A 57,671-nucleotide genomic window follows, 5' to 3' on the forward strand; every position below is an offset into this window, starting at 1 on the left:
ACCGTCATGCCGACATGCGGCCATATCGAACCGTCGGTCATCGTACGCCACAGCTGATCCGCCATTTTCGAAGGATAGCTGAAGAGCAGCGGATCGATCCATTTATTTCTTCCCGCCGCTTCCCACAACCCGACAAAAAGCACGAGCAGCGCGATCTGCGTTACGGCAACCGCTGCCGACATCTTGTGCATCCTGCTCCGGTAGCTCGCATGCAGCGCGCCCATCCAGCTCAGACGATCCTCCTTCACCCCCGCGATCTGCACGCTGCCGGAATCGCCATCGCCGTTCGAACGCATCGAATCGCGTTTATCCATTGTAGCTTCCTCCTTCGTCGTCCACCGCGTCGAGCTCCGCCCACAGCCGCTCGAACGTCGCTTGGAAGCTCGGCAGTTTCCTAGCCGCCATCGGACTTAGCGCGCGCAGCTCTTCATCTATGACGACCTCGCACTTGATTCGGCCGGGATTGCGGCCAAGCACGATGACGCGGTCGCTCATCGCGGCTGCTTCCGCCAGATCATGGGTAACAAGCACCGCCGTTTTCCCCCGGCGAGTAAGCGTCTCATGGACGAGATCTTCTAGCTGCAGCTTAATATGCAGGTCAAGCGCCGAGAATGGCTCGTCGAGCAGCAGCACCTCCGGCTCGGTTGCGAGCGTTCTTGCCAGCGCCACGCGCTGGCGCATGCCTCCGGAAAGCTCATGCGGATAACGCTGCCCCGAGTCCGGCAGCCCAAGCTCGGCAAGGAGCTCGTCAACGATCTCCATCGTCCGCGGCGTCTTGCGGCCGCTAATCTCCAGCCCTACAGCCGCATTGTCGCGAATGGTTCTCCACGGGAACAGAAAGTCCTGCTGCAGCATATAGCCTACCTTCGAGGAAGGACCGGCAACAGCCTCGCCATCCAGCAGCACATTTCCTACCGTCGGCGGAAATAATCCGGCCATCAAGCTAAGCACGGTCGTTTTGCCGCAGCCGCTGGGGCCGACGAGGCTGACGAACTCGCCTCGCTCGACGCGCAGGTCCAGCTGTTCCAACGCTAAGGACGCTCCCTTCGCATTCACGTAAACATGGGATAACTGCTGCAGCTCCAATACGGGAGCTATCGCCATCTATCGTCCCTCCTTCCGGCAAGCGCCTTGAGTGCGCTTATTTAATCGATTTCTCGGCAAAGCTCGTGTCGACAAGCTCGCCGTGCTCGGTACGCTTCTCGAGCTCGCCCGCCGTGGTAATGACGTCCAGCAGGTTGTTCCATTCCGCTTCGTCGATAATCGGATCGGAAGCGAATGAGCCTTGCTGCTTATAGCGATCGATCGAGCTAATAAGAATGTCGCGATCGACGTTTTCAAAGTACGGCAATACGACATCCGCGATTGCTTCTGCGCTATTGTCCTTCACCCACAGCTGCGCTTTATGAATCGCATTCGTGAAAGCTTGAACCGTCTTCTCGTTCTTCTTGATATAGCTTTGTTTCGCCATAAATACGGTATAAGGCAGATTCCCGCTTTCCGTACCGAAGGACGCAACGACATGGCCTTTGCCTTCCTTCTCGAAGATCGAAGCCGTTGGCTCGAAGAGCTGGACATAGTCGCCGGTTCCCGATGCGAAAGCCGCAGGAATGTTGGCAAAGTCAACGTTCTGGATCAGCTCCAGATCGGCATGTGGATCAATGCCGTGTTTCTTCAAGGCGAACTCGCCGGCCATCTGCGGCATGCCGCCCTTCCTCTGGCCGAGGAACGTCTTGCCCTTCAGCGTATTCCAATCGAAAGCGCTGTCCGCCTCGCGGGCTACGAGGAACGTGCCGTCGGTTTGCGTCAATTGCGCGAAGTTGATAACCGGGTCATCCGTTCCTTGCTGATACACGTAGATCGACGTCTCCGAGCCGACGAGCGCGACGTCAATGACGTTCGACAACAGGGCCGTCATCGTTTTATCGCCGCCCGGCGTCGTCGTAAGCTCGACATCAAGCCCTTCTTCCTCAAAATAGCCTTTCTCTATAGCGACATATTGCGGCGCATAGAACAGCGACCGCGTTACCTCGCCGATTCGGACCTTCGTTTTCTCCGAATCTCCTTTGCCACAGCCTGCAAGAACAGCCGTTACCGTAAGCACGACGGCAAGCAGCAAAGCTGTTATGATGCGTCTATTCATACCGATCCCTCCGACTTCACTCTCGTTAGTAGATGTTCAACATCCTATGCAACAACGGTCTGGGCGGTGAATCGGTCTATGAATAACAAAAAGATGGCGATCCAAGGATTATCCTTGAACCGCCATCTTTGTTTCATGATCGCCTTACCTATGACGCAAGCGCTGCTATCCGGTTATTTACTCGTTAAAGCTTATACACTTCCGAATATTTGTTCGTCAAGTAACGTACGAGATGCTGCGGATCAAGCGGCTTGCCCGTCACGCTCTGAATGAGCTCCGACGGCGTACGCAGCTTGCCGTATTTATAGATTCGCTCGGTCAGCCAATCCTTGATCGGCAGCAAATCGCCTTGGCCGACAAGCGACCAAAAGCCGTCCAGCTCCTTCTCCATCGTGTCCGCGATTTGCGCGGCATACATATTGCCGAGCGAGTAGGAAGGGAAATAACCGAATGAGCCTCCGGACCAGTGTACGTCCTGCAATACGCCCTCGGCGTTATTCGGCGGCGCGATGCCGAGATACTGTTGGTATTTCTCGTTCCAGATCGCTGGCAGATCGGCCGCTTTCGCCCCTTCGTTGAAAATAAGCTTCTCGATCTCGTAACGTATAATAATGTGCAAGTTGTAGGTCAGCTCATCCGCCTCGATCCGAATGAGCGAAGGCTGAACGACATTGTTCGCGCGGTAGAACTGATCGACCGATACGGCGTCAAGCTGTCCCGGGAACTGCTTCTGCAGCTCGCCGAAGTTCCGTTCCCAAAACGGTCGGCTGCGGCCGATCATATTTTCCCAGAAGCGGGATTGCGATTCGTGAATGCCCATCGACGTTCCCGTGCAGAGCGTCGTGCCGATCAGCTCGGGCATAATATTTTGCTCATAAAGGGCATGGCCGCCTTCATGTATGGTACCGAACAACGCGCTAAGCACGTCATCCTCCAGATAACGCGTCGTGATGCGAACGTCGCCCGGGTTAAGCCCCGTTGCGAATGGATGGACGCTCTCGTCGAGACGTCCGGCATCGAAGCTGAAGCCCATCTGCTTCAGTATGTAGAGACTGAACGCCTTCTGGGCGGATTTATCGTATTGCTGGCGCAGGAACGACGTATCCGGCTGATGCGGCGATGCGGCAATCGCGGCTGCAAGCGGCACGAGTTGCTCTCTAAGGCCGCCGAATACGCGATCAAGCTCCTTAACCGTCATACCCGGCTCGTATTGATCCAAAAGCGTGTCATAGCGGGTCGCCTTCGCTCCCCATAGATCGATGAACTGATTCGTATACGAAATGACCTTCTCCAAGTAAGGCTGGAAGCCGGCAAAATCATTGTCGGCCTTTGCCTCCTCCCACTTGGATTCGGCTTGCGATGATATAATGACGTATTCCTGATACAGCTTCGGCGGAATCTTCACGCTGCGGTCGTATTCCTTGCGCGTCTCCGATACAAGCCTCTGTTCGATTTCATTCAGTTCGGCGTATGCGGCGTTCTGCTCCAGAACGGTTAGCCACTCGCCAAGTTCTGGCGAAGTAGCCAGCTTGAACATGTCTCCGGATAATGCGCCAATCACTTCCGAGCGCGTATCCATTCCTTTGCGTGGCGCGCCCGTTCGCAAATCCCAGTAGAGAACGCCCAGCGCCTCTTCGTAGCTCTTCAGCTTATGAATCGTTTCTTTAAAGCTGCTTAGCGCATCTTTGGTTGATACTGACATCGGATTACCGCCCTTCTGCTTTGGTTGATATTGGATTCCATTTAACGGAACTTAACTTGATCTTACTTATTCCTATCCTTATAATCAACTTAAACCTATACATGATGAAAGCGACAGATAGGAAGAGAGGTCATCATATGCATATTACTTTTTCGAAGTCTGCTGCCGATAAGCTCGGCCCCTACTTAACGGACGGAACGAAGCAGCTTAAGCTGCTCCACGATACGGAAGGCTGCGGCTGCGTCGTTAGCGGCGTGCCGGCCCTCCAGCTTATTGAATCGCCAAGCGTCGACGACCGCCGGGAGCAAGGCGATCCTCTCTCCTATTGGTTCGAGCCGCGCCACGAAGTGTTCTATGAGCCTAAGCTTCGCGTCGATTACGACCCGAGCCGTGACAGCTTCAGCTTGAAGAGCGACAACCAGATTTATACGACGAATTTGCAATTTTTGACGAAAATCGGCTAATATGCGTCGAAACGGAGGCAACACATGAACAAGCTTGAATCCATTTTAGATTTTAACGGCAGCTTCGTTGCGAACAAAGAGTACGAGCAGTACGCCACAAGCCGTTTTCCGGACAAAAGAATGGTTATCCTTACTTGCATGGATGCAAGGCTGACCGAGCTTCTGCCAAAATCGATGAACCTGAAAAACGGCGATTCGAAAATTATTAAAAACGCCGGCGCTATCGTCACCCAGCCGTTCGGCAACATTATGCGAAGCATCATCGTCGCCGTATACGAGCTGCAAGCCGATGAGGTGTTCGTGATCGGACATCATAATTGCGGTATGACGGGCATTAATCCCGAAGAAATCATTGATCATATGGTGGATCGAGGCATCCCGATGGAGACTATCACGACGCTGAAGCATTCCGGGCTTAATCTGATGCGCTGGTTGACAGGCTTCGACAACGTAAAGGACAGTGTCATTAACAGCGTTAACATTATTCGCAACCATCCGCTCATGCCTAGAGAGGTGCTCGTACACGGCCTCATTATCGACCCGGAGACGGGTGCGCTTGAGCTCGTAACGGAAGGCTCGCCGGCAAAATGAGAAAACCTCTATCGAGGCCTTTCGAAGATGAGCGACCGCGTTTAACGGTTGGTTTTATCGCCAATCAGAATAATCTCTTTTCGCTTTATCGCTGTAAAGAATTTAAACTTTCCGATGTGGTGACAGAAAGCGCAGCGGCAATCCTTATGGGATTAGCCGCTGCGCTCTTTTTGTTTCGCTTGAAGCGAATCTTGGCGTGCCTGAATGACCTCGCTTCGATCACGAAGCTTATGGCGATGAATAAGGGCGTCGTTCGTAAGCGGACTGAGCTCTCCCCAGGCAAGACCGCGCTTCGCGCATTGCTCTTCGCATCGCCTTGCAATCTCCTCCGATACGATCGGAAGGTTCATATCCTCGTAAGGTTGAGCATTCTCCCGCTCCGCTAACGCAACCAGTCGCTTGTCTATCAACCCGATCAGTCGCTCGCGGTCCAGACCAAGCGGAAGCAAACGAGATACGGATAACCGCTTGCGGGATTGCTCCAGCATCATGGCCGCTCCCTTTCGATTGCCTCTTCGTTCATGATAAAGACTTACCGCCAATTGGATTAAGCCTACCCAAATATCCGACATGCCGTCATTCGGATGTTCTTTCCAATACTCTTCGAGCAGCTCATGGCATTCGAACAAATCTCTCGTTGCATGAAACTCGACCAAAAAGGAAACATAGGAATCAGGAATGTTATTCATACGAACCTCCTGCATAAGCGATCAGTAATATTTACAAGCAACCACCGTATATATTAGCTGTAATTGCTTATGTTAGCAACGTATCTATAAAATTCGCAGCCAAGGAGAACTTGACATGAAAAAAGGAATACTGTTGATCATGGCTCTGACGCTCGTCATGTCGGTCGGCTTCCACTCAAGCGCTGACGCGAGGCCTAGACGGGCCATCAAATCGCCAAGGCAGGGCTTTACCGAGACGCCGAAGAAAAAGGATAATGCAAACCAGACGAATAACGGAGCGCGTCCCGGTACTGCGGCCGGAGCCGGGAGAACCGGATTTTGGGGCGGGGGCAATTTTTTCCGAGGATTGATGGTCGGGGGACTTGCCGGACTGTTGTTCGGCAGTCTGTTCAGCGGCTGGGGCGCGTTCGGCAACCTGCTCGGATTGCTCATTAACGTTATTGCGATTATTGCCGTCGTAATGCTTATACGCGCCATATTCAGCTACTTCCGCAACAATCGCAGGCGGCCCGACGATCGGAGCCGTTACTAAAGCGTGCGTCTGTATACGGACGAAATCTTAAATGCTGTCTGCCTCCATTATGCCGATCGCAGAGGGGTCAGCCCTACGGACGTGGAGGTTCAGCTTTCATGGGAAGAGCAATACGGCTTCACGGCCGAGGTATGGGTGAAGGGTCGCAGCCAATATATCCTTGAAGCGAACATCATTGAAGCCATCGAGCAATACGTGTATAAGCAATATAAACGCCGCGTGTTCCGCTCCGATATTCAGCTTGATGCGGACGAGGAGTTTTGGGCCGACATTGCGGATTAGCCAATAATAAAGCATTGATTAGAGACAGAGCGCAACCGCTCTGTTTTTTTTGTGCTTGTGTCCATGCTCATCTAGCAAATATTACCGACAAACTTTTTATAGATGGGGAGCAACTCCCCTCCTCTTCCAGCGTCTAATAGATGGACAACTGAGAGGAGAGTGGTAATTAAAGTGGTAAAAAAGAAGCTGATCGCTGCAATTACGATGCTTCTGCTAACCGGTTCGCTACTGGCTTCGAATTCGGGAGGCAGCATCGCCGAGGCTTCTGCAAGTCTCGTAACCAAGTACCGCGTCTATCAGAACGACCAAGCGCTTCGCGAGTTTCCGACGGAAAGCAAAGCCATTGCCTATGCGAAAAACGTAAACTACAGCCATGTAGAGACGATCGCCGGACGTACTTGGGTATGGGACAATCTCCCTCGTTACAAAGTGTACAAAAACGGCATATCGACGAGTGCATGGGAATACCGGACGTATGAGCAAGCGCTCGCATTCGCGAAGACGCAGCGCAACGTACATATTCGCGACATGGAGAACATTGGATGGAAATATGCCAATCACGCTAAGTTCAAAGTGTATCAGGGCGACAAAACGCAGCCGATATGGACGTTTACGACTATCGAGGCTGCGATCCGGGAAGCCAAGAAGTGGGGCAACGCGCATATTATCGATATAACTAAGAATGCATGGGTTTGGGACAACTTAACCGCTGCCCAGAAAAAAAAACAGCGTGCCGCAACAGCCGTCTATCAGATTACAGTTGACGGCGTTCCTGCGAACAATGGCAAGCTTTATGGCTTCCTCTATGATGCCATTATTAGCTCATCTGCCATAAGCGGCAGCGAAGTCGTTAATACGGCTACCGGGCAAACGCTTCATTCGAACATACTCGCTTACGAGGTTAAGCAGAACGGGAGCCTTATTGGCGCTTATGTCAACCTTGATGCCGCAGTAGCTCATGCGAAGATGGCGCCATATGCGGAGGTTGTGTACAAAGGCAACGTCTGGTGGTCAGGTGTGCCTTACCTCACTGTCTACCAGAATGACCGGGGGTTGCGGTCATTTAATACGCGCGCGAGCGCAATCGACTTCGCGAAGAAATACGCGAACGCCACCGTTCGAACATCGGACGGACGCAGCTTGTGGAGCAATGCCAAGTCGCTGGTGTACATGGCTTGGAATGGCAGTGCGACAAGCAGCACCGTGTTAAGCCACGTTGCGAATACGCAAGGACTGACAATCGATTCGCCGACATGGTTCGAGCTAACCGCTGCCGACGGCTCGATGCAGGATACGTCGGATGCGGAGTTGGTGAATGCGTTCAAGGAGCAAGGCATCCTCGTCGCGCCTCTCGTCCATAACCAATTCAATCGGAAGATGACGACGGCTTTTTTGAAGGATAAGGCTGCGCAAGAGACGTTTATTACGAAGCTGGTCGGACGGTTAACCGAAATCAAGGCGTACGGCGTTAATCTCGACTTCGAGGAGGTAGCCGGTGCGGATCGTGCCGCCTATACCGCCTTCGTAGCCGCGCTTGCGAAAGCGGCGCATGCCAAAGGTCTGAACGTATCGATTGACTTGCCGCGAGGCAGCTTAAGTTGGAATCATCTGACCGCTTACGATCATGCGGCATTATCTGCAATTGTCGATACGATTGTCATTATGGCCTACGACGAGCATTGGAGCGGCAGCGATACACCGGGTTCCGTAGCAGGGCTTCCTTGGGTAGAGGAAGGCATTAAACAGTTTCTCGGTTATGGCATCCCGCGCAGTAAGCTGATTCTCGGTATTCCGTTCTACGTCCGCGAGTGGAAGCTGGACGCCGCTGGCAAGCTGGTTGACAACCGCGCCGTACTGATGAAGGATGTACCTTCTCTCATTGCGGACAATAAAGCTTCCGGCGTACACGACCTGGCGTCCGGACAAACGAAATATAAGTATGTGAAGGACGGCTTCACCTACCTGTTCTGGGCCGAGACGGCAGAGACGACCAAGTCTCGCATCGCCCTGGCCACCAAATACGATCTAGCGGGCGTCGCGGCCTGGAGACTCGGCTACGAAAGCGCCGATCTCTGGACGATGATGCTTCGGATGAAATAAAAAGAAAGATCTGGACCGATTGCCGCAAGTAAACGGGTCCCCTTAGACTGGACACTTAGAAAAAAGTGTTTAGGCTATGGGGACCCGTTTTTAAGACGCGATTCAGTTGTTCCGTTCGGTATCAGATTCTTACCTCTTCAACTCGCGTTCATGATGTTATTTGCCGCTTTTTACCACATAAAAAAGAAAGCCCCGTTCCGCAGCGGCTACGGAACGGGGCGATTGACCTGTTAATTGGTAATGATATAACCTACGAATTCGGTATCGAGAAGCTCAAAGTCGGGTACGAAGCCATCCGCTTGACCTTTCCATAACTGGATGCTAATGCGGCCATTGTATGCTTCCGTTTCCTGCGTCATCAACCGGATTGTGTACGCTTCTCCGTTGACTTGCAGCTGGCCTTGCATATAAGCTTTTCCGTTTGCCGTAACGATCCAGTCCGATTGAACGCCTAACTTAATGGATTTTGCTTTCATGGTCCAATGCTTTTGAAGTCCGTCCTTGAATTCTACATCAACATACAGCTTCTCATCTTTCCAGATTTGAACAGGCCAAATCCCGGATGGAATTTCTGCATACCCCTTCACTGTAAGCTGCCGGGCAGCTGGACCCGTCACGACCATTTGAGCGGACGAGCTGGCTGATATAAAATACGGATTGTATGAAAGCACCGCGCTCACTTCATATAATCCGGCAGGCAGCGCCGTCATGGTGGAAGCGAGACCTGCGGCGTCGGTTAGAGTCGAAGCTTCGTTCGGCGGAAGGACAACCGGTGTTTTGGATCCGTCTGGCTCAATTGCATATACCGAGAATGTAACCGGGAGTCCGCCGAGAGTCCCTTGGCTGCCGTCGGAAGGTTCCGTTACTTGCGCCGCAAGAGTGATAGGTTTACCTGTCGATCCGAGACGGTTGCCCTGATAAGCAATCGCAGAAGCTTCAGGCGACACCGTTAGCGACGACGATGAAGCCGATCCGCGAAGATAAAGGCTTTCGCTTTGCGCGTACTCGGCATCCACCGTGTAAGTTCCTGCGCCCTTTAGAACAGGATACATAAGCTTAGCCGTTCCCTGTTCATCGGTTACAGCCGTCCCCGCCGATTGACCGTTCACCAGAAAGGACACGGTTTCCGCTGCGATCGGGTTGCCTTCCCGGTCGGCTAATGTCGCTTCCAGCTGTACCGGATCACTATATACACCGTTCGCTTGCGCGGCAGCAAGGCTCGTAGAGGCGTAAATCGTAAAGGTTATCTGCTGTAAAGTTTGATTGGATGCGTTATCCTCCGCCTCTACCGTCAACACATAAACGCCTGGATGCGAAATAGCGGCACCGCTCGCCCAATCGACGCCGTTTAACTTGATCGAGGTAAACTTCACTCCGCTTTCCGAATCATTTACCGCTACTGCCGGTATCGCTTGATCCGTATATTCGCCGCCGTTCTCGACTCCCGTTACGGTAACGACAGGACCGGCTCCATCACTGGCCCCGGCTTCGACCAGCTTCGCATTGCCCCAGAGTCCGCGATCGAGGTTGTTCCGGTTTGTGCCGTTCCATTCGTATTGCCGCTTCCGAGTGATTCCGTCTTCACTTTCATTAAAGCCGAAATCAAATAAAAATTCCCGACCGCTCTCCGGCTGCAACCGCACCGCTTCCCACGGGATCGCGGCTTCAAGAATATAACCCTGACCGTCTGCCGCCGCTTTCCTGAACATCTGGATCGGGCGCTGACGTCCGGTGTTAAACCATAACCAGAAGTTTGGCTCCTCTCCCGCTCCCGGGCCCGCGCTAACAATGATCTGCCGGTCGTCGTACAGGAGCGGACCAATCATTTCAAGCTCGCTTGGACCAAAGAACAATTCCACGCCGTCACCCTTCCAGACGTTGCTGTTCGGGTTGTTGTTCATCATCGGCGTCGGTTCTTTGATATGGGCTGTCACATATAAATGCTGTTCATCCCAAGCAAAGGCATAATCTGCGGTAATGTCATCTCCGCCGCTGCCCCCGACTCGATTCTCGACCGTTAACGTCGCTTTTCCTTCAGAACCCGTCGAAAAGCCGTTCATTTCCCCGTCAAGCGGAATCGGCACAGCCGTATAAGGGATGTTGATCATTTGATCCTTCCCCGTGCCGCCGCCCGTCGGCTCGTCGCCGAAATCGTGGTTGAACGGTACTTTCTCGCCGAGCATGACATCGTAAATATCATGATGCGTCTGCATCACTCCGTCCAGAAAGATTTTGTAGGGCCGGTCCGCCACGTTAATTAGTCCGGTGTTGTAGCGTTCTCCGGTCAAGCCTTCAAACCAGCGTCCTGTAGCAGCCTGGTCAACGTAGTCGAACCAATGCGTGCCGACGATATATCCGAGAGATGCCGCTTGTTCGACATAATTGCGATAACGCCAAGCACGTTCTTGCTCATTCGCGGCAGCTCCCGCCACAATCGGATTGAGTCCTTGCTCCGCCGTGCCGTAGCTCCATTCGCTTAACATAATCGGCTTGCCGCCTGATTTCGTATAAATCTCATTCAGCATCGCCACATCAAGGTTTGGCGCGTAATGGTTAATGCTGATGACATCCATATATTTACCGGCCTCTTCTGCCAGGATCCCCCGAATTTTCGTGTTCATCATCGGCAAGGTCAGCCACCGGTCGCCGAGCAGCAGGTGGTTCGTATCGTATTTGGCAAAGAGGCGCTTGACCGTGCTGTAATAGGTGTCTAAATATAAATGGAAGAAGTCCTCGATATCCTTGCCGGCCGCCGCCGTATCGATATACAAAGCCGCTTCGTTTAAATCCGCAAAGCTTGTATAACCGGTCTCCCAGCTCGCATTAAAGGCAGCAATATCGACGTACCTTTCCTGAAGCATCTGGACCAATCGTTTCTTAATTCCCGTGTTGCTTGCCTTCAGTTTTGGAACCGCGGTGAAAAACTTTTCATAATGGTATTCGTTATCGACAAAGTACCCGATCAGCAAAGGATCGTCCTTTAGGGCAGGCAGCGATGCAGCAAAGGCTGCATCAATCTTGGCTTCCGCATCGTCGGCAAAGATGTCGAATATTTTGATTTCGCTTGGCTTGCTCATGCCGTTGAGAGGAAGCACGAGAGTATACGGCAAACCGTTCTGCGCTGACAAAGCTCCCGAGCCCCAAGCGCCGGCGCTGTTAAAGCCCCATTTTCTGATCCGCTCGACCGCCTCCGCGAAAAATGCCTCGCTCGTCGGAAACGATCCGTTTTTTTTGTACTTATTTGCCATGTAGAAAGAAAAAACGTCCTGCGAGCCTTGAAAGGCATTCTGATATTCGCTGTTATAGGGCGGTACCCATTCAAACTTCGTCTCTTGGCCCTTGAGCAAGGTGAAGGTCTCATTATTCGTAATCCCGTTCATGCCTAAGCTGAAATAAGCCGCACCGCCCGGCGATACGAGAATCGGCTTGCCGTTCGCCTGTTGGATATTGAAGAACCCCGTGGCTTCCAGGTTGAGTGCTTCCTTACTGCCTTTTAAACCGCCCAGCTCATCGAAATCGGATGGAGCTTGGAGACTGCCGTAATAGTCCTGATCCTTCGCAACGTCTGCCCGTAATTCCGCATCGCTAAGCACTTTTGTTGGAAAATCGGCTGTTTTGACCTGACCGTACCGGTCAATCAGAATATCCGCTTCCGCGTAGTACTTATAGGTCTTGACCGGACTTGTTACGAGTCCTTCCATGGAAGCATACGTATCCAACGTAGTAAACTCGGTAAGCGACAAAGGCTCCGTATACGGTCTATACTCGACATCGCCATTCCGTTTATAGAATACGGCAGCTCCCGGCGTTGCAGAACTCAAAGCAACGGTAAGCGGTTGATCGCCGATCAGACCGTTCGGCGGATCCGCGATCACCGAGCTCACATTCTGGTTAATGACCAGCTTGGATAACTGCGGTGTCCAAGCTTTCGCGTCTCCGATGAACTCAATCTTCAAATATCGCGTATCGGACGGAACCTGCGCGTCCTCGTAAACGACAAGCTGCCAGTTGGACACCGGCGCGCCGGAGCTGAATATCGACGGATTCACTTCGGTAAAGGCCGAGCCGTCGGCAGAAGCATAGAAGCGATGCCCGACCAGCGGCATGCCTGAGCCTATAAAGGAATAGCTGTAAGCCGTAAAGGTGTTGATCGGCATTTCGGTCTTGTAAAGCATATACCCGGTCGCTGTCGTATTTCGGACCATACGGCTGGCATCGTTGCCGAAATAGGACTGATCCGCTGTCTCGATCCGTATATTCGAGCGTTGGAGCACGTAAGAGAAGTTATTCATTTCATCGACAAACCCGTTTTCTTCGGCATTAGCTGTTGACCCCGTGAATAAGAGAGAAGCAAAAAGCGACCACAAGCAGATTAGGGTGACAAATTTGCGCAGTTTCATGATGAATGACCCCCTACAAGTTAAGATATGCTTATCCAATTCATTTTCAATTAGAATGGGACACAGCAGTTGCTTGCTTACTGCGTCCCTGCTCCAAGCCCTATTTTTGAGACTGCTGCTGCTCCATGACCTCGTAAATATCTTTTGCCAGGAATGCATTATCGCTGTCTTGTTCATACCACTCTTTGAACCAGTCCTCGATCGCTTTCCCGTTTCCTTTATCCCACATCTCCTTCGCTTCTTTCGTTGCCTGCTCTGCCGTATACCCTTTGCCGCCCAAAATTCCTTTGATGAACATATCGTCAATCGGCTTCACCATCGGCGCGGAAATCGCTTCAATATCCTTGGGAAGCTGCGGCATATGCTCGGGATGAGTAATTTCGACATACGGTTTACTTGGATCGGTGTAGATTTCCATCGCTTTTTTGTACATGTCGAAGCCTTCCTTCTGCACCGGGTCGCTCAGGTTGAACCCCATCTCGAGCTTGCCGCATTTCGTATCGAGAATCGTGCTGCTCATCATCTGGAAGTCGCCGTTCCATGCCACCTCTTCCTTGCGCTTATCCATGCTTACCGGCTCTGGACAGCCGTTCGTTCCGGGCTGCCAATGCTCGCCCTCAATCCCGTTTCTCAGCGTATTCGCGGTTTCGGGCTTTACCAAGAAGTCGATATATTTCATGACCGCATCCGGATTTTTCGTGCTGGCATTGACTACGGCTGTCGCTTGAACCGGGTTGGAAAAAGCGGGATTAAACTGGCCTGCCGGGCTTTTCGGATAAGGAATCGGCGTCACGACGGCATCCGGTACATTCTTTTTCAGTGAAGTCAGTTCATTCTGGGCAAAGCTGACCCAGTTGATCTGCAGCGGGTAAATGCCGACCTTCCCGTTAACGAAATCCTGCTTCGCTTTCGCGCCGTTTTTATCGTTCAGGAAATCTTTGTCGATAATGCCTTCGTCGAACAGCCGCTTCTTAAAGTCAGTCACAGCCGTGAAGTTATCCCAATTGCGGTTAACCGTGCCGTCTTTCACGACCCAGCGGGTCGCTTGAAAGATTTGGTCGACCACTTGGCCCGACTGCAGGCTGATCGCGATGCCGTACGTATCATTCTCCCCGTTTCCGTCAGGATCGTTCTCCGCGAATGCTTTGGCAACCTCGAAGAGCTCCTCTGTCGTTTGGGGAACCTGCAGATTCAGCTTTTTCAGCCAATCCTCGCGGATCAGCAGGGCATGGATCGGATAGACTTCGGCCAGCCGCGCGAACTCGTAAATTTTGCCGTCCGACTTCGTCCCGACCTTCTTGAGCGCCGGATACTCCTGAAGCATTTGCTTGTATGTCGTGCTTTGCTCTTCGATCAGTTCATCGAGCGGCATGAGCAGCCCTTGGTCGATCAGCGGGTTCTTAATATGAGGTGCGTATTCGAATATCAAATCGGGAGCGCTCGAGGAGGCAAACAGCACATTCAGCTTCTGCTGGGATTCAAATCGCGGAACCGCGATAAACTTTGCATTCGCCGGCCCCTGCTCGTTCAACCATTTGGTCCAGCGGTTTTCTTCTATCGTCCCTTCGGCAGCCGGAACGGAGCCCCTGTCATAGACGGTTACGGAAATATCTTTTTTGGCTTCTGGCGTGTTCGCTGGCGTCTCCTTCTCCGTATCCGTATCCGTCTCCGTCTCTCCCTCGGGTTCCGTCGGTACCGGCGTTTGGGAGCAGGCGGCAAGCAGCAAGCTGAATGCCAAGAGCAGCATCGCTACTCTTGCAAACCATGGATTAACCGTATTTCTCATCGTCATTCCCCTTTTTATCAGGATTGAATACATACGCCAATCAGTAAATCAGCTTATGTTCTCATTCGCAGCCCCCCAGCTCAAAGTATATTTTGCAAGCTTTACCCCTTTACCGAGCCCAGCAATGCGCCTTTCACAAAATATTTTTGAACGAAAGGGTAAACGATTACCATCGGCGCCATTAAGGTGATAATGCCGGCGGCTTTGATCCCTTCCGGAGTAATCTGAGAGGTGTCGTCGGCTTGCATCATTTGGGAGGCGACGACCTCCTGGAGCACGGATTGGCTCTGAATCATGTTTTGCACGAGAACCGTCAGGTTGTATAGATGCGTATCGTTGATATAGATCAGAACGGCCAGGAACGAGTTCCAGAATCCGACCGCGTTAAACAGCGTTAACGTAGCCAGAACGGGAAGAGATAGCGGAAGAATGATGGAGCCGAGCAGCCTCCACTCGCCGCAGCCGTCAATTCGGGCCGCATCCTCGATTTCTTCGGGGATCCCGATGAAGAACGTCCGCAGAATTAGGAGATTATACGTATTTACTAAGGCCGGGAGCCAGAGCGCCCAATAGGTGTTGATGATCCCCAGCGACTTCATAATCAGATAATTAGGGATCGTCCCCCCGCCGAACATCATCGTGAACAGGAAGGCCAGCATGAAAATACGTCTCCCGATAAAATATTTCCTGGCCAGCGGGTAAGCGGTTAGGATCGTGACGACCATCGCCAGCGTTGTTCCTACGACCGTAATCGTAATGCTGTTTTTGAGCGAATCTATAATCCGCGTTCCTTGAAACAGGGATTGGAAGGACTCCATCGTGAAGCCTACAGGCCGTAATGACACTCTCCCGGACATGATCGCATGCGCATCGCTCATCGATAAGGCGAGAATATGCACCAAAGGCAGCAGGCAGCTTAGTCCGAGCAAGAGCAGGACGATATAATTGACGCCGTAAAACAGCTTTTCTCCGAAGGTCGCTTTCATCCGTACTCCTCCTTACCATAAGCCTTGATTGAATTTACGGGCGATATAGTTCGCCAGCAAGATGAGAACGAGGCCGACGAGATTTTCAAATATGCCCATCGCCGCCGTCAGGCTGTATTGTCCTCGAAGAATCCCGATTTGATAAATATAGAGGCTGATGACATTCGCGATGTCGGAAACGACGGCGTTTTGCAAATTGTATATCTGGTCGAAGCCGACATCCATCACTTTGCCGACGGACAAGATTAATAACAGGATGATGGTCGTGCTGATGCCGGGAATCGTGATATGCCGTATTTGCTGCCATTTATTAGCGCCGTCAATGCTGCCCGCTTCGTATAAGTGAGGGTCGATTGCCGACAAGGCAGCTAAGTAGATGATCGCCGCAAAGCCCATTTCCTTCCATACGCCCGATCCCAAATAAATGAACAGCCATGAGACTTTTTCATACATGAAAGGATAGGGCTCCGCGAGAATGCCTTCCAGCCAGCGGTTGATCGTTCCCGACTCTAGGGCGAACAGCGACAGGACGATTCCTCCGACGATAACCCAGGATAGGAAATGCGGTAAATAAACAAGTGTCTGCACGACGCGTTTAAACCACATTTTGCGAACCTCGTTTAGCATAATGGCCAAAATAATCGGCATCGGAAAACCGACAACAAGACCAAGGATACTGATCAAGAACGAATTGCGGATAATTTGGAGAGACTGCGCCTGATTGAACAGCTGAACGAAATTGTCCATCCCGACCCAGGGGCTTCCGAATATGCCGTCCCGCAGATTAAAGTCCTTGAAGGCAATAATAATGCCGCCCATCGGCGCATACTTGAAAATGATATAAAACAGCAGTCCCGGCAAAAACATAATCATGAGCGGAATGTTTTGCTTCATCAATCGGACCGTGCTTGCTTTCAGACGATGGTTCGTCCGGGCCTGGGGCCCCGTATCCTTCAGGCTTGATCGAACAGCCACCTTCATCACCTCATCTGCTTGTAACCCTTTATGAGTTAATATTAACGGCATTTTGTAAGCGCTGCCTTGAATTACAGGATTAAAACCTGTAATTTTTTGAACTGCCCGCTGCGGGACGCAGACGACTGCCGACGTCCTCTAGCAGGAACAAAATCACCGCATAATTTCCTAAACAACAACAATGCCGCTTCAAGGGCACCCTCGAAACGGCACAAGCGAAAACGGCTGTTGCACGCCCGGACCGTTAGCTGCATGTTCATGGAGTTCGGATCTGGGCCGTTCATTTGAATTTAAAGAAAAACTAGCTCTTAAACTTCTTGCGGAAGTCGCTTGGCGACATCTTGTGAAGCAGGCGGAACACGTTCGTAAAATAATTCGGGTCATCGTAGCCGACGGAGGCTGCGACGGAGGACACCTTCATATCCGTATTCATCAGCAGCAGCACGGCCTTTTGCATGCGAATATTGGTTAAATAAGCGCTGTAATTGTCGCCGGTCACCTTCTTGAACAATTTACTGTAATACGTCTGGCTGACTTTAAACATCTCGGCCATTTCCGTTAATGTGCAGGATTCCATGTAATGCTTGTCAAGGTAATCGAGAGAACGGTTAATGATGCTCTCGTTGTTGCGAAGCCTCCATCCTTCGAATCCCGCAACGAATTTCCCCGCTTCGACCCGGGCCCACTCTGCTGCGTCATGCTCCGATTGCAAGCTCTGCAGCAGCTCGATCTGCTCGGCAAAGCCCGGTGTCTCAGCGTTCTGCCCCAGCTGTTGCTTCGCTAAGCTATTCAATGCAAAGGCTAGAGCCAGTGCCTCCATCTTGGCATCCTCGGGCGGAAGCTCGCCTATTCTAGAAACAAGCTTGCTTATTTGGTCATCCAGCTTATCCGGCTGCCCGAGAAGTATGCTTCCTGTAAGCTGCATTTGAAGCTCCTTCACGCGATGCCTGCTGGCTGTCCCGCCGGACAAAAATGCAGGTTCCGAACCTTTGCGTTTCGTGGCCGAGGGTTCTTTCAAAATGAACGATTCATACAGTGAAGGCGGATCGTTCAAGCTTGTTACCGGAGGGGTCAAGCTTACCGTTAGAACGATGCCGAGATAGGCTTGCACCGCATCCTTCATGAAACGGCCGAGCGTATTCGCCTTCTTGCCATCCTCTACAATGAAACAAAACCGGTCGAATTCGAGGGCAATGAACTGTCCGGATAGTTGATGCCGCTGCATCAGCTCCGTCAATATATTGAACAAGGCGAATTGCAGCAGACCCAAATCGCTCGGCCCATAATGCTTATTCACGGGAAAATAATCCTTCACTGCGATTAACACCAGCCTTTTCCCGATCACCCAAGGCCTCATCCGATGCTCCTCCCCCCGAGTACCGGGAAGCCGGAGAAGCAGCGCCCGCAGCAGCGCCTCCTCTTTCATGCGAAGATCCGCTTCCCGCTCCTCCCTTTGACGCAAATCGGACTCCAGACGCTCATGGGCTTTATGCAGTACCTCCATCAGCGTTCGGTCATTGCAGGGCTTCAGCAGAAAATCGATGACACCGAAGCGGATGGCCATCTGCGCATATTTAAAGTCATCATATCCGGTCAAAATGATAACGCTTGTTCCCGCATGCCTGTTATAAATGTGCTCCGCCAGCTCAATGCCTTCCATTCCCGGCATTCGAATATCCGTCAGCACCAGGTTCGGCCGTAACGCTTCAATCAGCTCAAGCGCCTCATGTCCGTTCTCAGCCTCTCCAACCACCGTCCAGCCTAAGGAATGATCCTCAATCATCTTGCGGAGCCCTTTTCTGAATAACGCTTGATCCTCTACAAGCAGCAGTTTTCCGTTCATTGCGATTCATCACCTCTCAGGGGCAAATATAAATGCACCGTTGTTCCTTGATCGGGGCTGCTTGCAATCTCCAACCGATATGGAAGCCCGTATACCAAATTAATGCGGCGCAAGACGCTTTGTACGCCAAGAGAATCCCGTTCCCCTGTAAAGTCGGGAGCGCAAATTCCTTCTACCTGCTCCTTGCTCATGCCGCAGCCGTTATCCTCAATTTCGATTTTCAAAAACTCGTCGATCCGGTAAGCCCGAATCTCCAGCACCTTGGATGAAGTCAGCTCCTTGAAGGCATGGACGAACGCATTCTCCACTAGCGGTTGAAGCAGCAGACGTTGAATTTCACAGTCGTATACATCCTCATCCGCGCGAATGCGGGCATCGAAACTATTTTCCAGAAAGGCCGCTTGTATACGCAAATAGTTTTCAACCTGCTCCAGTTCCTCGCGAAGCGTTGTTCTTTTTTTAACCCGTTCCAAGGAATACTTGAGCAGCTTCGACAATGAAAACACCAGATTGGCGGAATCCGGATCGTTCTGTAAGTACAGCTTCCAATAGAGTCCGTTCAAGGTGTTATACAGAAAATGAGGGTTTAACTGCGCCTGCAGCGCCTTCAGCTCCGCTTCCCTTTCGCTGATCTGGCTCACGTATACCTTTTGAATCATGTCTTGGACGCTGGATGCCATGGCGTTAAAGCTTTCTCCCAAAAAACCAAGCTCATCGTTTGTGCGGGACCGGATCCGAATTTCGAATTTCCCTTCCCTCATCATGTGCATCGCCCGTACCAGTTCCTTAAGAGGCGACAGCAAACGGCCGCTCAATAAAACAATGAGCAGGCTGCTTAAGCCAATACTGAGGAGCCCTAGCCATAAGCTGGTATTTAAAATCAATTGGCTTTCCCGAAAAATATGCGACAGCGAAACCCGGCTGATCAACGTAAACAATATTTCTTTCGAATAGACGGATGCATAAAAATAGGTAGTATCTCCCTGATCTTTAATCTTGCTGCTATTCGCGCCGGTTAAAAACCGCTCGAGTCCCTTGGAATCCTCCTCGGGCCCATCGGTATATAGGAGCTTGGCCTGCTGATCGTATAGATAGACGCGTCCATCGTCACCGCTTCCGATTTCCCGGAACGAACGGGTCAAGAACTGTTCATCTATGACCATGACGAGCATTCCGTAGTTCCCGCCTTGGCCGGCCTTCATCCAGCGCGACGCGATAATGACGTCCCGGTATCCGCTTTTCTCTATTTGACTGGGGATAGATCTCCGCATCCATACCAAATCCCCTTTGGAAGAAGCCAAGGCGCCGTACACATCATTAAAGGCGGTTTGGCTGAGCGGCTCGACCGTTTCTTTCATAAGACTGTAATAATAGTTCGTACCGGTTAAATCGTATAAATAAAGCGAGAGCAGCTGCGGAGCATCAAACTTGACCTGCCGGAGCTGTTCCGCGATTTGCTCCTGCTCAAAGTGGCGATCCGCGAACGACAGCTCCTCACTGAGGGCGGACAGTCTCGTAATCCTTTTCTCAATCGTCGGATTAAACACAATGTAGTTCGAAATACGGTACATCTCCTGAATTCGAAGCTCCAGCTGCATCATGGCCTGCTCGCTGGCCTTAATGTACTGTCCCGTTACTTCCTTCTCAAACAACCGAAGGTGGGTTTGATAGGAGATGAGTCCGGTCAAGTTTACCGTAAAGAAAATGATGGCTGAAATCCCGATCAGCAGCTTGCTTTTGAAACTAACCTTCTTCCGCCAGCTGATCCACATGAAGGCAGTCCCCTTTTCTAACAAGTCCAATCATATTCTTATATTCATGAATCCATTTTCGTATCACAACGATCAGCAGAATAAACAAACGCTTATTCCCGTTGCCCGCCAATCCTTTTGGCAGCAATAGTCCTATTCCGGAAGAAAGACTAAATCATAAGGATGGAGATACCGCATGTATATCGATTCGATTTCTACGAATCGTTTTACGGATTTTCGCCAGTGACAAAAAAAGGGCAGAGACCGTAAAGTCCCTGCCCTTCTTTCAATGCCGTGCCCGTGCCGTTCGAATGCGCAATATCATATTTATAAATTCAAAAATGATAGGTCATTAGATTTTCATCGAGGTATTTTCCATCATATTTCATCGCGTTCTTTTCTACCCCATACGACCTAAATCCGCACGATTCATAAAGACTTTTTGCTGCTGCATTATTCGTAATTACACCGAGATTTACTTGGGACAGACCATCTAGCTTAGAGGCTCGAAGCAAGGTTTCTTCCAACAATTTACGCCCTATCCCCTGTCCTCTAAACTCCTGTGCAACATAGGTGCCCCATATGGTTCCTTTATGATTTAATTTCTTTTTATGTTCTCTAACAAAACCGATCCATACCGACAATAACATCTTCATGAAATGCACCTAAAATAAAATGATCTTCTGTAACTTGAATCCGAGTCCTTACTGAATCCAGAGTCAGATTGGCAGAATCCTCATAATTTGCTGAAAAAGCTTCCGGGTTGTTTTTTAGGGCGTTCAACCGTAAATCCCAATATGATACCGCATCATTAGGGGTAATTGCTCTTATCGCAACCATTTCTGTCCCTCCAACTTCCTGTTTCCATAATTGCCTCCGCCATATAGGCATTGCCTTAAGATGACGTATGGAATATCTAATTCTCTCTCCATGACGGATACGATACGGTTGATTTTTGAAACCGGGAAATTTCGAACACAGGGTCGTCGATTACGCCTTTAGGGTCGATAACGATAGACTCCCCGTCATGACCGAGCAGTAGGGGAAAGTTACTGCAAAAATCCATTATAGCTGCTAGTTGGGCCTTCAAGAGGCGTTCTATCCTGCAGAAATCCAACATAGCATTCTTATCAGCTAACTAACGACTGTACTCCTCATGCTTCTGGATAGGTTTCTTTAAGAAAGTCTACAGATTGTTTGATCAACGCTTTCAGCACTTCAACATCGATATCTGCAACTTTATTAACGTACACGCACGCTTTTCCCGCCGTATGTTTTCCCAATTGGCTTAGTAAATCCTCTCGTCTATCGTGTCCCGTTGCGAAATACAAGCTGATTTTCGCTTTTCGGGGAGAAAAACCCGTGAGCGGCGCATCACCTTCGTGGCCCGATTCATATTTATAATGATAGGTCCCGAATCCAATGATGCTTGGCCCCCACATCTTCGCTTCATAACCAGTCGTTTCCTCAAAAATATCGAGCAAGCGGTAAGCATCTTCACGTTTCTTCGCGTTTTCTACATTTTCAATAAACTCGATGACGCTGCTGTCGGTTTCTTTCGTTTTTTGTTCGTACATCTACCATTCACCCCTTAGAATTGTGCGGTTACAATCATTATCTAATTGTTCGAAACAGATGTCCATACGATAGCATCGTCTTATGCCTTCTTCCAAGTTTATGCGTAAGCACAAAAAAAGGCGGCGAATGATCGCCGCCTTCCTTACTATTTAGCTTAACCTTTCACTGCGCCGTCCATCAAGCCGCCGATCAGTTGTTTCTGGAATAAGAGGACAATGATCAACAGCGGGATGATGCTGATGACCGAGCCCGCCATAATAAGCTCGTATGGCGTTCTCGCGCCGGACTCCAGCGTCCGGATGGCAAGTGAAATCGTTTGTTCGCCAGGCGAACGCAGGACGATTAGCGGCCATAGGAAATTGTTCCATTGGTTGACGAACGTGATGATGCCAAGACTGGCGAGCGCCGGTCTAAGGTTAGGCAGCACGATCGAGGTGAAAATCCTAAACTCCGAGCAGCCGTCGATACGGGAAGCTTCTAGCATTTCCGTATGAATGCCTGCACTGTATTGACGCATGAAGAAGATACCGAACGCGCTGGCCACATTGGCTACGATAACGCCCCACGGATTGTCGATTAAACCGAAAGCGCGATAGATTTCGAACATCGGTATAATCGTCGTCTCCGACGGGACCATCATGGAAGCAAGCACGATGCCGAACAAAATGCTTTGAAACTTGAACGTATATTTCGCAAACGCATATCCGGCCAGCGTACAGAAAAACAAAGCTAGCGCGGTATGCAGGATAGCGATAAAGAAGCTGTTGTAGAGAACCGTATCGAACGCCCGCTCTGTGAACAGCTGCGTGAAGTTGTCCCATTGCGGATCGGTCGGAATCCACATCGGCGGATTCAGGAAGACGTCCCTCCGCTCCTTGAGCGAGGAACTGATCATCCATAGCAAAGGGAACAAAGAAGCGAACGTCAAGACGATCAGAAATAAGTAAGCAAGCCCTTTGTTGAACAAATCGCGAGGTTTCGGCGATTTCTTGGGCGATGTTGTCGCAGTTATCGTTGCGGAAGACAAGGGAATCCCCTCCAGAAGTCTTAATCGTTATCTCTCGTTACGCGCATTTGAATGAACGTGAAAATCATCATCAGGAAGAAGAACATAATCGCGATCGCGGACGCGTATCCGAAGTTCAAGTTCGTGAAGCTTTCTTGATAAATGAGCAGTACTGGCGTCGTCGTCGAATTAAGCGGTCCGCCCTTGGTCAATACGAGAGGTTCCGTGAATAAGCCGAACGAACCGAGCGTGGATAAAATAACGCAAAATACGAGAATCTTCTTAAGCAGCGGCAGCGTGATCCGAATCAATACTTGGAATGGAGTTGCGCCGTCGACGTAAGCCGATTCATAAATATCCTTCGGTATGTTTTGCAAACCCGCCAAGATGAGAATCATGTTATACCCCAGCCAGCGGTAGAACACCATTGCGGCAACCGATACCCGTGCCCAAAAAGGCGAATCCAACCACAGGATCGACGCGTCGATAAGCCCCAATTGTTTCAAAATAACGTTGATGAGGCCATTGTCGCCGTTAAGCATAATCGAAAACACGAAAGCGACGGCAACGACCGCCATAATGTTCGGGGTGAACAGCGACATCCGGAAGAATCCCTTCCCCTTCACCCCATTCGAATTAAGCAGCACAGCAACGAGCGTTGCCAGCAGCAGCAAAAGCGGAACGTACATAACCATAATGATTAGTCCATTGCCGATCGAGAGCCAGAACACCTCATCGTGCAGGACGCGCGAGAAGTTGTCCAAGCCGACGTAGGTTTTGGTCTTCCCTCCGTTCCACTCCACCAAGCTTAGGTAGAAGGAGTACAGAAACGGATAAAACAGGAACACTGAAAACAGGATAAAAAATGGCGATATAAACAAGTAAGGCGCGGATTTCTGCTGCCATCTCCACCATTTGGAAGCCATTATTGCCTCATCCTCCATAAATCAAGGGCCCGGCGAGGGCCCTTGCGTTTGATTTGCTATTTACGGCTTGTGCGGGAGCGGAGCTCGTCCGCCGTCTTCTTGAGCGTATCGGCAACCGATGCGTTGTTCAGAAATATTTCCGCAAAAGCATTTTTCGTCAATTGATTCGCAACGGGGAAGTCAACCGTATACGATTGCGGCGCGATTTGCTCGAGCGCTTGCGTATACACTTTTCTTACCGGCTGACCCCCAAAGTATTCGACCGGCTCTGAGAACACAGCGTCCTCGTAAGTCGTCGTCAGCGATGGCAAGGAACCCGCGTCCTTCATCATTTTCACTTGCGACTCTTCATTGCCGAGCATGAACTCGATGAACTTCCAAGCTTCCTCCGGATGCTTCGAGTTCGCGTTGATCGCAAGGTTCGAGCCGCCGTCGTTCGCGCTTGCGTAAGGGTCCTCAACCGACCATTTCGGCATCGGAGCAACGCCCCATTTGCCGGCGCTATCCGGATCGATCATATTTTCAAGCAAGCCTTCGTACCAAGCGGCGCCTACGATCGTCGCCACTTTGCCGTCCGCGAACGCGTTCAGCCAGCTTTCCGAGAAGGCTTCGGCGTCGTTCACGATACCGTCTTTCACCATGCTTGCGTAGAATTCAGCCGTTTCGACGACTTTAGGGTCATCCAAAGATACGTTGCCGTCTTTGTCAAAGTACCAAAGGCCGCGCTGCCACATCATCGTTTCGAAGAAACGGTTGTTCGAACGCGTCTTCGAGTCCTGGAACATCGAGTTGCCCGTTTTCTCTTTGATGATGTTGCCGACTTCCTTGTAATCCTCGAACGTCTTGATGCGATCGGCAACCGCTTCAGGGTCCGATGGCAATCCGGCTGCTTCGAAAATGTCTTTGCGGTAGTACATAACGACGGGACCGCTGTCCCAAGGCATTGCATACACTTTACCGTCTTTTGTCGCGTCTTCCCATTTGAACGGAACGATCTTGTCTTTGTACGGCGCCACTTTGTCGCTCAGGTCGTACAAGGAATCGATGTTGACCATTTGGGCCAGGTTGCTTGATTCAACCGCGATAATATCAGGCACTTTGTCTCCAGTGTTCGCCGCGATCAAGTATTTTTGATAAAGGTCCGTTTGACCCATCAATTGATATTCGATTTCGATGTTCGGATTTTCCGCTTTGAAAGCATCCATGTTGAGATCAAGCCCGATTTGCGCCGAATCCCAAATCCATACAACCAGCTTAACCTTCTCATCTTTGCTTTCCCCGCTTCCGCCGTTGTTGTTACTGCTGCCGGAGGAGCAAGCGCTCAGCAGCAAAATAACGGCCATCAGCAGAAATAAGGACGATTTCCATCTCTGTTTCATACTTCTGTATACCCTCCTTTTAATGTGTGCATGATCAGCATATCGGTTGAAAGCCGGGCGCAAAACGGAAATCGGTTAGGCCATCGTCGTTAATTTGTTCGGAGGATGCCGCAAGGTAGCTATTTGTTGGATTTTGTCGCCCTTTTGTTCTCGCGGAACTCGGATGGCGTCATGCCGGTGTAACCTTTGAACCATTTGCTGAAATGTTTATTGTCCTCCATGCCAACCTTCTCGCCGATCAGATTGATGCGCCAATCCGTCTGCACGAGCAGTTCGGACGCTTTGCTCAAACGTCTGCGGTGAAGAAATTCCAGGAAACTGACGCCCAGCTCCTTCTTGAACAATGTACTGAAGTGGCTGCGGCTAAGGCCGATGCTCTCCGCCAGCTGCGAAGAGACGATAGGCTCGTCCAGATGCTCGTCGATATAGATAACCGCCTTCATGATCGGTGCGGATACGGCGTCCGTTCGATACTCGTATTGTCGCTCCAGCTCGGCCGTCTTCATCATCCGGCTAATCTCTTCCATGAAATCGGAGCTTGACATCAGCCTATCCGTTTTCTTCCAAATAACGGCTTTGTTCGCATTCGAGCAATCGAGCAGCAGCGGCGTAAGCCGTTCCGCATCGCTCGAGGGTGCAATGATAACAAACGGCGCCCCTTCCGCATGGAGATGAAAAATGGGCGTAATGTCGCAGGCATGATCCGTACCGCCATACTCTTCAAGCTTCTGAAGCAGCAGTTGCTGCGATTCCTCGTGCAAGCCGAACAGTCCGAACAAAATAACGCCTTCAGCAGATAACCGATCGAGATGCTGCCCAATGGTTTGGTTCAGCTGCTCGCTGTTCCGGCCTTCGGTATACCAGGTTCGGTACATCGCGTTCGTATCGTCCACGCTTGGCGTGCTTGTCCGATTCCATTCTTCGGTGATCTTCATTAAATATCGATCCACGGTCTCCGAATCCATCGCCGTTTTCAACAAATAACCGGATGCGCCAAGTTCCATCCCTTGCTGAGCGTAGGCGAAATCCGAATGGCAGCTAAGAAACAATATTTTCGCTTCGGGATTGGCTGCTTTGATCTTCGCGGCTAGCTGTATGCCATCCATCCGGGGCATAACGATGTCGGTAATGACGAGATCGGGACGAAGCTGCTCGTATAGCTCCCATGCCATCTCCCCGTTCGGCGCATTGCCGACAACCTCCATGTTCCATCGTTCCCAATCCACCGTATGCATAAGACCGACGCGAACGAGCCGCTCGTCGTCGGCGATAATGACCTTTCTAATCTTCGTCACGGCGTTTCTCCCCTTCCTGGTATGGCCATCTGATCTCGATGATCGTTCCGCGTTCGGCGTTCGGCAAGATTCGAATGCCATATTGCTCGCCGAAATGCAGCTTAATCTTCTGGTCGACATTATACATGCCGAGTCCTCCTCGACCTTTGCGCGGAGGCGAAGGCTTGATCACATCGCTTGGCGACTCAATGCCCTTGCCGTCGTCATATACGCTCAGCACGATCTGGTGGCGGTCGCGGTACGCCTCAAGCGCTATCGATCCCGTACCGTCGTCGAAGGCATGGTAAAAAATATTTTCGTACAACGGCTGCAGCGTCATTCGCGGAATCCAAGCCCTCTCCAGACCCGGCTCGATGTCCTCGGAATACGTGAACGAATCGCCGTAGCGGTAATACTGGATTTTGATATAATGACCGATCGTCTCCAGCTCCTCCTCGAGAGGAACGAGTTCATGGCTAATATCCAGATTCTCGGATAACAAGGCGGCGAGATGATAAATCATGCGGTCAATATCGCTCCGTCCCGCCATTCTTGCCCGCCACTGAATCGCATTGAGTGTATTGATGATGAGATGCGGATTGATCTGATAATGAAGCGCCCTTAGCTCGGCTTCATTCTTAAGCTTCTCCGTCCGCGTAATATTCGCGATCAAGGTTCGAATTTGCTCGGTCATGAAGTTGAAGCGCGCCCCAAGCCTGGACAGCTCGTCCTTGCCCTTCACATCGACCGCGGCATCGAGCTTCCCTCGGCTGAACTCCAGCATCGACCTATGGAGCGAAACGATCCGCCCGGTGAAATTGCCCGACAATACCCTAGCCATAATGAGGGCAGCGATCAAGGAGAGAAGTCCGATTAAATAGCCGTAATTGCGAATAACGCCGGACGATTTGTTAATCTCGCTTTGCGGCAGTCTTGCCGTAATCGTCCAATTATTCAATTCGAGCGTTTCCGAGAACACATAATCGTTATCGGAGAATGGCGGCTTCTCTTGCGACTCGTAAACCAGCTGCCCTCTCCAATCGCGGATTTCCAAATACGACTTCGTATCCACCTCGAACGACCGGAATAAACTTGTCATCGCCTTCGCGTTCACGTCGACGAGTATCCGGCTGCCCACGGGAACGGCGGCTTGCAGTTGAAGCGGGACAACTAAGCTAATTAGCGGTTCGTATGGTTTCGGAGAGCTGTAATAGCTTCCTGAATGAAACCCGGTCCATTGCCAATCCTGCCGGCTTTGGGTATTAAGCCACCAATCGGCAGCGAGCAACGAGGCCGAATTCACGTTGCGGCTGCCTATGATTTCGCCTTCTGGCGTAATGACGAATAACCCTTCCACGATCGGCGAGACGTGAAAGGACAGGAAATCAATGAAGCTGTTCAGCTCCAAATATTCATGATAGGATTTCGGTTTCGTATTAATCTTCTTGCCCGGGGCGAGCAAGTAGCCTTGTATATCTCTCGACAACGCGTCCATTTCCTTCAAGTGCATATCGGTAACGGTTACGAGCTGCTTCATTGCGTATCGATTGTAATCCTGAAGCTGAACGTTTACGATATTGGCCGACTTCGAGTACGAAAGAATGCTATGGGCGAGGAGCGGAATAAGCGTACACATAAATATGAGCAGCGTCATCTTGCGCTGAATGCTGGAGCTCATCAACAAAGTGGTTCACCGATGCCTTTCATGCTGGCTTGTTTCGATTATCATTCTAATTATATCGGACAAATCGACAACGGTAGGGTTCATTTGTATGATCCGTGTTGTAAATATGTTTGATTTATTGTATCAATCGAGCGGATACAAAAAAAGAGCGGCCTGATTGGCCGCTCTCTTCGTTTCCGATTAATTCACTTCGACAATCTGCCATTTCTGATTGGCTCCGCCCCAGTAGTCGTATTGTATGACGGCCGAATTATTGGCAGTCCCGCTGGCATCTAACGATTTGCCGCTATTGCGGTTAATGATCCGGTACGAGTTGTTTCCGACATACGTGAACGTCCACTGCTGGTTGTTCCCGCCCGAGTAGGTATACTGAATGACGCTGCCGTTATTGGCCGTCGAAGAATTGGCTACATCGGCCACCTTGCCGCTGTTTACATTAACAATCTTGAAGTAATTGCCTACGGCTTGTATGTTCCACTTCTGGTTGTTGCCGCCCCAATCGTTATAGATTTGGATAGCTGCATTATTAGCGGTCGATTGGCCGGCTACATCAAGCACCCTGCCGCTGCTAACGTTGACGATCTTGTATCTTTTGGCGGGATCGAAGATGCCTCCGCCGCTGTTCCCCGCAATGACACCCGTTGCCGTGTCGATATCGATGCTCGGATACCAGTCCATCTGCAGCGTCGTGTTCGTCGGGAAAGAAAGCGGAAGCCATACGTACTGGGAATTGTTGACCGGCTCCCCCCAAGCGCCGGCCCAGCGGTCGCTCATAAAGAGATAGGAAGTCGCTTGGCTGCCGACCACCGGAATGACATAGGTCGACTGCGAGCTGTACGTGACGGAATCGCCGAAGTTGACCGGATTGGACCATGTCCCTTCAATACTGGAAGCTGTAGCGTATTTGGCTTGGTTCGGATTCCAGCCCGTAGCTCCGGAAGTAATCATGAAATAAGTCGAGCCTCGTTTGAAAATGGCAGGCGCTTCCCGGTATGACCCGACCCAGAGCGTATGGACGAGGGATTCTACGCCAAGGAAATCCGGAGTCAGCCTGAAAATATTCATATCCGCGTTAACGCGGGTAGATGATAGCAGATAGGCTGTGCCGTTGTCGTTGTAAACGGTCATGTCTCTCGAATCTTTGTCCAAAGGACGGAAGCTGCCGTGATACGAATAAGGTCCTTCGATCGATGAGGATGAAGCAACGGCAACCCTCGCCTCCCCGTAATCTACCCCATTCTCCTTGTGCATCCACATAACGAACTTGCCGGTCGAGCTGTTGTAGAGCAGCTTAGGCCGCTCGATATTAGCCGTAGCAAGCTCTCCGCCCATGCTTTTGCTCAGCAAGTGGGCTCTGAATTCCCAATTTTTCAAATCGGTAGAGCGGTATAGGGATACTAAATTTGTTCCATCGCGATTTTCACCCAGCCAATAATAATAATTTCCATGCTTAAGCATGCCGCCGCCATGCGCGTGTACGACATTACCGCTTGTGTCTGTAAACTGGACGCCGCTCGTCACGTTCACGTTTGCCGCTTCTGCGGTCGAAGGAAACTGCGACAACCCTAGAGAACCTGCAAGCAGCACCAGAAGCAACAGGCATAGTAACATTTTTTTGCGCGATTTCAACCGTTCAAGTAACATTAATCAAATCTCCCTTCACGATTTAGTTAAGCGCTTACAAAAATGATTATACGTCTGCCATTCATTTCCTGAAATAATACAATTGGAACTTTAGTGAAAAATTCGATCATTTCGAACAAAAGAAAAGAAATAACAAAAGCCGCGCAGTGCGCGGCTCCATTTTTCCTAAACGCGTTTGTGAAAAAGCATCTCTTCGGGCTTATTTGTTGTTTTTCTTCGATTCTGCCACTTCGGAATCCTTGTTATTGCCGGGATTGCCTTTCTGCTGCGTCGACTTGTTCGCCATATCGTTAATTCTCCTTTCCTTACGTATTCAAGTTGTCATTATTCCCGCAGCGGGAACCGAATATGTAAAGGTTTGACACCATGTCTCTTGAGGCATATTAAGAAAAAGAGATACTTGGAGGTCTTCCCTTGCTTATACGCAACATTGATACTTATCCGCTGTATTATTCCATCGCACAGCCCTATGGAGATGCCAACGGCATCAAGTCGTACCGAACGGCTTTTTATATTCGAATCACAACCGACTCGGGGATAGATGGCTGGGGCGAATGCATCGATTGGCTGCCGACGCTGCAGAAAGGTTTTGACGAAAGAATCATTCCTTTCTTAATCGGCAAAAAGGCGACAGAGCGAACGCGGCTGGTTCAGACCGTTGCCAAGTGGCATTCGCGCGCCGCATCGGCGGTAAGCATGGCATTAACGGAAATTTTCGCGAAGAGCTGCGGCATATCGATCTGCGACCTGTGGGGAGGAAAGCTGCGGGACACCGTTCTCGTCTATGCGTCCTTTCAATCCTATTCCGAACATTCGGATTGGCGCAAGCAATCCTTGCATGCGATTGAAGAAGCCGTTCAAACGGGATTCGAACATATCAAACTGAAAATCGGAGGTAAGACGGTAAAGGAAGATCAGAAGCATATACGAGAAGCGCAATCGCTGCTGCAAGGCGAAGTGAAAATCGCATTGGACGCCAACGGGAGCTATGATCTTTCGACCGCTTGCCGCTGGAATCCCGAGTTCGAGCAGTTTTCCAACATCATGTGGCTTGAAGAGCCTCTGCCTATTCAAGAGACTTTCAATTACGGTTTACTGCGTCAGAGATTGGCGTTGCCGATAGCCGGGGGCGAGGATATGAAGCTTGCCTCGGATTTCCTCCCGCTCCTTACGCATCAGTCGTTAGATATTGTCACGCCCGATATGTTGCACCTGACGGGAATGGATGAATATTGGGCTGTTTTGAGTATGGCCAATTGCTATGGCGTACGAACATCTCCTCATGCATATGACGGTGCGCTGACAAGGTTGTACGCCATGTTTGCCCAAGCATGCCTCGTCCCATGGAGCAAGATGAAGCCGGAACAGGTTGATCCTGTCGAATGGGATGTCATGGACAATCCATTTACGGAATTAATTCCTCTTCGACCTTCGCAAGGGGAAGTTGCCATTCCCGATGGGACGGGCATAGGAGTAGATTTGGATATGGAGAAATTGCATTATTATAAATGGGATGGCAGCAGCTACGAGTGAATCCGCGAGTAGAGACACGCAGGTAAGGAAGATGCGGTCAAGATATACTTCCTTCCTCCCATTCAATCAAGCGATATAAATACCGGATGCCTTTCATTCGGTTGCGGTTAATCTTGTTCAGGAACCGCAAGGAATCCTTCGCGATGCGTCTAGCCTGCTCGATGTTATTGTGATCGAGCTCGTGAATGACCTGCTTGATCGTATCCAGCGACCAAACGGCCGTCCGCAACGTGCCGATGATGAGAATTTGCCTGATTTGCGTCGGGCTGAATATCCGGTATCCATTCTCGTCATTGCGCGCCACGGTGATGAGGCCCATTTTCTCCCAATGCCGAATCGCCGAGGCCGGCACCGACGTTGCTTTCGATACTTCGCCGATCGACATCCACTTTCTTCTTCCCCATCGATCGAGGTTATCGAGCTCTTTGGCATCGAGCGCCTCGATCGTTTTCTCGGCCATTAATTTATCGCTCTGAAGCGACGCCTGAGCCAAGTTCACAATCCACAGCGCTTCATCGACATGATTGCTTAGCAACAGCTTCAATACTTCTACGGTTGTCGTCATGCCGAAGCCCTCGTTCATCGTACGAATGCATTCGAAGTAGGCAAAGTGCAGCTCCGTATAATTCCGATAACCATTGGCTCCCCGCTCCACGGGCGGCAGCACGCCCCATGATTCATAGTGTCTAAGCGCGCTCGTGCTGATGTTCAGTTTTTTGGCAATATCGATCGGTCTCATTTTTCGAAGCCCCCTAAAGCGTAACCTTCAATTGCGACAATAAACTTTTCGCATCAATTATCACTGCCACTGACTTTTCGTGAGTATAACCTTATCATTTGCTTGAATGTTATAAGATTAAGGTATCAAACAATCGAAGGAGGAGCAAGGTTCATTATATAACCAATCTAGTTTGATGGAGGTACTAATTTGAACGATAGGATTGAAATTAGGGGCGCCCGGGAAAATAATCTCAAAAACGTTACGCTAAACATTCCAAAGTATAAGCTGGTCGTGCTTACCGGTCCTTCGGGCTCAGGGAAATCGACGCTTGCCATGGATACGCTGCAGCGGGAGTGCCAGCGCCAATACATGGAATCGATGGGGATGACCTCTGAATCGCTGGCCAAACCGAAGGTCGACGCGATCATCGGCCTCTCCCCTTCGATTAGCGTCGGACAGCATGTGACGAACCGCAACCCGAGATCGACAGTCGGCACCGTGACGGATATTTATACGTATTTGCGCGTTATCTATGAAAAGCTGGGCGAGCGCGCCTGTGCGCATTGCGGGACGAGATTCGTGCCAAGTCCTTCAACCGAATCGGAAGTTTCGTCGCATGACGGCGACGAAGAAGCAACAAGCCATGCAGCGGTCCGCTGTCCGCATTGCCATGGCGAGATGGAACGATGGACGCGCAGACATTTCTCCTACAACACGCCGGACGGCGCCTGCGAGACATGCGGCGGACTCGGCCATACGGTAAGCTTGGACCTGGACGCCGTATTCGATCAGGAGAAGAGCGTTCTCGGCGGCGGTGTGACGATCTGGTTCGAGATGCTGGCCAACTACCATACCTCCGTTCTGAAGGCAGCGGCCGAGCATTATGGTTTGCCTCCCTTCGATAATGAGCAGGCGATTAAAGCATATAGCGAAGCCCAGAGAGACCTGTTGTATTACGGGGTCGAAAGCGAAGCGTTCATCCGGCACTTCCCGGATGTCAAGCCGCCGAAGACGGTGAACGGCGGCAAGTTCGAAGGCGTCGTAACGGGAATATGGCGTCGATACAAGGAGAAAGGCGGCGAATCGGGCGAAGCAGCCCTATTCCGAGAACAGCTCTGCGAAGCCTGTCATGGCGCCAAGCTCAAGAAGGAGATCCGCGACGTAACGGTCGGCGGATCTTCCATCTCGGATATCGCTGGCTGGGCGCTGCAAGATACGGTATCTTGGCTGGATAAGCTGATGGATGGCCTTGGACCGGACGATCGGGAACAGATCGAATCGATGCTGCATGATTTAACCGTCCGGACGAAACGGATCGTTAACGTCGGTCTCGGCTACCTGACCCTTAACCGCCAGTCGGTAACGTTGTCAGGCGGAGAAGCGCAGCGGCTTAGGCTCGCCTCCATTCTCGGTTCGGGCTTGACCGGCGTACTGTACATTTTGGACGAGCCGACGGCCGGATTGCATCCGAAGGATACGGCTGGCTTAATTCAAGTGCTTGGGCAGCTTAGAGATCTGGGCAATACGGTGCTTGTAATCGAGCATGATGTCGAGATGATGAAAGCAGCCGACCATGTGATCGATATGGGACCGGGAGCCGGAAGCTTCGGCGGCAGCGTCGTTGGCGAAGGAACGCTGGAACAGCTTTTGAATAACGAGCATTCGGTGACCGGCGCGTTCTTGCGCGAATCGGAAGCCAGGAAGACACCGCCGACAAGACGAAGCGGGAATGGGCAATGGCTGTCTGTCCGCGATGCTTATGAGCGGAATCTGAAGCATATCGACGTTTCGTTCCCGTTAGGCTGTCTTGTTGCCGTTACGGGGGTATCCGGCTCCGGCAAATCAACGTTGCTGTTCGATCTCTTAGCCGCGGGTGGCAGCGACGATCTGAAGCGGAGCGGCTGCGCCAGCATTACCGGCTTCGATGTCATCGGCAATATCGTAACCGTCGACCAATCGCCGCTCGGCAGAATGAGCCGCTCCAATGTCGCGACGTATACCGATGTCTTTACCGCGATGCGCAACCTGTATGCCGCTTTGCCGGAAGCGAAGCAAGCCGGACTGACGTCCAAGCACTTCTCGTTCAACACGCCGGGCGGCCGCTGCGAGCATTGCCAAGGTCTCGGCCTCGTCCCGATGGATATGTTCTTCCTTCCGGGCTTGGAGGTTCGCTGTCCCGTATGCCGAGGCAAGCGGTTCAAGGAAGAGGTGCTGCGAGTTGCCTACAGAGGAATGTCGATATCGGACCTGCTCGACCTTACCGTTCAAGAGAGCCTGCAGCTGCTAGAGGGCCAAGCAAAAATGGATGCGCCTATCTCCCTCTTGAACGAGGTTGGTCTTGGTTATTTGCATTGGGGTCAATCCATCGTGACGTTGTCCGGCGGCGAAGGCCAGCGAATTCGCCTGGCGAAGGAATTGAGCGGCAAATCGAAGCAGCATACGTTGTATTTGCTGGACGAGCCTTCAACCGGACTCCATCCGCGCGATACGAAGCAGCTGCTCCTGCTGCTCAATAAACTGGTCGACGCCGGCAATACCGTCATCGTTGTCGAGCATAACCTCGACGTTATCCGCGAATGCGACTGGATCGTCGATATCGGTCCCGAAGGCGGACATGAAGGCGGCGAAGTCGTTGCCGAAGGCACGCCGGAAGCGGTCGCCAAGGTCGACGCCTCCCACACCGGGCGTTATTTACGGGAAGCGCTGCGGTAATCAATCAAATATAAAAGAGACCTTTATAATTAGAAGCTTGAAACAAAAATAGACGTCAGGCGCAGAGCCTGACGCCTATTTTTGTTTCGTTAGATGAGCTTATGCTCATACCACTTCTTCCCGCGGAAGCGCCAGAGGAAGATCGCCCCGCGCACGCCCCATTCGCCGTTCATCGCTATCCAGACGCCCATAATGCCCCAGCCGGCCGTGATCCCTAGCAGATAGCCCAGGATGACGCGGAACAGCCACATGCTTAGCATCGAGGATATGGAGGTGAACCGAGAATCGCCTGCTGCCCGCAGTGCTGACGGCAAGATGAAGCTCATCGCCCACAGCGGAACTTGCACGATGGCCGTCAAAAGCAGCACCCAGAAAATATCGTCGACGATCTCGCCAGGCGGATCGAACAAGCCAACCAATAAGTGATAGAACGGCATTAGAATAATGCCCGTCAACACTAACAGGAAAGAAGCGATCCACAAAAAGGATCGGACGAACTTGCGCGCATCCTCGATATTGCCTCGTCCGATGCACTGACCGACCACGGTAACGATCGTCAAGGATAATGCGGCGGCCGGAATTTGCAGGACGCCAGTGAGCACGGAGGCAATCGCATTCGTCGCGATCGCATAAGTGCCAAGGCTGACGATGAACACTTGGGTCAGCAACTTGCCTCCGTTGAAGAACATCTGCTCCGCGGCGAACGGCAATCCGATGGACATCATTTTTCTCAGCATCGTCAAGGGGACGTGGAACATATCTCGGATACGCAAATGCATCGTCTCGTCCATTTTGAACAAATAGTAGATCGCGCAGGCCGCTCCGGCGAATCTAGCTATATTGATCGCAATGGTCATCCCCATGACGCCCATATGGAGCATCGTTATGAACACGATGTTGAGCAGCACGTACAGCAGGTTCATAATTAAAGAAAGCGCGAGTGAAGCCCGGCTCTTCCCGACTCCTCTAAGCGCGCCGCAAACGGCTTGAACGATCGCCAGGCCAAGGAACGAGATGCCGCTGCCGATGAGATACACTTTAGCGCTGTCCAATACTTCCGCCGACGCCGATCCGAACAGGAGTCGAAGCAGCGGATTATGCAGCGCGATAATGAGCAGTCCGATTACGAGAGACAACATGGAGACGGAAGCGATGCTGCCCGTCGTGGCGCGAGCAACCATCTGGTCGTTCCCGCTCCCCTTATATTGCGCCACGACGACCGTACCCCCGGTTGCTACGGCAACGAAAATATGGATCAGAAATAAGTTCAAGGAATCGACCATATTGACCGCGCTCACCGCCGAAACGCCCGAGGAGCTGATCATCGCCGTGTTGACGAGGTTCAGGCCGACGATGAATGCCTGATCGATTAGAATCGGAATATACAAACCGATGATCTGCTTGTAATCCATCGACTCGCCTGTCAAATATTTATTCAAATAAGCATTCATCTGCGTTCGCAATCTAAGCGGTATCAATCGGATCACATTCTTTTCTATGGAAGTTAACGAAGACACTAACAGCGCTGTTAGTGTCTTCTTATGATTGCCGTGTTATCTACGATTTCAATAGCTTCTCAAGCGTTGCCGTTATCATTTCATGGTCCAAATGGCCTTCCAGCCCGGATACGGCAATCGTTCCGACAGCACCTGCATTCTTAATCAGAATCGGGAAGCTGCCGCCTTCCGTTGCGTATTCCATCGGATCGAGATATTCGCTGTCCTTCACATTCGTGTTCCAGGATTTGTACAACACATGCATATAATAGGAGCTATGCCCAAAATGTTTGACAACGTTATTTTTTCGCTCGATCCAACGATCGTGACCAGCGCCCGTTCCATCCATCTTGGCATGGAAAAGCAGCTGTCCGTTCTTTCTAATATCGACGGCGATAAGCTTGTTCTCGCTCTGCGCTTTCGAAAGTATGGCGCTTCCGATTTCAACTGCCGTCTGATTCGTGAAGGCGGAGAACTGTAAATCGGATTCCTGCTGCAGCAATTGTGCTAATAATCGCTCATAATTATTCTCCAAATGAAGCCCTTCCTTCTTTTCGCTATGTAGTACAACCCTATACATTATACCTTTTTAGCCGTTAAATCGGAAGGAAAATAGAAATCGGTATATGAATCTATCATTACAAACCTATTTTGATCTATTCAACGCACTCGTCCAATCGAATCTATCACCACTCGAATAAACTGCATTATCTTCTAAAGAAGGAGGAGATAAGAATGGGATACTACGTTAAAAAATGCTTTAAACCAGTGTACAAAAAATCGTGGAAGAAATTGCACTCCGGCTACGGCAAGAAAGAAACTTTCGGCTGTAAAAAAGAGCGTCCTTCCTACGGAATGAAAGAACATTCCTGCTACGGCAAGAAAGAGCATCACTTCTACGGCAAGAAAGAAACTTTCGGCTGTAAGAAAGCGCATCACTTCTACGGCAAAAAAGAGAGTTCTTGCGGTATGAAAGTTCAGCCTTGCTGGAAGAAAAAAGAACATCACAGCAAATGGAAGCCTTATTGCTAATGTTCTGAGCGGGGGAGCCTGATCATTCAGGCTCTCTTACATAGAGAGCAGGGAATCGATATCGATCTCCTGCTCTCTTTTTTGTATTTTTAGCCTAATATTGTTACAATATTTAACGTAGTGCCCATAACCTAATTAGATTAAAGGAGCGATTACAATGTCCGTCGACGTGTATCTGAATTTTAACGGCAACACTCGTGAAGCGGTAACTTTTTATGCAGAGGTGTTTGGTTTGGAACAGCCGCATATTATGACATTCGGCGAGTCGCCGCCGCACCCGGATTATCCTCTTCCGGATGAGGCCAAGAACAACGTTATGCATACGAGACTTAACATCTACGGAAGCAATGTCATGTTCTCCGATGTGTTCCCGGGCATGCCGTTCACTCAAGGCAATAACTTCAGCCTCGCTCTCGTACATAAAGATCCGGAGACCATCACGTCTGCGTTCCATAAACTGAAGGAAGGCGGCACTGTCGTGATGGAGCTTCAAGAAACGTTCTGGAGCAAATTATACGGCAGCGTTCGCGACCGCTTCGGCATCGAATGGCAATTCAACTTGGATTCCGGTGAGACTTTCGGTTAAAAGATAACTTTAAGCTGCCGTACAACGATCATGCCCCGACAAATGCAATAAAGGCATTTGTCCCCCTGCAAACACCCAATCCGTACGAACATGCGGTGCATAAGATATGGTGTACTCAATACGCAAGGAGGTGCATGAATAATGTCCGGTTATGTTGGCGGTGCCTTCACGAACACGGGTACGATCCTGGTTCTCTTCATTTTGTTGGTAATCATAGCTTGCAGCTGTGGAGTATTCGGCGGCAGATACTAAGACGAATACCTGAATAAGTGACATTAAGAACCGAAACAAACAGGGAAACAGTCCGCTCCCCTTCCGAGGAACGGACTGTTTTTTTGTTGCTATCGCAAGTCCTGCCAAAAGTTAACCGGCATCATGTCTGAACGAAGCGGTTCAAAGCGGTATCCGGCATCGTGAAGCCTTGCCAAAAGGCTAGGCATCGCCGCTATCGTAGTCGGTCGGTCGTGCAGCAATACGACCGGCGCCTCGCCTTCCTTCTGAATTGCCGCCACTTCGCTCATTACGTGACGAATCATTTTGCCGGAATCGGTTCTGTACTCCCAATCCTTCGAATCGACATTCCAATCCCATAGGTGATACCCTGCAGCAGCAGTTGCATCGCGGTACTTATCCGTAAAGTAAGGCTTGCTGCCATACGGCGTTCGAATTAACGTCGACTTCACGCCCGATGCGCTTAGTAAATATTTGTTCGCATGTTCCATTTCCAAGTACGCGGATGAAGGAGACTCATAGAACTTGTCCTTCACATGCGTCACTCCGTGCAGAGCCGGCCGATGTCCTTCCTTGACAAGTCTCTTAACGGATTCCGGATATTTTATTATGCCATTGCCTAATAAAAAAAACGTTGCCTTTGCTTTATATTTGCCTAGTATATCTAGTAACTTTGGTGTGCTTCCTGTTGGCCCATCGTCAAATGTCAAGTAAATAGGTTTGCGGGCCGCCTCAATCGCGGCTAGACGCGATTGCTCGACCAACCTTCTCTCTTGCTTAAGAAACTGTTCGTCGCTCAGTTCGGCATCATTATTTTTAGCTCGAATAATAGGAGCTTCGCTATAGAGAACATGACGATAGCCGAAGCTGGTTGTGATAAGCGACAGCGGAATCATCAATCTGTCATGTCGCGTGTACGTTTGAAGCCGTATGATTTCCCCAGTAACGGAAACGGCATATTTCTCGCCCGGATTGATAATCAACTTGGTACCGCCTTTTTCGAGAAGAACTTGGTTGTCCTCGAGTCGCAGATCGATTTGCATCGCATTCGCTATGACTCTGGCAGCTACATAAATGTTGTTCGAATGCGCTTCGGGCGGCGCATTGCCAAAGTCGATTACATTGTCGTTAACGGCTATATACGGAGGTAAGCTCCCTGCCGCATGGACATTATACGTCTGCACGAACATCCATGCTGCTCCAATAATCAACAATAAAATCCATCGTTTATACCTTTTCATGACTCTATCCCTCCTTTTCTATCCATACCCGATCGCAATAGATACGAACCACTACACGCATACCATCGGCTGTGCATAGAAAAGAAGGCTGTCTTCGTTCACGAACGGCGAACAAAAACAGCCTTTTGCTTATTTGTCAATAGGGGTTACAGCCGGAAACTTCAATGTCACCGTCGTCCCTTTGCCCGGTTTGCTCGCAAAGCTAATCTTTCCGCTCATAGCCTCAACGATCCTGATCGACACAAGCGTTCCTAGGCCTGTACCGCTCTCTTTCGTCGTGAAGAAGGGAGTCCCGATATTCGCGATCGTCTCCTCCGACATGCCAGCCCCCGTATCGGCAACCTCGATGACGACCGTATGCGCATCCCTGCTGCCGCTAACGGTGACGGTGCCCGATTTGGTTATTGCTTCAACGCCGTTTTTGATCAAATTAATAATGACCTGCGACAGCTTTGTCTTATCGGCCGTTATGTAAAGCTCCTTGTCGGCGAAGCTTATGACAAGCTTGATCTCGACATTTTTGATGAGGCCGTAAGAGTACATCATTTCAACCGTATGGTGCAGAAAATCCGGTACATAAACCGTCTCCAAATGTTCGGAATGCGGCTTGGCGAGGTTCAAATAATCCGTAATGATAAGTTCGGCACGCTCAAGCTCCGAGAGCGCGATTTGCAAATAGTTTTTTTTGCTCTCATCGGCATTCTCCTTGAACAATTGAAGGAAGCCCTTCACTACCGTAAGCGGATTCCTTACCTCATGCGCTACGGAAGCGGCCAATTGGCTGACGATCTTCAGCTTTTCATTTTGTTCCAGTTCATGGCGCATGGCCTGCTTCTCGATCATATTTTCGTACAGGAGAGACGCTACGATTATACTGAAAAACGAAAGCAACTCCATCATGATGAAGTGAATGACACCGTCCGCCTTCAAGCTTAACTCATAACGCATCAACGACGCGTAAAAAAATAAAAGGCAACTAATGATCGCATTCGAATATAACGTAAGCCATATGCCCGTATAGACCCGTTTTTTTGGACTATAAGCGTAAAAAGATTTGGCGATCCAAAAACACGGAAGCGCAAACAGGATAAAGACGGCAAGCGCGAAAACGATATCGTCGCCTCCAACCGCGATGCGGAAGACGAACATCATTGCCAAGGCCGTTATCCCAGACCAATAATGGCGTCCCCCATATAAAATCGCAAGTATAATCGGAATAATCCGCAAGTCCCATTCAAACCCGTCAATAACCGTAATGGACAAGGACATGCACAGCACGGAAGACAAACCGAATAATAGACCGTTCATTATGTAATAAAAGTTGTTTCTAGCATGGCTTCGTTTGGTCGCATAAAAGAATTGATTAATGAATATCGGAAACAATATGATAATGACGTGGATTAACAATTGGTTCATCATAGCCAGAATATAGTACCTCCCATATCCAACCCATAGATATAGTAGATCTAAAGTACCGCCTCTATCAAAGATATAATATCATATTTACACCAAATAGAAATCCGCTTTAATAAAAAAAACGATGAAATTTGTAGAAATTAAAAATGCCCATGCAAGCAGATTCGCTTGTCTGGACATCTCCGCCTCAAGCTAGTAGTAAATTTTCTCGTCCCGCTTCTCCTTCAATATCTCTACCGCTTCGCGGAATCGAAGGGAATGAACGATCTCGCGTTCTCGCAGAAACTTCAGACTGTCCTGCAGGTCAACATCGTCCGTTAAATCAATCAACCATTGATAAGTAGCTCTTGCTTTCTCCTCCGCAGCGATATCCTCGTAAAGATCGGCGATCGGATCGCCTTTGGCTTGGATGTAAGAAGCGGTCCAAGGAACGCCGGATGCGTTTTGATAGAACAATGCATTGTCATGCGCAGCGTAATGATCGCCGAGCCCTGCAGCCCTTAGCTGATCCGGCGTGGCGTCCTTCGTCAGCTTGTAGATCATCGTGGCGATCATCTCGAGATGCGCGAACTCCTCCGTCCCTATGTCCGTCAACAATCCGATGACTTTATCCGGAATCGAATACCGTTGATTCAAATAACGCAGCGCTGCGGCAAGCTCGCCGTCCGCCCCGCCGTACTGCTCCATCAGAAACTTCGCCATCAACGGATCGCATTTGCTGACTCGAACCGGATACTGCAGTTTTTTCTCATACACCCACATCGACTATCGTCCCTCCTTGACCCGATCTCGCTTACCCGTGCAATCAACCAACCCGTTTCACACTTGCCAAGGCCAAGGTGCATCGTTCCACTGCCAAGGCGCCCCGGAATAGCTATGTCCAAAATTCATTAACGGACCGTACATGGATTCGAATTGCTGGGCGAGCTGTCTTCTATTCTGCGAACAATGATTAAATTGTTGGATGGCTTGCGTATCCCAGGGATGCGTATCTAAATACAAGTTAAGCTCTACCAGTACAAAATCGACGGCTTGCAGCTCGTGGAGCAGCCTGTAATACTCTTCATCCAGTTGCTTCTGCATCGTTATCACCTTCTTCGATTCTGGATTGCTTGGAGCTGTAAGGACTGTACAGAGCAGGCCATAACGTGCCGAGTCTTAATGCATCGGCCGGCTGGAATTGCTGAAGATTGGGCGGTTGAAATGGAATGAACAATTGCGGAGGTACATTATAGCTCTTAATCCGAATCGGCGGGCATGGATCAAAAGGACCGATATAAGGCGCATAATATCGTACCTGATCGTCTTTCACGTTCGCAGTCTCCTCTCGCGCTTTGGACTTCGGAACAATATATGATCAACGGCTTGGCAGTAATGACCAAAAGAAAAAACCGTCCACGGTACCGAAGCCGCAGACGGTTGGGATATCATTCCCTCATAAAGTTGTATCATTCCGCTTTAAAATTTTTGCAAACGATAGGTGTAGCTGCAGAACTTGCATCGAAACAACACGCTGTCATCCCCGAATATTACGGCAAGCCGATCCTCGTCCTCCACCTCGACGTACTCTCTCCCCTGCTCGTCCCGATCTCCCGTGGCGAAGAACCGGGTCGTATTGCCGCATTCGCATTCAAAGCTCATCATTGGTATGTACACCTCTTTACTTTTTGTTTGCCAACAGCATTACAGCCTGCGCAACGGATATAACGGCTAGTCCAGCCGCAAAGCCGCCGATAATGTCCGATGTGTAATGGACGTTAAAATAAACGCGGCTAAGCCCCATCATCGCTATGACGATAACCGCAGCCGTACAGACAACCCATTTGATCCCCTTGCTTGCGGATCGCGATTGCGCTGCGGATATTGCAATCATGCCGAACATAACGATGGCCAGCATCGCATTCCCGCTTGGAAAGCTCGCGCCGTCAGCGGTGATGCCCCAGGCGTCCTCCGGTCTAATTCGGTCAAACCCTTTTTTCAATAAAGTGTTAAGGATAAATGCAGCCAATACCGATCCAATGACGGATACGCCCCTCCATATTCCTTGTCTCCAAGCAATGAGAATCGAGGCGAGAAGTGTAATGACTGCGATGGCCGCGGTCGACCCGACATTAGAGAACGGCTTGAACAACGAAGTTGCCGTATCGCTTCTTAGGTTCGCCATTGCCCGCTGAACGCTTTGATCCATCCCGCTCCCTCCGCTGCCCGGCAGCGTTAACGCAAGTAACGCGAAGAGCGCGACAGCTGCCGTTAGTACGACAATCCAACCTTTCAACTGCTTCTGGATAAATACCAGCCTCCAAATCGTTCGTTTCATTGATTCATAAGGGTTGCTTCGATATAATAATCGATGACATGATTATAATACAAATTTGAAGTCAGGGAAGGGTTACGAACTAACATGTATGTAGCAGATCAATGGAGAGACTATGAAGTTATAGATACGGGCGGCGGCGAGAAGCTCGAACGCTGGGGCAGCCATATTTTGCGCCGGCCCGATCCGCAAATCATATGGCCGATCGCCGATGAAAGCGGACTATGGAAGAAGCCTGACGGGCACTACCATCGCAGCAACTCCGGCGGCGGACAATGGGTGATGAGCCCAGGGCTTCCCGAACGTTGGACAATCTCTTACGGCGAGCTGTCGTTCCATATTAAGCCGACCAATTTCAAGCATACCGGCCTGTTCCCGGAGCAAGCGGTTAACTGGAGCTGGATGATGGACAAGATCCGTTCGGCCGGACGCCCTATACGCGTGCTTAACCTGTTCGCCTATTCCGGCGGAGCAACAGTAGCGGCTGCAGCCGCAGGCGCGGACGTATGCCATGTAGACGCAGCAAAAGGCATGGTGCAATGGGCGAAGGAAAACGCGCAGCTATCGGGGTTGGACTCCGCTCCCATTCGCTACATTACGGATGATGTGTTCAAGTTCGTACAGCGCGAACAGCGCCGAGGCCGCCAGTACGATGCCATCATTATGGACCCGCCATCCTATGGCCGCGGACCGAACGGCGAGACGTGGAAGCTGGAGGAGAATCTATTCCCGTTCCTTCAGTCCTGCATGACGATACTGTCTGATAAGCCGCTGTTCTTGCTCATTAACTCCTACACGACGGGATTGTCCCCTTCCGTCCTGCACAATTTGCTTCATATTACGATGAAGTCCAAGTTCGGCGGTGAAATCAACTGCGGCGAGATTGGACTGCCGATTACCAAGTCCGGCCTGAACTTGCCCTGCGGCATCTTGGGACGCTGGGAGTCCAACTAATGTCTATCCCCATCTTATTCGAAGACAATCATTTGCTCGTCGTCGAGAAGCCTCCCGGCATTCCCTCGCAGGAGGACGAGACGGGCGATGCGGATATGCTCACGCTTCTGAAGCAGGACTTGAAGGAGCGTTACAATAAGCCCGGCAACGTATTTCTCGGCCTCGTCCACCGGCTGGACCGCCCCGTGGGCGGCGCTATGCTGTTCGCCAAGACGTCGAAAGCTGCTTCGAGGCTGTCGGAGAGCATCCGAAGCCGCAGCTTCGGTAAAACGTACGTATGTATCGTACAAGGCATTCCCGCCGTGCAAAACGCGACGCTTAAGCATTACATTCGTAAAGATAACAAGCGTAATCAAGTAACGGTCTATAACCAACCTGCCGAGGACGCCAAGGAAGCCATCCTCTCCTTTGAGGTAGCCGCTGCATCCGGCAAGCACGCGCTTGTCGCTATCCGTCTGCACACGGGGAGGCCACATCAAATAAGAGCACAATTGTCTCATATCGGCTATCCGCTCGTTGGCGATTTGAAATATGGTGCGGCCAAGACGGCAGGCATTAGCGACATCGCTTTATGGTCAACTTCCATCTCGGTGGAGCACCCGGTTACGAAAGAAGATTTATTGTTCACCTCCTCCCCTAGCGGTTCGGCTTGTTGGGACTGGTGGTCGAACGATCAGTTGGCGCGCGCCTCCAGTCTTCTTATTACGCCTGATAGGAAGGACTAGCCTGCTATGCGACGTAAGCGATCAAGACAACGGTTATGGATTTTTCAATCGATATTGCTTTTATTGGCGGCAGCGGGAATTTTCTTCATCTATTGGAGTTTTACGAGCGGTGGTTCGGACGTAACCGAGCAGCCTGGTCAGTCGCCCGCCGTTATTCATGATCGGACGCCTGAACCTGCCGAGCAGCCTACCCCCGCACCGACAGAGCCCCCGCAGCCTGTATTTTCGGAAGCCGTATGGATGGCGGTAGGCGATATTATGATGCACTCGCCGCAACTGCCCGGTTCTTACGACCAAGCGACGAAGAAGTATAACTTCAATCCTTTCTTCACGGAAGTAAAGCCGATTCTCGCAGAAGGCGACTGGGTGATTGCCAATCTGGAGACGCCGGTTGCGGGCGCAAAATATGGCTATTCCGGCTATCCAAACTTCAATGCGCCTTCCGAGCTCGTAGAGGCGCTGCAAGGAGCCGGATTCAACCTGCTGACGACAGCCAACAACCATTCCCTCGATAAAGGCGAAGGAGGCGTGCTGGGCACGCTGGAGACGCTGAAGGGCTACGGCATGGAGCATACGGGAACGGCTTCCTCTCAGCAGGAAGCGGATCAATTGCTTATCGCGGAGAGAAACGGAATCAAGATGGGGCTGATTGCTTATACGTACGGTACGAACGGCATACCGATTCCGACCGGAAAAGATTATTTGGTTAATTTGATAGATGAGCAGAAGATTATCGCCGATATGAAACGGCTTCGCGAAGCCGGTGCAGATCTCGTTACCGTATCGCTCCACTTCGGCAACGAATATCAGACGCAACCTAGCGAAGAGCAGAAGCAGCTTGCCAGATCGCTTGTCGCAGCCGGAGCGGATATTATTGCAGGCTCTCACCCGCATGTGGTCCAGCCTTACGAAGTCGTAGAAACGTCCGATGAGAACGGACGTATTAGAAAAGCACTCATCATTTATTCCATGGGCAACTTTATTTCGAATCAGCGCGGCGATTCCAAAGACTATGGCGTTATATTCAAAGTGCAATTTCGCAAAAACATGAACGAAGGAACGGTGGAACTGACCGAAGTCGAATCCATCCCTACCTGGGTTCACCGCTATAAGCCCGACAAGGCGTTCCGATACCGGGTATTGCCGCTTGAGCAGACGCTTGCCGCCGCAGCCGATCCGTTGCTGACGAAAACGGAATTCGCAACGCTGCGGAAAGACTATGAAATGCTTCGCAAACGGCTTGACTCCATGAAATAGGCATTAAGAACAACGAAAAAAGCTGCCCCATTGGGGCAGCTTTTTTCGTTGTTCCCTAGATCATCTATGCGTTAGCTACTTTGCCCAGCAAATAGACAAGCAGTTGTTGATTATGCGCCGATATGCGGTCCAGCGATTGCCCGATCATTTCGCCGCGAATAGCGGATCCTCTCTCGGCTTCGGCTCGTCCTTTTTCCGATACGTTCACCCAGACGATTCTTCGGTCATTGTCGTCTCTCGTACGTACAATCAATTCATTTCGCTCCATGCGGTCCAGCAGCGTCGTAATCGCAGCCGGGGTCGTCGCCAAATATTGAAGCAGGTCAGAAGGTTTCATCGGTTGATGCTGCATGAGCAGCTCAAGCACATTCAACTGGCCTTCCGTTAATGGAGCAAGCGATTCTTCCAAACTGTTTTTCCACTCGCGCGACAACTTCGTCCACAACTTGGTAAATTCATCGGATACCATTTTCTCACACCCGCCTCCTGCCAATTTTCACCTATTCTCCTTTTATTATAGCAGTCTTCCATGTCGAATTAAAGATTAATCCAATTAATAATTTGTGCGATTAATCGATATATTTTTGAACGTTTTGACAGCATTAGACATACAATGTGACGGAGGCCCAGTACTGCGCGAGAGCCTCTGGTTCCTAAGTCGGTGGCAACCGAAATCGATTGATTATTATAAGGAGCGTGATCCAACGTGGACCAGAAAATTGCGGATATTATCCGAAAAGCAAAAGCTCAAGGCATAATAAAAGACCCGCAATGGCTGGATAAACCGGATGAACCGGTGCCATTGTGGGTCGTGCTGGAAGCCTTATTGGAATTGATCGAGAAGCTCGATCCGCCTAATCGGCCTTTTGATTGATTTCTATCGCCGTCCGAACGAAAGTGGAAACGATAACATCGTTTTTGTCTACCGGGAACATGAGCTTCCCGATCGACTTGCGGTCCTCGATTGGCGCAAGCTCGGAATTGGCTTGCAGCTTCGCTCCCGACGTCGAAATCGCTACAATATCTAGCGGATTGCGGCAGTAGTATGCAGCTGAGAGCACGGCCCCGTTCGGCCGTACGCGCTTGCCTTCCTTGAACTCGAACGTCTGAACGCCTTTGCCGCCTCGTCCTTGAATCGGATAGTCGAGCAGCAGCGAACGTTTCGCGTAGCCAATATCGGAAATAACGAGTACTTCCCCTTCATCGTCGGCGACCCAATCGGCCGCAACGACTTCATCGTCGTCCTTAAGCTGAATGCCTCTGACGCCGGATGCGACCCTGCCCATCGGGTTCACTTCCGCTTCGACGAACCGGATACTCATGCCGTTTTTCGTTACGAGCAACAATTGCTTCTCTCCATCGCTTAGCGCGACCTTGATAAGCTCGTCACCGTCGGCTACTTTGCAGGCTGCTACCGCTGTCGATCTCGTCGTCGCGTATTCCTTCAGCTCGGTTCGCTTCACTTGTCCCCGCTTCGTGACGAAGACGAGCGACGCATGAGCCGCTTGCAAGTCCTTCACCGGAATGACGCTTATGATCGAATCGTCCTTTGGAATCGGTACGATATTGACGATGGCCGTGCCCGCATCCTTCCACTTGAACTCGGGAATATGATGGACAGGCAGCAAATAATATTGTCCCTTGCGCGTGAACAGCAGCAGGTTATCGATCGTATTGACCGGCAGAAGCTCGCGAACAACGTCGCCTTCCTTCACGCCGGCATTGTCGATCTCCCCGCCCGATCTCGTAAACGAAAGCATGCTTGTCCGCTTCATATAGCCATGCTGGCTCAGCGTCACGAGCACATCCTCCGGCGTTACGAGCACTTCAAGGTTTACTTTAAGCTCCTCGATTTCGCCGCGAATGTCCGAGCGACGGTCAATGCCGTATTTCTCGCGAATTTCCGTCAATTCATCCTTAATGACGCCGATCAGCTTCTTCTCGCTGTCAAGGATGGAGCGCAAATAAGCGATACGCTTCTGCGCTTCCTTAAGCTCCTTCTCCAGCGACGTTATCTCCAAATTGGTCAGCCTGTAGAGCTGCAACGTCAATATCGCGTCCGCTTGTCGCTCGGTGAAACCGAACTTGGCAACGAGATTCTCCTGCGCGTTGGCGCGATTCTTCGATGCCTTGATTGCCGCGATGACTTCGTCGAGTATATTAAGCGCTTTGACGAGTCCCTCGACGACATGCGCACGGTCCTCAGCCTTCTCAAGCTCGTATTGCGTTCTATATGTGACAACTTCCTTCTGATGGGCGATATATGCGTCCAGCATTTGCTTAATGCCAAGCTGCATGGGCGTCTTGTTGACAATCGCGACCATATTGAAGCTGTAAGCGACCTGCAGATCGGTCTTCTTCAGCAAATACGCAAGGATGCCTTGCGCGTCGGCATCCTTCTTGAATTCGACAACGATTCGGAGGCCGTTCCGGCCGCTCTCGTCGCGAACCTCGGCAATGCCCTCCACCTTCTTCTCAAGACGGATGTTCTCCATTGCCGTTACGAGACGCGACTTCACGACCTGATACGGAATTTCCGTAATAACAAGTTGCTGCTTGCCGCCTCTCATATCCTCGATCGTTGTTTTCGAACGAAGATAGATACGGCCCTTGCCCGTCGCATACGCCTCGCGTATGCCTTCCTCGCCCATGATGACGCCGCCGGTCGGGAAGTCCGGTCCCTTGACGATCGTATTCAGCTCTTCGAGCGTAATGTCTGGACGAGCCATGACGGCGATACAGGCGTCGATAATTTCCCGCAGGTTATGAGGCGGGATTTCCGTCGCGAAGCCGGAGGAGATGCCGCTGACCCCGTTAACGAGCAAATTGGGGTACCTCGAAGGCAGAACGACCGGTTCCTTCGTCGTATTGTCGAAGTTATCTTTGAACATTACGGTCCGCTTGTCGATATCGCGAAGCAATTCCATCGCGATAGGCGACAGCCTCGCTTCCGTATAACGCATTGCCGCCGGCGGATCGTCGTCCTGCGAACCCCAGTTGCCATGGCCATCGACGAGCGTATGCGCCATCTTCCAAGGCTGCGCCATCCGCACCATGCCCTCATAGATAGAGGAGTCGCCATGAGGGTGGTAGTTGCCCATGACGTCGCCGACCGTCTTGGCCGACTTGCGATATTGCTTGTCCGGCGTGTTGCCGGAGTCGTACATCGCATACAGTATGCGGCGTTGTACCGGCTTCAGGCCGTCACGAACGTCGGGAATTGCCCGATCTTGAATAATATATTTCGAATAGCGACCGAATCGGTCGCCTACGATTTCTTCCAGAAAGGCTGGCAGAAACTGTTCCAGCATGCTCATACGTCAATTCCCCCCTTACTCTTCGTATTCCGTAAAGTCGACATTTTCGATAATCCAGCGCTTGCGCGGATCGACCTTGTCTCCCATTAACGTCGATACGCGGCGCTCCGCCTTCGCGGCGTCCTCGATCTGCACTTGAAGCAGCGTCCGGGATTCGGGATCCATCGTCGTTTCCCATAGCTGATCGGGGTTCATCTCGCCGAGTCCTTTATAACGCTGAAGGTCATAGTTCTTGCCGTATTCTTTCAAGTAGTTCTGAAGCTGCTCGTCCGTCCATGCGTATCTGATCGTCTCCAGCTTGCCCGATTTGCGGGTTATCTTATAGAGCGGAGGCTGGGCGATATAGATGCGTCCCGTATCGATAAGCGGCTTCATATAACGATAGAAGAACGTAAGCAGCAATACCTGAATGTGCGCGCCGTCCGTATCGGCATCGGTCATGATGATGATTTTGTTGTAATTGCTTTCCTCGGCCTCGAATTCCGGCCCGACGCCTGCGCCGATCGCCGCGATAATGGCTTTGTATTCGTCGTTTTTCAAGATGTCGACGAGCTTTGCCTTCTCCGGATTCATCGGTTTTCCCTTCAGCGGAAGAATCGCCTGATGCTTCGAGTCTCGGCCTTGCTTGGCCGATCCGCCGGCGGAGTCTCCTTCGACGATGAACAGCTCGTTGCGCGTGAAGTCCTTCGACTGCGCGGGCGTCAGCTTGCCGCCCAGATTGGAGCTCTCGCTCTTCTTCTTGCCGCTGCGAATTTCTTCGCGCGCCTTGCGCGCCGCTTCGCGGGCTTTGGACGCTTGCACCGCCTTCTTCAGAAGCAGCTGGGCTACCTGTGGATTTTCCTCCAGAAACACCTGCATCTTGTCCGACACGACCGCGTCTACCGCGCTGCGGGCCGATGCGCTGCCGAGCTGATCCTTCGTCTGGCCGACGAATTCCACTTCGGACATCTTAATATTGATGACCGCCATCATGCCTTCGCGCAGGTCATTGCCCTCGAGGTTCTTATCCTTCTCTTTCAAGAGCGCCGCCTTGCGCGCATAATCGTTCATGACGCGGGTATAAGCCGTTTTGAAGCCCGTCTCATGCGTACCGCCGCCGCGCGTCGGAATCGAGTTGACGAAGGAAGCGATCGTTTCGGTATAACCGTCGTTGTATTGCAGGGCGACTTCGACTTCGATCTCGTCGCGTTCGCCTGCGAAATGAATGACGTCATGAAGCACCGTCTTGTCATCGTTCAGGAATTGCACGAATTGGCGCGCTCCTCCCTCATAGTGGAAGACGTCCTGCTTGCCGCTTCGATCGTCCTTAATGGACACTTTCAGCCCTGAATTCAGAAAAGCGATTTCCTGCAGACGCTCGGACAACGTGTCGTAGCTGACGGACGTTCCGTTCTGGAAGACGCGGCCGTCCGGTTTGAACGTCACCTTCGTCCCCGTACGGTTCGTCGATCCGATCACCTCAAGTCCGGTTACCGGCTCGCCGACATGCTCCTTGCCGCTCTCGTCCACCCAATATTCGAAGCGCATTTTATGTATTTTGCCATCGCGGAATATTTCCACCTCAAGCCATTCGGACAACGCATTTGTAACCGAAGCGCCTACGCCGTGCAAGCCGCCCGATTTCTTGTATCCCCCGCCGCCGAACTTGCCTCCCGCATGCAGGATCGTGAAGACAACCTGCGGCGTCGGCACGCCGGTCTTATGCATGCCGGTCGGAATGCCGCGCCCGTTGTCATGTACGGTAATCGAACCGTTCTTATGCAGCGTCACGTCGATCGCCGTACAGAACTTGGCGAGATGCTCGTCCACCGCGTTGTCGACGATTTCCCAGACGAGATGGTGAAGGCCCGAGCTGCTCGTACTGCCTATGTACATGCCCGGACGCTTGCGGACTGCCGTCAAGCCCTCCAGGACTTGTATATCATCGGCCTCATAATTACGGTCATGGGCCGTCGTATTTGCGAAGAGATCTATTTGCTCTGACATGAGCGTCCCCCAATCCATAATCACGTTTCGCGTATCTTCAAGCTATTTTAATTCAAGATGTCCTGTTTCGTAAAGACACCAAAGGCAACGATCAACCCGACAATCCCCCAGATCGCAAGCACGACGAGTGAAAATGAAAGCGACATCCCATCGATCGGCGGCGGCGAACCGTCCAAGTAACCCGTTAGATTCAGATTGACGGCGAATAAATATTTTGCGCTCGTCCATGAAGAAGACATATTGGATAAAATCGTTCCTGCGATGACCGTTGCCATCATCGTCAGCATACTCGCCGCCGTACTGCGGATAAGTACCGATACCATGAGTGCTAGAACCGCTACGACAAGGGCCGAATACCAGACGAGCCCTGCCATCATCAGCATATACTGCCACTGCGGAACGGCATGCGCCTGGCTGCTGTCTATCGTATCGCGGGTCATTCGGAACCCGGTAAAGATCGGCAATCCCCAGCCCTCATAACCAAACACCAAGCCTGAAATACCATAGCACAACAATGCCGTTACGACAACTGTCAACGATACATACAACACAAGCGCGCATAGCTTGCTTAGCAGCACCTTCCATCGCCGAACCGGCCTCGTAAGCAGCAGCTTGATCGTTCCGCTCGTACGCTCGCCCGATATCAGATCCGATCCGAGCGCAAGTATAAGCAGCGGAATAAACAACGTTACCGAATTGCTCAAGAACCCCCTCGTGAACGTAACCGCATTGGGAGCGCTCGGATCGACGTCATGGTCCAAATAATATTGAAGCTGTCCGAGCAGCACCCGTCTGCTGCGCTTCCACTCCTCTGGAATGCGGTCGCTCGACAGCGTGTTCTCGATATCGGTCATCCGCTGCAGCACCTGACTTCGCCAATCCGTAAATTTATCGGCATTATTCTGCGCAACCTTAAGCTCCGCATAAGTAAAAATAGGAATTAGCGCTAACAAAATGGCGATGATGACGTAAAACCTTCTTTTCTTCCAAATTTTCAATGTCTCGTTCTGTATAAGCGGCAGCAGCTTATGCATGTCGTTCGCCCTCCGTCATGCCCAGGAACAGCTCCTCAAGCGTCGGCGCGATCGGAAGCGCTGCACGGACGCCAACATTTTGCTGTACGAGTAAATCGATCATCGGCGCCACAAGCTCCTTAGGCATCGACGTTACGATAGCGCCAGGCAATGAAGCCAGGACGGCCTCATCCAGACGATGCTCGACTTCCGTGACGAATTTAACCTGACCCGACGCTTCCAGCAGTTCGCGCCCTACATCCGGCCGATCCAGCTGCCAGAGCACGTAGCTTCCCGCCTTCTCCACCAGCTCCTCAACCGAGCCTTCGGCTATCACGCGCCCTTCGCTAATAATAGCAACCCGGTCGCAGAGCAGTTGAATTTCGCTTAGCAGATGGCTAGAAATCAATACGCTGAGCCCTCCCGCGGCAAGCCGCCTCACAAATTCGCGAAGCTCCTTGATTCCCTTCGGATCGAGGCCGTTCGTCGGCTCATCGAGTATGAGCAGCTTCGGCCGGCCCAGAAGCGCTTGAGCGATGCCTAACCTCTGGCGCATGCCCAGCGAATACGTTTTCACTTTATGTTGGATGCGATCGTCAAGCTGAACGATGCGGGCTACCTCCCTTATCCGCTCTTCCGCAACGTCATCCAGCATGCGCGCGGAGAACGCCAGATTGTCCCAGCCTGTTAAATAAGTATAGACCTCCGGATTTTCTACAATACATCCAACGTGCCTAAGCGCTTGTTCCGGGTGCTTGGCTACATCGTGGCCGCTGATGCGCACCTCTCCCGATGTCGGCTTAACGAGACCAACCAGCATCCGTATCGTCGTTGTCTTGCCGGATCCGTTAGGTCCTAGAAATCCGAATATTTCGCCTTCCCTGACATCGAAGCTGACCTCCTCGATAATCGTTCTCCCCTTGATCTTCTTGTGCAGGCGATGAACCGTCAGTACAGCTTCCATCATTGCTACCCCCGCCTCCTTCGCTTCTTATTCCAATGCGCTCACGATACGCTCCGCTATCCGTTTATACCCTTCATGATTCGGATGAAAATGATCCTCCGACAGCCGTTTCCCGATCTGCCATTCGAACAAGTCGAAGGTAGGAACCATCATCATTTTCGGGTACTTATGTAGGATGGCGTAAGCGTTCGTATTCCATTGCTGCACCTCCAGGCTGCCGCTTCTAAGCTGTTCCACATCGTAGAACGGGTTATAGAGGCCGATATATAAGATCGTTGCATCCGGATTTATTGAGCCGATTGTTTGCACCACCTTCCCGAAGCCGTCCATCGTCTCCGTTAACGCGGACGCCATTCCGGCTATCTGCAGCGCAGACAACGGACGACCTTGATTCGCTGCTCTAGCGGATTGAAACAGATCGTTGCCGCCGATCGTGAACAGAATCAGGTTCGCTCCCTTTATCGCTTGCCGGTACCCGCTGCCCAGCTCAAGCTTCTCGCTAAGTTCGCGAGTCAGCATCCCATTGATCGCCAAGTTATTTATAATGCGAACCGGCTTGCCGAGCTTATCGCGCAGCCCCGCCGCAGCCAGCTTCACATAACCTTCGCCCGTCGTATCGCCCGTCCCCTTCGTTAACGAATCGCCGAATGCGACGATTCTGATTTCCGTTGCTTCTTCCAGAGGCAGTGCCTCATCGGTTTCCGGTTTAGTTGCAAGTTCCGGTCCGACCTCCGCCATAGCCGGATAGAGCATGTCTTTGACCGCCCAGCCGAAACCGAGCAGCAGACAGACGGTTGAAGCTGCAGTCAATCCCGCAAGTAACGGCCATAACAATCGTGAACGGCTCATCGCAACCATGCACCTCGCCTTCTCTTCATGCTCTCGCGTGCTCCTTCCGCTATTACCATGTTTTACAAAAAAGCCGGAATTATGTGAACGCACGCAAAAAAGAAGAGCACTCGTACCGTGCTCTCCGTGTTTTCCAGACTCGTTTGAACCCATAGTAACCCTTAATATTTGCGATTGCCGACTTCCTTCTCCGCCATCTGCTCCGTAAATACGCTCTCGGACGATACGATCCGCTTCGGCAGCGTTCTGCCGGCGGCCAGTTCCTGAACCGCCTGCATAATGTTCGGGCCGAGCAGCGGATTGCATTCGACGACGCAGTTAATCTTGCCCAAGACCAGCTTCTCGAAAGCCTTGCGGGTCCCGTCTACCGATATGATGACGATGTCCTTCCCTGGACGAAGCCCGTATTCCTCGATTGCTTCTATAGCCCCTAGCGCCATGTCGTCATTATGCGCGAACAGCACCCGAATTTCGCTGCCATGCTTCCGCAAAAAGGTTTTCATGACCTGCTTGCCCTTCTCCATCGTGAAGTCGGCCGTCTCGCTGTCCAGCATCCTGTATTCGTCATATCCTTTAATCGTATCCTGAAACCCTTTGCCGCGCTGAATCGACGGCGATGAGCCTTCCGTTCCGCGAAGCTCGACGATGCCGATCGGCGCTTCCTGGTCGCGCATCTTATCAAGCAAATATTTGCCGGCTTTCACGCCTTCCTCGTACAGATCCGCCCCTATATGCGTAACATAGAGCGACGGGTCGCTAATATCGATGGAGCGATCGGTTATGATGACCGGAATGCCCGCCTGCTTCGCTTCCGTCAATATTTCGTCCCAGCCGGAATGAACGACAGGCGCAATGGCAATGACGTCTACGCGCTTATCAATGAACGAGCGGATGGCCTCGAACTGTTTCTCCTGCGACTGCTCGGCATTCTCGAACAGCAGCTCGATGCCCGCTTCCTCCGCCGCTTCTTTGATCGATGTCGTGTTCGCCTCTCTCCAATCGCTCTCCGAGCCAAGCTGCGAGAAGCCTAGCACGAGCGGGCGGGCAGGCGGATAAGCCTCGCTGGACGGGGCTAGCGTATGCAGCGCTGTCTGCAAATCGGCCTCTGAAGACTGATCTTCGTATGGGGCGTTATCTCCCCCCAGACAACCTGAAGCCATAAATAGGATAACGATTGCAAGACCGAATATGAACCACCGTAGCTGACGCTTCAACCATGTCGCCCCGCTTCCGCAACTTATGTTCCAAATGCTGACTAATTTCACCTTTATTGTACATTAGACTTCAAACGTTGTCATTTGCTCTTCGAGCTCCGATGAAATCTTCCGAAGGGAACCGGATAAAGCCACAAGCTGCTCTCCGGCAATACGTTGCGAAGCGCATAAAGACGCGACCTGCCCGGAGGCGGCTGCGGACTGCTGCGATACGGCCATTACGCTCGTCATCGCATTTTGTACCGTTTGCTGCGTGTCCCCTATGCTCTGCAGCGAGCCGCTCATTTCGGTCGTGCTTGCGTACAACAGCTCCATCTGTCCGCGGAGCTCGCCGAATAGACGAGCCGCTGCATGAACGCCTTCAATCGTTTGCTTAAAATGCGGCGAAGCGGCTTGCATAGCGCTCACCGAAGTTGCAACATCCGATTGGATCAAATCCATCTTCTGCTTCACCTGCTCGATCGAAGCATCCGAATGCTCGGCCAACCTCCTGATTTGTTCGGCAATCGCTTTGAATCCGCGACCCGCGTCTCCAGACCGGGCCGCCTCGATACCGGCGTTCAGCGATAATATTCGGGTCTGCTTTGCCATATCCGTCATGAGCTTGAGCAATTGCTGGATAGAGCCGGCGCTCGCGTCCAAGCTGTCGATCCGATTCGTTACATGAAGCAGATGCATCTCCGTATCCGTCGTCTGTTTAAGCAGAGCGCTTAAAGCCTCGCTTCCTTCCTCGCTGGATAACTTCGCTTTATGGGCCGTATCGGCCGTTCCTGCTTGCAAGCGCAGCAAACTCTCAAGCAGCGCTCCCATCTGAAGCACAACGCCGCCCCCGCGTTCAGCCTCTACAGCCAGATTGGCTGCGCCATGAGCGATATTGCCGCTCGCATCGTTGATTTCTTCCGATGAAGCGGCTGTCTGCCGCAGCACTTCGGATAGCTCGCTGCTTGATTGAAGGACTTGCCTTGCCGTCTGCCTTGCCTCCTCGATCAAGCAGCTGAATTGCGTCATCATTTGATTATAAGCAAAACCGGCTTGACTGATCTCGTCTTGACCTCTCAGAGAAAGCCGTCCGGTCAACTTGCCGTTTGCCGCTTGCTTCATGATTGCTTGCATCTTGGCGAGCGGGGCGCCAATGTATCTTGCAAGCCATAGCCCGATAAGCAAAGTGACGATCATGCTCGCCGCAATGGCGATATACGTCATTAGGCGAATGTTGTTCACAGCAGACGTTAACTCCCCGAGCGGCGCGATGCCGAGCAGCGTCCAATCGCTCGCTTCCGAATGACGGAATGCTGCCATCTGGCCTGCGCCGTTTGAATCGTCGAACAAATGCGAGCCCGACGAGAGTTCCTCCCCCTTCGCGAAACCTGCTGCTGCACGGGCTAGATCGTCCGATGCGCCTGCGATCGCCATTCCCGTTTCGTTCACGATCAGGGTAGAAGCAGATTCGCTAAGCTTCACGGAGCCGATTAATTCGTCTAGCACTTTCGCATCGATCTGAATGAGAAGCGCGAAATCTCTCGATCCTACGTTTCGTTTACCCAGCAGCTTGCTGTATGCAAACAGAGGTTTCGGAGACGTGCCTAAGTAACCCTTGTCGCGAACGGGCAGCCATACGTCTTTTCCCTCGGACAATCCGATAAGCTGCAGTTGCGACGCTTCAATCGAAACGTTTTCCCGCTGCGTGCTGATCGGAGCAAGTTTGTCTTCCAGCGCGAACAACGATATGTCCCTAATCCGGGAATCGGAGAGGGCCAGCTGATCGAGCCATTGCTGAAGCTCTCCGTTCCGCCGATTGCGCTCCTCCGCAGTTAAGCTTGTATTGGAAAGCTGCATCAGATGCTCGGCGAAGCTGCTGTTATGAATAAGCTGGTTCGACAGTTCCGCATAATAGCGCAGCTGCATATCGAGCTTCTCTCCCGCTAACGTCATGGACTGTTCGGAGCTTTCGCGCATCTGATCTACGATCGCAGCTTTCGCTGCCGAGAAGGAAAACCAGCCAACGGCTGCAACCAACGTGAACGATAAACCGAAAATCAGCAAAAAAAGCTTGCTTCCGAGCGATCTGCCACGCGTTCGGAGCATCATTTGAAACCAGTGGTCGTTGGTTCGAGCCATCCGCTTTCGCCCCTTCTTAAGCTTAAATTTTATGAACAGAGCGTCTGGCGCTAAGCAGCCGTTGGAACACGATGAACAAGAACAGCAGCAGCCCGATAACAATCTTCGTCCACCACGAGCTTAACGTGCCTTCAAAGCTGATGATCGTTTGAATAACGCCTTGAATCATGACGCCGAAGAATGTGCCGAGGACGTATCCGAAGCCGCCCGTAAGCAGCGTACCGCCGATGACGACTGCCGCGATCGCATCGAGCTCC

At 51.4% G+C, this 57,671-nt stretch carries 53 protein-coding genes (2 of these 53 only partly in view); 14 read left to right on the forward strand and 39 right to left on the reverse strand.

The window, feature by feature from the left end:
* The 4 genes from J2T14_RS01020 to J2T14_RS01035 all read right to left on the reverse strand — a co-directional run.
* Positions 1–224: the beginning of an ABC transporter permease gene (locus J2T14_RS01020; protein ID WP_373458100.1), read on the reverse strand. The gene continues 574 nt to the left of window position 1, outside the view; 224 of the gene's 798 nt are visible here — the first part of the coding sequence; it begins with the start codon at positions 222–224; its stop codon lies off the left edge, out of view.
* Between the two features lie 82 nt (positions 225–306).
* Complete coding sequence (locus J2T14_RS01025) at positions 307–1,098, reverse strand: ABC transporter ATP-binding protein (protein WP_307468559.1); 792 nt, start codon at positions 1,096–1,098, stop codon at positions 307–309.
* Between the two features lie 43 nt (positions 1,099–1,141).
* On the reverse strand, positions 1,142–2,143 hold the full coding sequence (locus tag J2T14_RS01030) for an ABC transporter substrate-binding protein (RefSeq protein ID WP_307466918.1): 1,002 nt from the start codon (positions 2,141–2,143) through the stop codon (positions 1,142–1,144).
* A 184-nt stretch (positions 2,144–2,327) separates the two neighbouring features.
* Entirely contained in the window at positions 2,328–3,845 is a 1,518-nt protein-coding gene (locus tag J2T14_RS01035) for a carboxypeptidase M32 (protein ID WP_307466920.1), read from the reverse strand.
* A gap of 137 nt (positions 3,846–3,982) precedes the next feature.
* On the opposite strand from J2T14_RS01035, the gene J2T14_RS01040 reads away from it, so the two are divergent.
* Complete coding sequence (locus tag J2T14_RS01040; RefSeq protein ID WP_307201369.1) at positions 3,983–4,309, forward strand: iron-sulfur cluster biosynthesis family protein; 327 nt, start codon at positions 3,983–3,985, stop codon at positions 4,307–4,309.
* A gap of 24 nt (positions 4,310–4,333) precedes the next feature.
* Positions 4,334–4,900, forward strand: coding sequence for a beta-class carbonic anhydrase (locus J2T14_RS01045; RefSeq protein ID WP_307466923.1), 567 nt, complete (start codon positions 4,334–4,336; stop codon positions 4,898–4,900).
* Positions 4,901–5,052: 152 nt separating this feature from the next.
* On the opposite strand, the gene J2T14_RS01050 is transcribed toward J2T14_RS01045, so the two are convergent.
* Entirely contained in the window at positions 5,053–5,589 is a 537-nt protein-coding gene (locus tag J2T14_RS01050; RefSeq protein WP_307466925.1) for a DUF309 domain-containing protein, read from the reverse strand.
* Between the two features lie 115 nt (positions 5,590–5,704).
* Between J2T14_RS01050 and J2T14_RS01055 the strand changes: the two genes are divergently transcribed.
* The 3 genes from J2T14_RS01055 to J2T14_RS01065 all read left to right on the forward strand — a co-directional run bounded on the left by J2T14_RS01055 (position 5,705) and on the right by J2T14_RS01065 (position 8,503).
* Positions 5,705–6,121 carry a hypothetical protein gene (locus J2T14_RS01055; RefSeq protein WP_307201375.1) on the forward strand — a complete coding sequence of 139 codons (417 nt, stop codon included), beginning with the start codon at positions 5,705–5,707 and terminating at the stop codon, positions 6,119–6,121.
* Positions 6,122–6,124: 3 nt separating this feature from the next.
* Entirely contained in the window at positions 6,125–6,403 is a 279-nt protein-coding gene (locus tag J2T14_RS01060; RefSeq protein WP_307201376.1) for a YxcD family protein, read from the forward strand.
* Between the two features lie 171 nt (positions 6,404–6,574).
* Positions 6,575–8,503: a glycosyl hydrolase family 18 protein gene (locus tag J2T14_RS01065; protein WP_307466928.1), complete on the forward strand. Its 1,929-nt coding sequence runs from the start codon at positions 6,575–6,577 to the stop codon at positions 8,501–8,503.
* 230 nt (positions 8,504–8,733) lie between these two features.
* Here J2T14_RS01065 and J2T14_RS01070 read toward each other — a convergent pair whose 3' ends face one another.
* The 15 genes from J2T14_RS01070 to J2T14_RS01140 form a co-directional block, all read right to left on the reverse strand.
* Complete coding sequence (locus tag J2T14_RS01070) at positions 8,734–12,903, reverse strand: sugar-binding protein (protein WP_307466931.1); 4,170 nt, start codon at positions 12,901–12,903, stop codon at positions 8,734–8,736.
* A gap of 100 nt (positions 12,904–13,003) precedes the next feature.
* A complete protein-coding gene (locus J2T14_RS01075) occupies positions 13,004–14,689 on the reverse strand; it encodes an extracellular solute-binding protein (RefSeq protein ID WP_307466934.1) in 1,686 nt (561 codons plus the stop codon).
* Positions 14,690–14,790: 101 nt separating this feature from the next.
* Complete coding sequence (locus tag J2T14_RS01080) at positions 14,791–15,675, reverse strand: carbohydrate ABC transporter permease (protein WP_307466938.1); 885 nt, start codon at positions 15,673–15,675, stop codon at positions 14,791–14,793.
* 12 nt (positions 15,676–15,687) lie between these two features.
* Positions 15,688–16,656 (reverse strand): ABC transporter permease, encoded by a 969-nt coding sequence (locus J2T14_RS01085; protein ID WP_373458088.1) that lies wholly within the window; start codon positions 16,654–16,656, stop codon positions 15,688–15,690.
* Positions 16,657–16,951: 295 nt separating this feature from the next.
* Complete coding sequence (locus tag J2T14_RS01090) at positions 16,952–18,493, reverse strand: response regulator transcription factor (RefSeq protein WP_307466941.1); 1,542 nt, start codon at positions 18,491–18,493, stop codon at positions 16,952–16,954.
* Positions 18,490–20,265, reverse strand: a complete 1,776-nt coding sequence (locus J2T14_RS01095) for a sensor histidine kinase (protein WP_307466943.1) — start codon at positions 20,263–20,265, stop codon at positions 18,490–18,492. The genes J2T14_RS01090 and J2T14_RS01095 overlap by 4 nt, the downstream gene beginning before the upstream one ends.
* 314 nt (positions 20,266–20,579) lie before the next feature.
* Complete coding sequence (locus tag J2T14_RS01100; RefSeq protein ID WP_307466945.1) at positions 20,580–20,900, reverse strand: GNAT family N-acetyltransferase; 321 nt, start codon at positions 20,898–20,900, stop codon at positions 20,580–20,582.
* Positions 20,863–21,084, reverse strand: a complete 222-nt coding sequence (locus J2T14_RS01105) for a histone acetyltransferase (protein ID WP_307466946.1) — start codon at positions 21,082–21,084, stop codon at positions 20,863–20,865. The genes J2T14_RS01100 and J2T14_RS01105 overlap by 38 nt, the downstream gene beginning before the upstream one ends.
* A gap of 314 nt (positions 21,085–21,398) precedes the next feature.
* Positions 21,399–21,821: a DUF1801 domain-containing protein gene (locus J2T14_RS01110; protein ID WP_307466951.1), complete on the reverse strand. Its 423-nt coding sequence runs from the start codon at positions 21,819–21,821 to the stop codon at positions 21,399–21,401.
* A 155-nt stretch (positions 21,822–21,976) separates the two neighbouring features.
* On the reverse strand, positions 21,977–22,849 hold the full coding sequence (locus tag J2T14_RS01115) for a carbohydrate ABC transporter permease (RefSeq protein ID WP_307466954.1): 873 nt from the start codon (positions 22,847–22,849) through the stop codon (positions 21,977–21,979).
* Between the two features lie 20 nt (positions 22,850–22,869).
* Complete coding sequence (locus J2T14_RS01120; RefSeq protein WP_307466957.1) at positions 22,870–23,754, reverse strand: carbohydrate ABC transporter permease; 885 nt, start codon at positions 23,752–23,754, stop codon at positions 22,870–22,872.
* A 56-nt stretch (positions 23,755–23,810) separates the two neighbouring features.
* Positions 23,811–25,133: an ABC transporter substrate-binding protein gene (locus J2T14_RS01125; RefSeq protein WP_307466961.1), complete on the reverse strand. Its 1,323-nt coding sequence runs from the start codon at positions 25,131–25,133 to the stop codon at positions 23,811–23,813.
* A 119-nt stretch (positions 25,134–25,252) separates the two neighbouring features.
* Positions 25,253–26,428, reverse strand: a complete 1,176-nt coding sequence (locus tag J2T14_RS01130) for a response regulator (protein ID WP_307466966.1) — start codon at positions 26,426–26,428, stop codon at positions 25,253–25,255.
* Positions 26,415–28,085: a sensor histidine kinase gene (locus tag J2T14_RS01135; RefSeq protein WP_307466969.1), complete on the reverse strand. Its 1,671-nt coding sequence runs from the start codon at positions 28,083–28,085 to the stop codon at positions 26,415–26,417. Before J2T14_RS01135 ends, J2T14_RS01130 begins: the two co-directional genes overlap by 14 nt.
* Positions 28,086–28,271: 186 nt before the next feature.
* Positions 28,272–29,735: an RICIN domain-containing protein gene (locus J2T14_RS01140; protein ID WP_307466972.1), complete on the reverse strand. Its 1,464-nt coding sequence runs from the start codon at positions 29,733–29,735 to the stop codon at positions 28,272–28,274.
* Positions 29,736–30,149: 414 nt separating this feature from the next.
* Between J2T14_RS01140 and J2T14_RS01145 the strand changes: the two genes are divergently transcribed.
* A complete protein-coding gene (locus J2T14_RS01145) occupies positions 30,150–31,268 on the forward strand; it encodes a mandelate racemase/muconate lactonizing enzyme family protein (RefSeq protein WP_307466976.1) in 1,119 nt (372 codons plus the stop codon).
* A 37-nt stretch (positions 31,269–31,305) separates the two neighbouring features.
* On the opposite strand, the gene J2T14_RS01150 is transcribed toward J2T14_RS01145, so the two are convergent.
* Entirely contained in the window at positions 31,306–32,007 is a 702-nt protein-coding gene (locus tag J2T14_RS01150; RefSeq protein ID WP_307466978.1) for a MerR family DNA-binding transcriptional regulator, read from the reverse strand.
* A 189-nt stretch (positions 32,008–32,196) separates the two neighbouring features.
* On the opposite strand from J2T14_RS01150, the gene uvrA reads away from it, so the two are divergent.
* Complete coding sequence (uvrA, locus tag J2T14_RS01155; RefSeq protein WP_307466981.1) at positions 32,197–34,701, forward strand: excinuclease ABC subunit UvrA; 2,505 nt, start codon at positions 32,197–32,199, stop codon at positions 34,699–34,701.
* Between the two features lie 89 nt (positions 34,702–34,790).
* Here the strand turns inward: uvrA and J2T14_RS01160 are convergent, their stop codons facing one another.
* Both J2T14_RS01160 and J2T14_RS01165 read right to left on the reverse strand, forming a co-directional pair.
* A complete protein-coding gene (locus J2T14_RS01160; RefSeq protein ID WP_307466984.1) occupies positions 34,791–36,179 on the reverse strand; it encodes an MATE family efflux transporter in 1,389 nt (462 codons plus the stop codon).
* Between the two features lie 79 nt (positions 36,180–36,258).
* Positions 36,259–36,732, reverse strand: a complete 474-nt coding sequence (locus tag J2T14_RS01165) for a heme-degrading domain-containing protein (protein WP_307466986.1) — start codon at positions 36,730–36,732, stop codon at positions 36,259–36,261.
* Positions 36,733–36,932: 200 nt separating this feature from the next.
* Between J2T14_RS01165 and J2T14_RS01170 the strand changes: the two genes are divergently transcribed.
* From J2T14_RS01170 to J2T14_RS01180, 3 genes are all read left to right on the forward strand, one after another.
* The gene (locus J2T14_RS01170; RefSeq protein ID WP_307201416.1) at positions 36,933–37,229 is read left to right on the forward strand and encodes a hypothetical protein; all 297 of its coding nucleotides are present in this window, start codon (positions 36,933–36,935) and stop codon (positions 37,227–37,229) included.
* A 157-nt stretch (positions 37,230–37,386) separates the two neighbouring features.
* Positions 37,387–37,815 carry a VOC family protein gene (locus J2T14_RS01175; protein WP_307466989.1) on the forward strand — a complete coding sequence of 143 codons (429 nt, stop codon included), beginning with the start codon at positions 37,387–37,389 and terminating at the stop codon, positions 37,813–37,815.
* 141 nt (positions 37,816–37,956) lie between these two features.
* A complete protein-coding gene (locus tag J2T14_RS01180) occupies positions 37,957–38,067 on the forward strand; it encodes a YjcZ family sporulation protein (protein ID WP_307201420.1) in 111 nt (36 codons plus the stop codon).
* Positions 38,068–38,156: 89 nt separating this feature from the next.
* Here the strand turns inward: J2T14_RS01180 and J2T14_RS01185 are convergent, their stop codons facing one another.
* The 7 genes from J2T14_RS01185 to J2T14_RS01215 form a co-directional block, all read right to left on the reverse strand.
* Entirely contained in the window at positions 38,157–39,287 is a 1,131-nt protein-coding gene (locus tag J2T14_RS01185) for a polysaccharide deacetylase (protein WP_307466992.1), read from the reverse strand.
* 129 nt (positions 39,288–39,416) lie between these two features.
* The gene (locus J2T14_RS01190; protein WP_307466995.1) at positions 39,417–40,706 is read right to left on the reverse strand and encodes an ATP-binding protein; all 1,290 of its coding nucleotides are present in this window, start codon (positions 40,704–40,706) and stop codon (positions 39,417–39,419) included.
* 189 nt (positions 40,707–40,895) lie between these two features.
* Positions 40,896–41,465, reverse strand: a complete 570-nt coding sequence (locus J2T14_RS01195; RefSeq protein WP_307466998.1) for a manganese catalase family protein — start codon at positions 41,463–41,465, stop codon at positions 40,896–40,898.
* Positions 41,466–41,522: 57 nt separating this feature from the next.
* A complete protein-coding gene (locus J2T14_RS01200) occupies positions 41,523–41,786 on the reverse strand; it encodes a spore coat protein CotJB (protein ID WP_307201429.1) in 264 nt (87 codons plus the stop codon).
* Positions 41,767–42,015: a spore coat associated protein CotJA gene (locus J2T14_RS01205; protein WP_307201432.1), complete on the reverse strand. Its 249-nt coding sequence runs from the start codon at positions 42,013–42,015 to the stop codon at positions 41,767–41,769. The genes J2T14_RS01200 and J2T14_RS01205 overlap by 20 nt, the downstream gene beginning before the upstream one ends.
* Positions 42,016–42,161: 146 nt before the next feature.
* Positions 42,162–42,347 carry a hypothetical protein gene (locus J2T14_RS01210; RefSeq protein ID WP_307201434.1) on the reverse strand — a complete coding sequence of 62 codons (186 nt, stop codon included), beginning with the start codon at positions 42,345–42,347 and terminating at the stop codon, positions 42,162–42,164.
* Between the two features lie 16 nt (positions 42,348–42,363).
* A complete protein-coding gene (locus tag J2T14_RS01215; RefSeq protein WP_307467001.1) occupies positions 42,364–43,020 on the reverse strand; it encodes a phosphatase PAP2 family protein in 657 nt (218 codons plus the stop codon).
* Positions 43,021–43,104: 84 nt separating this feature from the next.
* Here J2T14_RS01215 and J2T14_RS01220 point away from each other — a divergent pair, with 84 nt between their 5' ends.
* The 3 genes from J2T14_RS01220 to J2T14_RS01230 are packed head-to-tail and all read left to right on the forward strand — an operon-like array spanning position 43,105 to position 45,953.
* Positions 43,105–43,971 carry a class I SAM-dependent methyltransferase gene (locus J2T14_RS01220; RefSeq protein ID WP_307201439.1) on the forward strand — a complete coding sequence of 289 codons (867 nt, stop codon included), beginning with the start codon at positions 43,105–43,107 and terminating at the stop codon, positions 43,969–43,971.
* Complete coding sequence (locus J2T14_RS01225; RefSeq protein WP_307467004.1) at positions 43,971–44,696, forward strand: RluA family pseudouridine synthase; 726 nt, start codon at positions 43,971–43,973, stop codon at positions 44,694–44,696. The genes J2T14_RS01220 and J2T14_RS01225 overlap by 1 nt, the downstream gene beginning before the upstream one ends.
* A gap of 6 nt (positions 44,697–44,702) precedes the next feature.
* Positions 44,703–45,953, forward strand: a complete 1,251-nt coding sequence (locus J2T14_RS01230; RefSeq protein WP_307467007.1) for a CapA family protein — start codon at positions 44,703–44,705, stop codon at positions 45,951–45,953.
* Positions 45,954–46,017: 64 nt separating this feature from the next.
* Here J2T14_RS01230 and J2T14_RS01235 read toward each other — a convergent pair whose 3' ends face one another.
* A complete protein-coding gene (locus J2T14_RS01235) occupies positions 46,018–46,422 on the reverse strand; it encodes a MarR family winged helix-turn-helix transcriptional regulator (protein WP_307201444.1) in 405 nt (134 codons plus the stop codon).
* Positions 46,423–46,659: 237 nt separating this feature from the next.
* Between J2T14_RS01235 and J2T14_RS01240 the strand changes: the two genes are divergently transcribed.
* Entirely contained in the window at positions 46,660–46,827 is a 168-nt protein-coding gene (locus tag J2T14_RS01240; RefSeq protein WP_307201446.1) for a hypothetical protein, read from the forward strand.
* On the opposite strand, the gene gyrA is transcribed toward J2T14_RS01240, so the two are convergent.
* The 8 genes from gyrA to yjfF form a co-directional block, all read right to left on the reverse strand.
* Positions 46,808–49,270, reverse strand: a complete 2,463-nt coding sequence (gyrA, locus tag J2T14_RS01245) for a DNA gyrase subunit A (RefSeq protein WP_307467010.1) — start codon at positions 49,268–49,270, stop codon at positions 46,808–46,810. The two genes, J2T14_RS01240 and gyrA, sit on opposite strands and share 20 nt — an antisense overlap.
* Before the next feature lie 15 nt (positions 49,271–49,285).
* The gene (parE, locus tag J2T14_RS01250; RefSeq protein WP_307467013.1) at positions 49,286–51,256 is read right to left on the reverse strand and encodes a DNA topoisomerase IV subunit B; all 1,971 of its coding nucleotides are present in this window, start codon (positions 51,254–51,256) and stop codon (positions 49,286–49,288) included.
* A 47-nt stretch (positions 51,257–51,303) separates the two neighbouring features.
* Positions 51,304–52,290, reverse strand: a complete 987-nt coding sequence (locus tag J2T14_RS01255; protein WP_307201451.1) for an ABC transporter permease — start codon at positions 52,288–52,290, stop codon at positions 51,304–51,306.
* On the reverse strand, positions 52,283–53,236 hold the full coding sequence (locus J2T14_RS01260; RefSeq protein ID WP_307467019.1) for an ABC transporter ATP-binding protein: 954 nt from the start codon (positions 53,234–53,236) through the stop codon (positions 52,283–52,285). Before J2T14_RS01260 ends, J2T14_RS01255 begins: the two co-directional genes overlap by 8 nt.
* Positions 53,237–53,260: 24 nt before the next feature.
* Positions 53,261–54,091 (reverse strand): GDSL-type esterase/lipase family protein, encoded by an 831-nt coding sequence (locus J2T14_RS01265; RefSeq protein WP_307467022.1) that lies wholly within the window; start codon positions 54,089–54,091, stop codon positions 53,261–53,263.
* A 152-nt stretch (positions 54,092–54,243) separates the two neighbouring features.
* A complete protein-coding gene (locus tag J2T14_RS01270) occupies positions 54,244–55,296 on the reverse strand; it encodes an ABC transporter substrate-binding protein (protein WP_307201458.1) in 1,053 nt (350 codons plus the stop codon).
* A 63-nt stretch (positions 55,297–55,359) separates the two neighbouring features.
* Positions 55,360–57,414: a methyl-accepting chemotaxis protein gene (locus J2T14_RS01275; protein WP_307467025.1), complete on the reverse strand. Its 2,055-nt coding sequence runs from the start codon at positions 57,412–57,414 to the stop codon at positions 55,360–55,362.
* 22 nt (positions 57,415–57,436) lie between these two features.
* Positions 57,437–57,671, reverse strand: the 3' portion of a protein-coding gene (yjfF, locus tag J2T14_RS01280) for a galactofuranose ABC transporter, permease protein YjfF (protein ID WP_307201461.1). It continues 731 nt past the right edge of the window; only the last 235 of its 966 coding nucleotides appear in the window; its start codon lies off the right edge, out of view; the stop codon is at positions 57,437–57,439.

It is taken from the genome of Paenibacillus harenae, assembly GCF_030812415.1.
GTDB classification, from domain to species: Bacteria; Bacillota; Bacilli; order Paenibacillales; family Paenibacillaceae; genus Pristimantibacillus; species Pristimantibacillus harenae_A.

Coding starts and splice junctions, on each gene's coding strand:
- J2T14_RS01070 (WP_307466931.1), bottom strand. CDS start 12,903: ATGAAACTGCGCAAATTTGTCACCCTAATCTGCTTGTGGTCGCTTTTT.
- J2T14_RS01260 (WP_307467019.1), bottom strand. CDS start 53,236: ATGATGGAAGCTGTACTGACGGTTCATCGCCTGCACAAGAAGATCAAG.
- J2T14_RS01215 (WP_307467001.1), bottom strand. CDS start 43,020: ATGAAACGAACGATTTGGAGGCTGGTATTTATCCAGAAGCAGTTGAAA.
- J2T14_RS01140 (WP_307466972.1), bottom strand. CDS start 29,735: ATGTTACTTGAACGGTTGAAATCGCGCAAAAAAATGTTACTATGCCTG.
- J2T14_RS01275 (WP_307467025.1), bottom strand. CDS start 57,414: ATGGCTCGAACCAACGACCACTGGTTTCAAATGATGCTCCGAACGCGT.
- J2T14_RS01075 (WP_307466934.1), bottom strand. CDS start 14,689: ATGAGAAATACGGTTAATCCATGGTTTGCAAGAGTAGCGATGCTGCTC.
- J2T14_RS01090 (WP_307466941.1), bottom strand. CDS start 18,493: ATGAACGGAAAACTGCTGCTTGTAGAGGATCAAGCGTTATTCAGAAAA.
- J2T14_RS01095 (WP_307466943.1), bottom strand. CDS start 20,265: ATGTGGATCAGCTGGCGGAAGAAGGTTAGTTTCAAAAGCAAGCTGCTG.
- J2T14_RS01085 (WP_373458088.1), bottom strand. CDS start 16,656: ATGAAGGTGGCTGTTCGATCAAGCCTGAAGGATACGGGGCCCCAGGCC.
- J2T14_RS01110 (WP_307466951.1), bottom strand. CDS start 21,821: ATGTACGAACAAAAAACGAAAGAAACCGACAGCAGCGTCATCGAGTTT.
- J2T14_RS01180 (WP_307201420.1), top strand. CDS start 37,957: ATGTCCGGTTATGTTGGCGGTGCCTTCACGAACACGGGTACGATCCTG.
- J2T14_RS01210 (WP_307201434.1), bottom strand. CDS start 42,347: ATGATGAGCTTTGAATGCGAATGCGGCAATACGACCCGGTTCTTCGCC.
- J2T14_RS01220 (WP_307201439.1), top strand. CDS start 43,105: ATGTATGTAGCAGATCAATGGAGAGACTATGAAGTTATAGATACGGGC.
- J2T14_RS01175 (WP_307466989.1), top strand. CDS start 37,387: ATGTCCGTCGACGTGTATCTGAATTTTAACGGCAACACTCGTGAAGCG.
- J2T14_RS01170 (WP_307201416.1), top strand. CDS start 36,933: ATGGGATACTACGTTAAAAAATGCTTTAAACCAGTGTACAAAAAATCG.
- J2T14_RS01125 (WP_307466961.1), bottom strand. CDS start 25,133: ATGAAACAGAGATGGAAATCGTCCTTATTTCTGCTGATGGCCGTTATT.
- J2T14_RS01080 (WP_307466938.1), bottom strand. CDS start 15,675: ATGAAAGCGACCTTCGGAGAAAAGCTGTTTTACGGCGTCAATTATATC.
- J2T14_RS01050 (WP_307466925.1), bottom strand. CDS start 5,589: ATGAATAACATTCCTGATTCCTATGTTTCCTTTTTGGTCGAGTTTCAT.
- J2T14_RS01055 (WP_307201375.1), top strand. CDS start 5,705: ATGAAAAAAGGAATACTGTTGATCATGGCTCTGACGCTCGTCATGTCG.
- J2T14_RS01230 (WP_307467007.1), top strand. CDS start 44,703: ATGCGACGTAAGCGATCAAGACAACGGTTATGGATTTTTCAATCGATA.
- J2T14_RS01100 (WP_307466945.1), bottom strand. CDS start 20,900: ATGAAGATGTTATTGTCGGTATGGATCGGTTTTGTTAGAGAACATAAA.
- gyrA (WP_307467010.1), bottom strand. CDS start 49,270: ATGAGCATGCTGGAACAGTTTCTGCCAGCCTTTCTGGAAGAAATCGTA.
- J2T14_RS01265 (WP_307467022.1), bottom strand. CDS start 54,091: ATGGTTGCGATGAGCCGTTCACGATTGTTATGGCCGTTACTTGCGGGA.
- J2T14_RS01120 (WP_307466957.1), bottom strand. CDS start 23,754: ATGGCTTCCAAATGGTGGAGATGGCAGCAGAAATCCGCGCCTTACTTG.
- J2T14_RS01195 (WP_307466998.1), bottom strand. CDS start 41,465: ATGTGGGTGTATGAGAAAAAACTGCAGTATCCGGTTCGAGTCAGCAAA.
- J2T14_RS01035 (WP_307466920.1), bottom strand. CDS start 3,845: ATGTCAGTATCAACCAAAGATGCGCTAAGCAGCTTTAAAGAAACGATT.
- J2T14_RS01135 (WP_307466969.1), bottom strand. CDS start 28,085: ATGAGCTCCAGCATTCAGCGCAAGATGACGCTGCTCATATTTATGTGT.
- J2T14_RS01235 (WP_307201444.1), bottom strand. CDS start 46,422: ATGGTATCCGATGAATTTACCAAGTTGTGGACGAAGTTGTCGCGCGAG.
- J2T14_RS01030 (WP_307466918.1), bottom strand. CDS start 2,143: ATGAATAGACGCATCATAACAGCTTTGCTGCTTGCCGTCGTGCTTACG.
- J2T14_RS01185 (WP_307466992.1), bottom strand. CDS start 39,287: ATGAAAAGGTATAAACGATGGATTTTATTGTTGATTATTGGAGCAGCA.
- J2T14_RS01225 (WP_307467004.1), top strand. CDS start 43,971: ATGTCTATCCCCATCTTATTCGAAGACAATCATTTGCTCGTCGTCGAG.
- parE (WP_307467013.1), bottom strand. CDS start 51,256: ATGTCAGAGCAAATAGATCTCTTCGCAAATACGACGGCCCATGACCGT.
- J2T14_RS01045 (WP_307466923.1), top strand. CDS start 4,334: ATGAACAAGCTTGAATCCATTTTAGATTTTAACGGCAGCTTCGTTGCG.
- J2T14_RS01200 (WP_307201429.1), bottom strand. CDS start 41,786: ATGCAGAAGCAACTGGATGAAGAGTATTACAGGCTGCTCCACGAGCTG.
- J2T14_RS01190 (WP_307466995.1), bottom strand. CDS start 40,706: ATGATGAACCAATTGTTAATCCACGTCATTATCATATTGTTTCCGATA.
- J2T14_RS01150 (WP_307466978.1), bottom strand. CDS start 32,007: ATGAGACCGATCGATATTGCCAAAAAACTGAACATCAGCACGAGCGCG.
- J2T14_RS01105 (WP_307466946.1), bottom strand. CDS start 21,084: ATGGTTGCGATAAGAGCAATTACCCCTAATGATGCGGTATCATATTGG.
- J2T14_RS01040 (WP_307201369.1), top strand. CDS start 3,983: ATGCATATTACTTTTTCGAAGTCTGCTGCCGATAAGCTCGGCCCCTAC.
- J2T14_RS01255 (WP_307201451.1), bottom strand. CDS start 52,290: ATGCATAAGCTGCTGCCGCTTATACAGAACGAGACATTGAAAATTTGG.